The organism is Albibacterium bauzanense, from assembly GCF_004339765.1.
In the GTDB taxonomy this organism is placed as follows: domain Bacteria; phylum Bacteroidota; class Bacteroidia; order Sphingobacteriales; family Sphingobacteriaceae; genus Albibacterium; species Albibacterium bauzanense.
Window position 1 is genome coordinate 461,373 of sequence record NZ_SMGO01000002.1, and the last position, 57,671, is coordinate 519,043.

The 57,671-nt window shown below is 36.8% G+C and carries 58 protein-coding genes (2 of these 58 cut by a window edge); 32 read left to right on the forward strand and 26 right to left on the reverse strand.

All coding sequences use genetic code 11. The features are described 5' to 3' along the window. The 3 genes from recG to C8N28_RS07910 form a co-directional block, all read left to right on the forward strand. A protein-coding gene (gene recG / locus C8N28_RS07900; protein ID WP_132223468.1) for an ATP-dependent DNA helicase RecG crosses the window boundary here: on the forward strand, positions 1–2,096 show its 3' portion. The gene continues 1 nt to the left of window position 1, outside the view; only the last 2,096 of its 2,097 coding nucleotides appear in the window; only part of the start codon is in view: it crosses the left edge, with 2 bases visible at positions 1–2; the stop codon is at positions 2,094–2,096. 93 nt (positions 2,097–2,189) lie between these two features. Beyond that, complete coding sequence (gene hflX / locus C8N28_RS07905; RefSeq protein ID WP_132223471.1) at positions 2,190–3,371, forward strand: GTPase HflX; 1,182 nt, start codon at positions 2,190–2,192, stop codon at positions 3,369–3,371. Positions 3,372–3,416: 45 nt separating this feature from the next. Then, positions 3,417–3,791 (forward strand): ribosome-binding factor A, encoded by a 375-nt coding sequence (locus C8N28_RS07910; RefSeq protein ID WP_132223474.1) that lies wholly within the window; start codon positions 3,417–3,419, stop codon positions 3,789–3,791. Between the two features lie 22 nt (positions 3,792–3,813). Here C8N28_RS07910 and def read toward each other — a convergent pair whose 3' ends face one another. Genes def through C8N28_RS07930 form a run of 4 tightly spaced genes read right to left on the reverse strand, consistent with a single transcriptional unit; the run spans position 3,814 to position 9,281 of the window. Continuing rightward, complete coding sequence (gene def, locus C8N28_RS07915) at positions 3,814–4,389, reverse strand: peptide deformylase (protein ID WP_132223477.1); 576 nt, start codon at positions 4,387–4,389, stop codon at positions 3,814–3,816. A 29-nt stretch (positions 4,390–4,418) separates the two neighbouring features. Further along, on the reverse strand, positions 4,419–5,660 hold the full coding sequence (locus tag C8N28_RS07920; RefSeq protein ID WP_132223479.1) for a M16 family metallopeptidase: 1,242 nt from the start codon (positions 5,658–5,660) through the stop codon (positions 4,419–4,421). Between the two features lie 26 nt (positions 5,661–5,686). Further along, positions 5,687–8,518 carry a TonB-dependent receptor gene (locus C8N28_RS07925; RefSeq protein WP_132223482.1) on the reverse strand — a complete coding sequence of 944 codons (2,832 nt, stop codon included), beginning with the start codon at positions 8,516–8,518 and terminating at the stop codon, positions 5,687–5,689. Positions 8,519–8,558: 40 nt separating this feature from the next. Beyond that, a complete protein-coding gene (locus C8N28_RS07930; protein WP_132223485.1) occupies positions 8,559–9,281 on the reverse strand; it encodes a hypothetical protein in 723 nt (240 codons plus the stop codon). Positions 9,282–9,419: 138 nt separating this feature from the next. Here C8N28_RS07930 and C8N28_RS07935 point away from each other — a divergent pair, with 138 nt between their 5' ends. Both C8N28_RS07935 and C8N28_RS07940 read left to right on the forward strand, forming a co-directional pair. Continuing rightward, on the forward strand, positions 9,420–9,752 hold the full coding sequence (locus C8N28_RS07935; protein ID WP_132223487.1) for an MGMT family protein: 333 nt from the start codon (positions 9,420–9,422) through the stop codon (positions 9,750–9,752). Continuing rightward, positions 9,742–10,305: a DNA-3-methyladenine glycosylase I gene (locus C8N28_RS07940; RefSeq protein ID WP_132223489.1), complete on the forward strand. Its 564-nt coding sequence runs from the start codon at positions 9,742–9,744 to the stop codon at positions 10,303–10,305. The genes C8N28_RS07935 and C8N28_RS07940 overlap by 11 nt, the downstream gene beginning before the upstream one ends. Positions 10,306–10,533: 228 nt before the next feature. On the opposite strand, the gene C8N28_RS07945 is transcribed toward C8N28_RS07940, so the two are convergent. Both C8N28_RS07945 and C8N28_RS07950 read right to left on the reverse strand, forming a co-directional pair. Continuing rightward, the gene (locus tag C8N28_RS07945) at positions 10,534–11,046 is read right to left on the reverse strand and encodes a glutathione peroxidase (RefSeq protein ID WP_132223492.1); all 513 of its coding nucleotides are present in this window, start codon (positions 11,044–11,046) and stop codon (positions 10,534–10,536) included. A 12-nt stretch (positions 11,047–11,058) separates the two neighbouring features. After that, positions 11,059–11,928 (reverse strand): N-acetylglucosamine kinase, encoded by an 870-nt coding sequence (locus C8N28_RS07950; RefSeq protein WP_132223495.1) that lies wholly within the window; start codon positions 11,926–11,928, stop codon positions 11,059–11,061. A 147-nt stretch (positions 11,929–12,075) separates the two neighbouring features. Between C8N28_RS07950 and C8N28_RS07955 the strand changes: the two genes are divergently transcribed. Next, the gene (locus tag C8N28_RS07955) at positions 12,076–13,869 is read left to right on the forward strand and encodes a M61 family metallopeptidase (RefSeq protein WP_132223497.1); all 1,794 of its coding nucleotides are present in this window, start codon (positions 12,076–12,078) and stop codon (positions 13,867–13,869) included. Between the two features lie 26 nt (positions 13,870–13,895). Here the strand turns inward: C8N28_RS07955 and C8N28_RS07960 are convergent, their stop codons facing one another. Next, a complete protein-coding gene (locus C8N28_RS07960; RefSeq protein ID WP_132223500.1) occupies positions 13,896–14,363 on the reverse strand; it encodes a copper resistance protein NlpE N-terminal domain-containing protein in 468 nt (155 codons plus the stop codon). Positions 14,364–14,584: 221 nt separating this feature from the next. Between C8N28_RS07960 and C8N28_RS07965 the strand changes: the two genes are divergently transcribed. The 6 genes from C8N28_RS07965 to C8N28_RS07990 all read left to right on the forward strand — a co-directional run bounded on the left by C8N28_RS07965 (position 14,585) and on the right by C8N28_RS07990 (position 18,708). Next, the gene (locus tag C8N28_RS07965; protein WP_132223503.1) at positions 14,585–15,016 is read left to right on the forward strand and encodes an RrF2 family transcriptional regulator; all 432 of its coding nucleotides are present in this window, start codon (positions 14,585–14,587) and stop codon (positions 15,014–15,016) included. A 12-nt stretch (positions 15,017–15,028) separates the two neighbouring features. Then, positions 15,029–15,472 carry a group III truncated hemoglobin gene (locus C8N28_RS07970; protein WP_246012774.1) on the forward strand — a complete coding sequence of 148 codons (444 nt, stop codon included), beginning with the start codon at positions 15,029–15,031 and terminating at the stop codon, positions 15,470–15,472. A gap of 197 nt (positions 15,473–15,669) precedes the next feature. Then, entirely contained in the window at positions 15,670–16,608 is a 939-nt protein-coding gene (gene ric / locus C8N28_RS07975) for an iron-sulfur cluster repair di-iron protein (RefSeq protein ID WP_132223506.1), read from the forward strand. A 34-nt stretch (positions 16,609–16,642) separates the two neighbouring features. Then, positions 16,643–17,116 (forward strand): hemerythrin domain-containing protein, encoded by a 474-nt coding sequence (locus C8N28_RS07980; RefSeq protein ID WP_132223509.1) that lies wholly within the window; start codon positions 16,643–16,645, stop codon positions 17,114–17,116. Between the two features lie 9 nt (positions 17,117–17,125). After that, positions 17,126–18,382 (forward strand): hypothetical protein, encoded by a 1,257-nt coding sequence (locus C8N28_RS07985; protein WP_132223512.1) that lies wholly within the window; start codon positions 17,126–17,128, stop codon positions 18,380–18,382. Next, complete coding sequence (locus tag C8N28_RS07990) at positions 18,382–18,708, forward strand: metal-sulfur cluster assembly factor (protein ID WP_246012775.1); 327 nt, start codon at positions 18,382–18,384, stop codon at positions 18,706–18,708. Before C8N28_RS07985 ends, C8N28_RS07990 begins: the two co-directional genes overlap by 1 nt. Positions 18,709–18,770: 62 nt before the next feature. On the opposite strand, the gene C8N28_RS07995 is transcribed toward C8N28_RS07990, so the two are convergent. Further along, complete coding sequence (locus C8N28_RS07995) at positions 18,771–20,927, reverse strand: carboxy terminal-processing peptidase (RefSeq protein WP_132223515.1); 2,157 nt, start codon at positions 20,925–20,927, stop codon at positions 18,771–18,773. A gap of 147 nt (positions 20,928–21,074) precedes the next feature. Then, the gene (locus tag C8N28_RS08000) at positions 21,075–22,178 is read right to left on the reverse strand and encodes a tetratricopeptide repeat protein (protein ID WP_132223518.1); all 1,104 of its coding nucleotides are present in this window, start codon (positions 22,176–22,178) and stop codon (positions 21,075–21,077) included. A gap of 152 nt (positions 22,179–22,330) precedes the next feature. Between C8N28_RS08000 and C8N28_RS08005 the strand changes: the two genes are divergently transcribed. Beyond that, the gene (locus C8N28_RS08005; protein WP_132223521.1) at positions 22,331–23,611 is read left to right on the forward strand and encodes a replication-associated recombination protein A; all 1,281 of its coding nucleotides are present in this window, start codon (positions 22,331–22,333) and stop codon (positions 23,609–23,611) included. Here C8N28_RS08005 and rnc read toward each other — a convergent pair. The 3 genes from rnc to C8N28_RS08020 are packed head-to-tail and all read right to left on the reverse strand — an operon-like array spanning position 23,608 to position 25,907. After that, on the reverse strand, positions 23,608–24,342 hold the full coding sequence (rnc, locus tag C8N28_RS08010; protein WP_132223524.1) for a ribonuclease III: 735 nt from the start codon (positions 24,340–24,342) through the stop codon (positions 23,608–23,610). The genes C8N28_RS08005 and rnc overlap by 4 nt on opposite strands. Positions 24,343–24,392: 50 nt before the next feature. Further along, a complete protein-coding gene (gene fabF, locus C8N28_RS08015) occupies positions 24,393–25,646 on the reverse strand; it encodes a beta-ketoacyl-ACP synthase II (protein ID WP_132223527.1) in 1,254 nt (417 codons plus the stop codon). Between the two features lie 24 nt (positions 25,647–25,670). Further along, positions 25,671–25,907 carry an acyl carrier protein gene (locus tag C8N28_RS08020; protein ID WP_118193557.1) on the reverse strand — a complete coding sequence of 79 codons (237 nt, stop codon included), beginning with the start codon at positions 25,905–25,907 and terminating at the stop codon, positions 25,671–25,673. A 168-nt stretch (positions 25,908–26,075) separates the two neighbouring features. On the opposite strand from C8N28_RS08020, the gene C8N28_RS08025 reads away from it, so the two are divergent. Together C8N28_RS08025 and pyk are read left to right on the forward strand one after the other, a co-directional pair. Continuing rightward, positions 26,076–26,495, forward strand: coding sequence for an IPExxxVDY family protein (locus tag C8N28_RS08025; protein ID WP_132223530.1), 420 nt, complete (start codon positions 26,076–26,078; stop codon positions 26,493–26,495). Positions 26,496–26,595: 100 nt separating this feature from the next. Beyond that, a complete protein-coding gene (gene pyk, locus C8N28_RS08030) occupies positions 26,596–28,023 on the forward strand; it encodes a pyruvate kinase (protein WP_132223533.1) in 1,428 nt (475 codons plus the stop codon). 66 nt (positions 28,024–28,089) lie between these two features. Here pyk and C8N28_RS08035 read toward each other — a convergent pair whose 3' ends face one another. Genes C8N28_RS08035 through C8N28_RS08045 form a run of 3 tightly spaced genes read right to left on the reverse strand, consistent with a single transcriptional unit; the run spans position 28,090 to position 31,466 of the window. Continuing rightward, positions 28,090–29,391, reverse strand: coding sequence for a UDP-N-acetylmuramoyl-tripeptide--D-alanyl-D-alanine ligase (locus tag C8N28_RS08035; protein ID WP_132223536.1), 1,302 nt, complete (start codon positions 29,389–29,391; stop codon positions 28,090–28,092). Between the two features lie 39 nt (positions 29,392–29,430). Beyond that, entirely contained in the window at positions 29,431–31,089 is a 1,659-nt protein-coding gene (locus tag C8N28_RS08040) for a PspC domain-containing protein (RefSeq protein WP_132223539.1), read from the reverse strand. A gap of 8 nt (positions 31,090–31,097) precedes the next feature. After that, the gene (locus C8N28_RS08045; protein ID WP_132224926.1) at positions 31,098–31,466 is read right to left on the reverse strand and encodes a PadR family transcriptional regulator; all 369 of its coding nucleotides are present in this window, start codon (positions 31,464–31,466) and stop codon (positions 31,098–31,100) included. A gap of 215 nt (positions 31,467–31,681) precedes the next feature. Between C8N28_RS08045 and C8N28_RS08050 the strand changes: the two genes are divergently transcribed. Then, positions 31,682–32,752, forward strand: coding sequence for an aldose epimerase family protein (locus C8N28_RS08050; RefSeq protein WP_132223542.1), 1,071 nt, complete (start codon positions 31,682–31,684; stop codon positions 32,750–32,752). 294 nt (positions 32,753–33,046) lie between these two features. On the opposite strand, the gene C8N28_RS08055 is transcribed toward C8N28_RS08050, so the two are convergent. Both C8N28_RS08055 and rlmN read right to left on the reverse strand, forming a co-directional pair. After that, positions 33,047–33,742, reverse strand: a complete 696-nt coding sequence (locus C8N28_RS08055; protein ID WP_132223545.1) for a ComF family protein — start codon at positions 33,740–33,742, stop codon at positions 33,047–33,049. An 11-nt stretch (positions 33,743–33,753) separates the two neighbouring features. Beyond that, on the reverse strand, positions 33,754–34,806 hold the full coding sequence (gene rlmN / locus C8N28_RS08060) for a 23S rRNA (adenine(2503)-C(2))-methyltransferase RlmN (protein WP_132223548.1): 1,053 nt from the start codon (positions 34,804–34,806) through the stop codon (positions 33,754–33,756). A gap of 137 nt (positions 34,807–34,943) precedes the next feature. On the opposite strand from rlmN, the gene C8N28_RS08065 reads away from it, so the two are divergent. The 9 genes from C8N28_RS08065 (at position 34,944) to C8N28_RS08105 (ending at position 43,935) form a co-directional block, all read left to right on the forward strand. Beyond that, positions 34,944–36,119, forward strand: coding sequence for an amidohydrolase family protein (locus tag C8N28_RS08065; protein WP_132223551.1), 1,176 nt, complete (start codon positions 34,944–34,946; stop codon positions 36,117–36,119). Between the two features lie 3 nt (positions 36,120–36,122). Next, entirely contained in the window at positions 36,123–36,395 is a 273-nt protein-coding gene (locus tag C8N28_RS08070; RefSeq protein WP_132223554.1) for an acylphosphatase, read from the forward strand. Between the two features lie 21 nt (positions 36,396–36,416). Next, a complete protein-coding gene (locus tag C8N28_RS08075; RefSeq protein WP_132223557.1) occupies positions 36,417–37,922 on the forward strand; it encodes a lipopolysaccharide biosynthesis protein in 1,506 nt (501 codons plus the stop codon). Then, positions 37,912–38,349: a dUTP diphosphatase gene (gene dut / locus C8N28_RS08080; protein WP_132223560.1), complete on the forward strand. Its 438-nt coding sequence runs from the start codon at positions 37,912–37,914 to the stop codon at positions 38,347–38,349. Before C8N28_RS08075 ends, dut begins: the two co-directional genes overlap by 11 nt. Before the next feature lie 4 nt (positions 38,350–38,353). Continuing rightward, a complete protein-coding gene (locus tag C8N28_RS08085) occupies positions 38,354–40,057 on the forward strand; it encodes a tetratricopeptide repeat protein (RefSeq protein WP_132223563.1) in 1,704 nt (567 codons plus the stop codon). After that, positions 40,047–40,826 (forward strand): DUF4292 domain-containing protein, encoded by a 780-nt coding sequence (locus C8N28_RS08090; protein ID WP_132223566.1) that lies wholly within the window; start codon positions 40,047–40,049, stop codon positions 40,824–40,826. The genes C8N28_RS08085 and C8N28_RS08090 overlap by 11 nt, the downstream gene beginning before the upstream one ends. 69 nt (positions 40,827–40,895) lie before the next feature. After that, complete coding sequence (locus tag C8N28_RS08095; protein WP_246012776.1) at positions 40,896–42,209, forward strand: murein hydrolase activator EnvC family protein; 1,314 nt, start codon at positions 40,896–40,898, stop codon at positions 42,207–42,209. A 95-nt stretch (positions 42,210–42,304) separates the two neighbouring features. Next, positions 42,305–42,490: a twin-arginine translocase TatA/TatE family subunit gene (gene tatA, locus C8N28_RS08100; RefSeq protein ID WP_132223569.1), complete on the forward strand. Its 186-nt coding sequence runs from the start codon at positions 42,305–42,307 to the stop codon at positions 42,488–42,490. 290 nt (positions 42,491–42,780) lie between these two features. Next, a complete protein-coding gene (locus C8N28_RS08105) occupies positions 42,781–43,935 on the forward strand; it encodes a lytic transglycosylase domain-containing protein (RefSeq protein ID WP_165870314.1) in 1,155 nt (384 codons plus the stop codon). Between the two features lie 24 nt (positions 43,936–43,959). On the opposite strand, the gene C8N28_RS08110 is transcribed toward C8N28_RS08105, so the two are convergent. After that, the gene (locus tag C8N28_RS08110; protein WP_132223575.1) at positions 43,960–44,466 is read right to left on the reverse strand and encodes a phosphoribosyltransferase family protein; all 507 of its coding nucleotides are present in this window, start codon (positions 44,464–44,466) and stop codon (positions 43,960–43,962) included. A gap of 115 nt (positions 44,467–44,581) precedes the next feature. After that, positions 44,582–45,145 (reverse strand): C40 family peptidase, encoded by a 564-nt coding sequence (locus tag C8N28_RS08115; protein ID WP_132223578.1) that lies wholly within the window; start codon positions 45,143–45,145, stop codon positions 44,582–44,584. A gap of 241 nt (positions 45,146–45,386) precedes the next feature. Here C8N28_RS08115 and pdhA point away from each other — a divergent pair, with 241 nt between their 5' ends. Together pdhA and C8N28_RS08125 are read left to right on the forward strand one after the other, a co-directional pair. Continuing rightward, positions 45,387–46,382: a pyruvate dehydrogenase (acetyl-transferring) E1 component subunit alpha gene (pdhA, locus tag C8N28_RS08120; protein WP_132223581.1), complete on the forward strand. Its 996-nt coding sequence runs from the start codon at positions 45,387–45,389 to the stop codon at positions 46,380–46,382. Positions 46,383–46,418: 36 nt separating this feature from the next. Beyond that, positions 46,419–48,068 carry a pyruvate dehydrogenase complex dihydrolipoamide acetyltransferase gene (locus C8N28_RS08125; RefSeq protein WP_132223584.1) on the forward strand — a complete coding sequence of 550 codons (1,650 nt, stop codon included), beginning with the start codon at positions 46,419–46,421 and terminating at the stop codon, positions 48,066–48,068. Between the two features lie 92 nt (positions 48,069–48,160). On the opposite strand, the gene C8N28_RS08130 is transcribed toward C8N28_RS08125, so the two are convergent. The 4 genes from C8N28_RS08130 to C8N28_RS08145 are packed head-to-tail and all read right to left on the reverse strand — an operon-like array spanning position 48,161 to position 52,002. Beyond that, positions 48,161–49,183, reverse strand: coding sequence for an asparaginase (locus C8N28_RS08130; RefSeq protein WP_132223587.1), 1,023 nt, complete (start codon positions 49,181–49,183; stop codon positions 48,161–48,163). A 28-nt stretch (positions 49,184–49,211) separates the two neighbouring features. Further along, entirely contained in the window at positions 49,212–49,979 is a 768-nt protein-coding gene (locus C8N28_RS08135) for a TatD family hydrolase (RefSeq protein WP_132223590.1), read from the reverse strand. Between the two features lie 54 nt (positions 49,980–50,033). Next, positions 50,034–50,975, reverse strand: coding sequence for an FKBP-type peptidyl-prolyl cis-trans isomerase (locus C8N28_RS08140; RefSeq protein ID WP_132223593.1), 942 nt, complete (start codon positions 50,973–50,975; stop codon positions 50,034–50,036). 16 nt (positions 50,976–50,991) lie between these two features. Beyond that, positions 50,992–52,002, reverse strand: coding sequence for a DHH family phosphoesterase (locus C8N28_RS08145; protein WP_132223596.1), 1,011 nt, complete (start codon positions 52,000–52,002; stop codon positions 50,992–50,994). A 171-nt stretch (positions 52,003–52,173) separates the two neighbouring features. On the opposite strand from C8N28_RS08145, the gene C8N28_RS08150 reads away from it, so the two are divergent. Further along, positions 52,174–52,593: a nucleoside-diphosphate kinase gene (locus C8N28_RS08150; RefSeq protein WP_132223599.1), complete on the forward strand. Its 420-nt coding sequence runs from the start codon at positions 52,174–52,176 to the stop codon at positions 52,591–52,593. A gap of 78 nt (positions 52,594–52,671) precedes the next feature. On the opposite strand, the gene C8N28_RS08155 is transcribed toward C8N28_RS08150, so the two are convergent. Then, positions 52,672–53,388 (reverse strand): pyridoxine 5'-phosphate synthase, encoded by a 717-nt coding sequence (locus tag C8N28_RS08155; RefSeq protein WP_132224930.1) that lies wholly within the window; start codon positions 53,386–53,388, stop codon positions 52,672–52,674. An 8-nt stretch (positions 53,389–53,396) separates the two neighbouring features. Continuing rightward, on the reverse strand, positions 53,397–54,713 hold the full coding sequence (gene ahcY / locus C8N28_RS08160) for an adenosylhomocysteinase (protein WP_132223602.1): 1,317 nt from the start codon (positions 54,711–54,713) through the stop codon (positions 53,397–53,399). Positions 54,714–54,915: 202 nt separating this feature from the next. On the opposite strand from ahcY, the gene C8N28_RS08165 reads away from it, so the two are divergent. Further along, a complete protein-coding gene (locus tag C8N28_RS08165) occupies positions 54,916–55,326 on the forward strand; it encodes a BrxA/BrxB family bacilliredoxin (protein ID WP_132223605.1) in 411 nt (136 codons plus the stop codon). Between the two features lie 67 nt (positions 55,327–55,393). Here C8N28_RS08165 and cdaA read toward each other — a convergent pair whose 3' ends face one another. Next, on the reverse strand, positions 55,394–56,185 hold the full coding sequence (gene cdaA / locus C8N28_RS08170; RefSeq protein WP_132223608.1) for a diadenylate cyclase CdaA: 792 nt from the start codon (positions 56,183–56,185) through the stop codon (positions 55,394–55,396). A gap of 88 nt (positions 56,186–56,273) precedes the next feature. Here cdaA and rsgA point away from each other — a divergent pair, with 88 nt between their 5' ends. The 3 genes in view from rsgA to C8N28_RS08185 are tightly spaced (each overlapping or abutting the next) and all read left to right on the forward strand, a layout consistent with a single transcriptional unit that may run on beyond the window. Further along, entirely contained in the window at positions 56,274–57,194 is a 921-nt protein-coding gene (rsgA, locus tag C8N28_RS08175) for a ribosome small subunit-dependent GTPase A (RefSeq protein WP_132223611.1), read from the forward strand. After that, complete coding sequence (dtd, locus tag C8N28_RS08180) at positions 57,195–57,653, forward strand: D-aminoacyl-tRNA deacylase (protein WP_132223614.1); 459 nt, start codon at positions 57,195–57,197, stop codon at positions 57,651–57,653. Beyond that, positions 57,653–57,671, forward strand: partial view of a nucleotide pyrophosphohydrolase gene (locus C8N28_RS08185; protein WP_132223617.1) — the start only. The gene runs 311 nt beyond the window's last position; 19 of the gene's 330 nt are visible here — the first part of the coding sequence; its start codon is at positions 57,653–57,655; the stop codon falls past the right edge of the window. Before dtd ends, C8N28_RS08185 begins: the two co-directional genes overlap by 1 nt.

Sequence of the window (57,671 nt, forward strand, 5' to 3'; positions counted from 1 at the left end):
TGCAGGAATTCAGTTTGAGAACCCCTATTGGCTATTTAAAAGGCGTTGGTCCGCAACGTGCTGAGATTTTAAATAAAGAATTAGCGGTATTCACTTTTGAGGACCTATTATATTATTATCCCTTTCGATATAATGATAGAAGCGTTTATTCTAAGATCAATCAAATAGATCCTACTAAACCAGGTGTGCAGTTTATTGCCAGGTTATTGAATTTTGAGATTCAGGGTGATCGTAGATCGCGACGTTTGGTAGCTCATGTGAAGGATGATACAGGGATTGCACAGCTGGTTTGGTTTCAAAGCATTAAATGGGTTGAGAAGAATTTGACCATTGGAAGTGCATATGTTATTTATGGAAGCCCAAGCTTGTTTAATAATCAGATTTCCATTTCTCATCCTGAAATGGAACTGTATGTGGGCAGTAATCAAGGGCTTAAATTTCAACCTGTCTATGCTTCTACGGAGAAGTTAAAGAAACTATCATTGGATAGTAAGGGGATTCAGCGGTTAGTTTCTTCTTTGTTTAGCGCCTTAAAGGATAATATTGATGAAACACTTCCTGATGAAATATTAACTAAGTACAAGTTGATAGACTTGCCTTCGGCTTTAAGGGGAATTCATTTTCCGGATGATGCTGATTCCATTCAACGATCTCTGTATCGGTTGAAATTCGAAGAGCTTTTCTTCTTGCAATTAAAAATATTAAAGACTAAAGTAGCACATAATCAAAAGTTTAAGGGGCCTGTTCTTAAGAATGTTGGGGAGCATTTTACAGACTTTTATGAGAAGAAGCTTCCTTTTCAATTAACAAATGCCCAGAAAAGGGTTATTAAAGAGATTAGAAAAGATACGTTGTATGGTGCACAGATGAATCGTTTGTTGCAAGGAGATGTAGGTAGCGGGAAAACGATTGTTGCTTTGATGACCATGCTGCTGGCAATTGATAATGGATATCAGGCATGTTTGATGGCGCCGACCGAGATTTTGGCTCAGCAGCATTATGCCGGGCTGAAAGAGTTATTAGGCGTTGAGAGAGTAAGTATTGCCTTATTAACGGGTTCTATAAAACAGAAAGACCGGAAAGTTATTCATGAGGGTTTATTAAATGGAGACCTGGACATTCTGATAGGCACGCATGCGCTATTGGAAGATAAGGTAAAGTTTAAGAATCTGGGTTTGGCTATTATAGATGAGCAACACCGCTTTGGAGTTGAACAACGGTCAAAGTTATGGAAAAAGAATTCTGTGCCGCCACATATGCTTGTAATGACTGCTACGCCTATTCCGCGTACTTTAGCGATGACTTTATATGGCGATCTTGATATTTCAGTGATTGATGAGTTGCCAGCTGGTCGTAAGCCAATTTCTACCTTGCATTTTCATGAAAGGAGCCGGCTGCGGATGTTTGGTATGCTTCGAGAGGAAATTGCTAAGGGAAGGCAGGTTTATGTGGTATATCCATTGATTGAGGAGAGTGAGAAATTAGATCTTTTGCACCTTAAAGCTGGAAAGGAGTTCTTAGAGCGCGAGTTTCCATTGCCCGTCTATAAAGTTGGGATCTTACATGGTAAGATGACTCCAAAAGAGAAGGAGTTTGAGATGAATCGGTTTGTGAAGGGAGAAACGCAGATTTTAGTTGCTACTACGGTAATAGAAGTTGGTGTAAACGTTCCAAATGCTTCGGTGATGGTTATTGAAAATGCTGAACGTTTTGGCCTTTCGCAGCTCCATCAATTACGCGGACGGGTTGGGCGTGGTCCTGAACAATCATTTTGTATTTTAATGACCAAAGAGAAGCTGAGCAGAGAAAGTAAAATCAGAATGCAGACGATGGTCAGGACAACCGATGGGTTTGAGATTGCAGAAACTGATTTGAAATTACGTGGACCGGGAGATTTGTCTGGTACGCAACAAAGTGGAGTGCTGGAGCTTAAGTTAGCGAATTTAGCTACCGACCAGGCATTGCTGCAATTGGCAAGAAACGAAGTGATTGATATTTTTGAGAAAGACCCGACTTTAGGTTCTGAAAAGAATAGTTTGCTTAGGAGCTTTTTGTCTAAAAGTTCGTTTGGAATTGGGTGGGAAAAAATTTCCTGACAAACACCTATCTTTACTTTTTGTTAGCACTCTATAGGATATTGCATTCCCCGTGAATTTTGGTTTTTTAGGGGATGAATTTTAATGATAAATATGGCGATAAAGAAATTTTTTGATACAGCACTTAAGCCTGAACGTGCTGTTCTTGTAGGGATTATAACACCCAGTGAGAATGAAGAACAGGAGCGTGAATATTTAGAGGAATTGGCTTTTTTGGTAGATACGGCAGGCGGAGAAACGGTTCATACTTTTGTTCAAAAGATGCAAAAGCCTGATAGGGCTACTTTTGTTGGAAGTGGAAAATTGGATGAAATTAAAGCTTATGTAGAAGCTGAGGAGATAGATATTGTTGTTTTTGATGATGAGCTATCACCTACTCAGCTAAGGAATATTGAGCGGGAATTACAGGTTAAAATATTAGATAGGAGTAATCTTATTCTGGATATATTTGCTCGTCGTGCACAAAGTGCACAGGCAAAGACGCAAGTGGAATTAGCTCAGCTTCAATACTTATTACCTCGATTGACACGGTTATGGACTCATTTGGAGCGGCAGCGAGGTGGAATTGGAATGCGTGGCCCGGGAGAGAGTCAGATAGAAACGGATAGGCGATTGATATTAAATAAGGTTTCTTTATTGAAGGAGAAGCTAAAAAGTATTGATCGGCAAAATGAAACTCAGCGTAAGAATAGAGGTCAATTGGTGCGTGTTGCACTGGTAGGATATACCAATGTTGGTAAATCGACCATTATGAACATGCTTTCTAAATCGGATGTTTTTGCGGAGAATAAATTGTTTGCAACCCTGGATACAACCGTTCGAAAGGTTGTAATTGATAATCTTCCGTTCTTATTATCAGATACAGTTGGTTTTATCAGGAAATTACCTCACCACTTGGTAGAATGCTTTAAATCAACACTTGATGAGGTAAGGGAAGCAGATATATTGCTTCATGTGGTTGATATTTCTCATCATAACTTTGAGGATCAGATTGCAGCTGTTAACGAAACATTAAAAGAACTGGGAGTTCTTGATAAAACGATCATTACTATATTTAATAAAATTGATGCTTATCAGGGAACGAAAGATGATGAAGGCGATCAATCTTTTACGATTGAGGATTTTGAAAATAGCTGGATGAAGCGGAACCAGAGTCCGGCGATATTTATTTCTGCTACCGAGAAAGAGAATTTAGAGGAACTTAGGAAGTTGATTTATGAGCATGTGTTGGCTATTCATACCGAGCGTTACCCGTATGATAGTTTGCTGTATTAGATTGGCTGGAAATATTTCGATATATTAAGATTAATAAAAATTATTATGGGCATAGAAAGTAAAAGACAGCAACGTTTTGCAGGGATTATTCAACAAGATTTAGCAGAGATCTTCTTACGTGAAGGGAACACCTGGTTGCCGGGAGTAATGATAACCGTTACCCGGGTTCGTATTACTTCAGATTTGGGTATTGCGAGGGTTTACCTGAGCTTTTTGCCTGTAAAAGATCCACAAGAAGCTCTTGAGAAAATCAGGAATCATGGGAATGAGGTTCGTTATAAATTAGGCACGCGTATAAGAAACCAGACAAAGAGTATTCCTGTATTGGAATTTTATGTGGATGACAGCAACGACTATATGGAGCACATGGATAAGCTCTTTGAAGGGATCAATAAAGATAAGCAATCTGAGGATGAATAGCTTAATGAAAGGTTCTGAGTGATCAGAACCTTTTTTTTCGCTTTAAATTAGGGAATTTCATTTTATAGTCCACATCTACTTTACCTTTGGTAATTGCATCTAGCTTCCCTTTAATCAGGGCTTTTTTTAGCGGACTTAGTTTGTCGGTAAATAGTTTACCTTCAATATGGTCGTATTCGTGTTGTATAATTCTTGCCCCTAAACCACTGTAAGTTTCTTCATGTTCTTCCCAGTTTTCATCCAAATAATTAATGGTGATTGTAGGTTGTCTGGCAATATCTTCACGAATATCGGGGATGCTTAAGCAACCCTCGTTTGAAATCCAGTTTTCACCGGTTTCTTCAATGATCTCTGCATTGATAAATACTTTCTTAAAGTCTTTTAAGATGGGTTCATCTTCTTCGTAGGGTGAGGCGTCTATTACAAATAAGCGAATAGGCAATCCTATTTGCGGTGCAGCTAAACCTACTCCCGAAGCAGCATACATGGTTTCAAACATATCCTTAATCAAGGTATCTAAATTGGGATAGTCTGAGTCTATTTCTTTTGCCTTTTGGCGTAATACCGGATCTCCGTAAGCAATTATGGGTAATTTCATTTATCTCGTATTCCTAAATAATTGCAAAATTACGAAATTTCATCCAAGTCAGGCTGGAAAACTAATGAGTTTAAATTATTGGGGTCTAAAATCTCATTTGAAATATCCCAGATCTCTTCAGCTGTAACCTTGTTTATTCGTTCATATATCTTTGGAAGCGTCTCAACATCACCATAATCGATTATGTTTTTTGCCATCGCTATAATTAATGCAATCCGGTTTTCTTCTCCCAGTGCAATCTGACCAATGAATTTGTTTTTTGATTGCTTGAGTTGAATTGCGCTTAGTTTTTTATCACGAAGTTTCTTGAATTCTTTTAATACGAGTTTATATGCCCGTTGCATTTTATCTGTTTCCGTGCCGAAGTACACGCTGAAGATCCCTGTGTCAGAATAGGTTGTGTAATTGGATTCAATAGTATAAGCTATTCCGTGTTTTTCTCTTATTTCAAGGTTTAACCTGGAGCTCATCCCTATTCCGCCAAGCATATTGTTTAATACCATTAGCCCGGTTTTCTTAGGATCGTGCATGGAATATCCCGTGCATCCTAACATATAATGGACTTGATTAATGGGCCTGTCAAGAATAAGTTTTTTGGGAGGGCTTACTAAAGGTGAAGTTCTCTTTTGTTTATGAGTATGGTTTGGAAGCTCGCCGTAATATTTTTCAACGATCTTTTTTATTTTGTTGAAAGAATAATTACCTGTAATGCCAATGACCATGTTTTCGGGTTGGTAATAATCCTTAGCGAAGTTTTCGAAATCTTTTTTGCTTAAGCCAACCAGACTCTTTTCTTCTCCTAATATGTTATGCCCTAATTCGTGATCGGTATAGATAAGGTCTTCGAAATCGTCTGCAATGGCATCTTCGGGACTGTCTTGATAAGATGCGATCTCATCTAATATAATTCCTTTCTCTTTTTCGATTTCGTTTTCAGGGAAGGTAGAATGGAAGACAATATCTTCAAACAGATCTAATGTTCTATTTAAATGTTCATTTAAGAAGGATGCATGAATGCAGGTATATTCTTTGGTAGTATAGGCGTTAAGATCGGCTCCTACCAGTTCCAGCCTGTTTAATATCTGGTTGGTACTCCTTTTACTGGTTTTCTTGAAAATGAGGTGTTCCGTGAAATGGGCTATGCCATATTGCTCGGGTGATTCGTCACGCGTTCCTGCATTAATTACAATGCAGGCATGAGCTATAGGTAAGGCTTCGGGTTTGAAAACAACCCGAAGCCCATTTGTTAAAGTAAAGAGGTGATAATCCATTGCGGATGCAAAGGTAGCAAAAAAGATTAGCCTCCTCCACCTGGGCCACCCATGCCGCCACCTGGTCTAAAACCGCCAGGACCTGGCCCTTGTGGTCTTCCACCCGGACCTTGTTGATTATTTGGAGGAGTGCTTCCTCCGGCAAAGTTTTGAAATCTATAAGACAGCGTTAACATAAAGTAACGAGCTAAGCGATTACTACGGCTATCAAGCTGGCTGTTTTCAGTAATACTTCTGGAGATATTTACCTGTTCATTTAAAAGATCATATGCTTGTAAGCGTACAGTAGCCCTGTTGCCCGGTAAAAATTGTTTTTCAACGTATGTATTTATAATTAACGGATTAGCGTCTACATTCTGTGCATAGCCGGTATTTGACATTTTACTTAAATCTAATCCCCATAATAAAGTAGGAACGAAGTAAACTCTGCTATTTAAATCTATTGACCAGGTGTTGATGTTTGAGTTATTCCGATCATTAAGAGAGTTCTGTGTTGTATTGTAGCTGTAGCGAACACCCGGAGTTACGTCTAACCATTCATTCGGATTTATTTTAACATTCAATCCTTGGCTTAGTACCCAGTTTTTAGCTATATTTTCTTCGTTATTAGCAAAAGAAATGTTGTTGTTGAAATTGGCCGATCCGTTTATTGATACTACATATTTACGTTTTAAGAAAGGTTTAGAATAGTTATAGAAACCACGAGCGGTATAATAACCATTCGCATTTAAGTAGCTAGTTTCTTGAACTAAACCATTTACCGGATCCATACTTTGCATTCTATTAGATACTACTTTGTCATTTGTAAATGTAGCCATGATCATCCCGAAGAAGGAATTTCCAGAAGCAAAGTCAAAGTTATTATAGCGCAAGTTTAAGTTATGCGAGAATTCTGCAGCTAACTCAGGGTTACCCACTACCGGGAATTGTGGGTTAGAAATATCTCTAACAGGTTGTAGTTGTGAATATCCTGGTTCAGTAGGTCGTCCGTTATAAGTAAAACTTAGTCTCTTAGAATTAGAGAACACATATTCGAAACGCGCTATAGGAGCAAAATTGGTGGCTTTTCTTTGAAAATTAATGGCTGTTCCGTCCACATCTACCGTGTTTCCTTTTAAGGTTGAAGGTTGAGCACTGGCACCAATCGTATAATTGACCTTAGTTGTTCTATAGCGATAGTTTAGATTAATATTGCTTTTAATGAATGAGTAATCATATATGTTACTTAATGCCGGATTATAGGTAATATTTCCATCAGCATCTACTGAATTGGCAATCCGGTTATTATCATAATTAGAGAAGTCATACGTGTATTCAGCTTCTAAATTACTGTTTTTACCCAAGGGCTCAATATAGGAAATGGAAGCACCCCCATTTAAACGTTTGTTTGTTAAATCAATTAACTGACGTTGGTATTCATCGCTTTCAGTTTCACCATAAATGTGCGTATCTACAATTTCATCTCTATCACTCTCAGAACTTGCAGAATTCAAGGAGAAGTTCACGAAAACATTTCGTCCATTTTCGCTGATTCTATGATTAAATAATCCGCTTACACCAATATTTGGAGTAGTTGTATTATTGATATTATTTCTAGAAACAGAATTTGTTAATGCATCATTCGTTGCGAATTGTGAATTTTGTGTGGTTGAACCATCAGATCCACCGTATGAGAATGATGGAGAAAGTTTGAAATAATTAGTAGCACTAGGTTTATATTCAAAATTCCAGTTTAATCGATGATTATTTCTAGTAGTTCCCTGGTTGGTAATATCTTGATTAAGGATTTCCTGACCTGGGTAAGTATATTTGTTTGAAGAGTTGCTAAAGGTATTATTTTCGTCATGGCTGTAACTGTAGCTACCATAGGTGGTAAACTTTTCGTCCATGAATGTTTTTCTGTAGTTTAACCCAATTGAACTTGTATTGGTTAATCCGCTTTGATTTCCTCCGAAACCACCACCACCACCGAAACCACCACCACCGGTTGGACCTCTACGTGCTCCGCCACCTTGTGTATTGAAATCAAAAAGGGATGCGTTTACGTTATTTAAATTAGCTAATGATGAGAACTGGCGAGTATCTGCAAAGGAGTTAAACATAGCTGTTGCCTGATAACGATCCTCTGTTCCTCCACCGGCACGAAATTGACCAAAATCTCCTTTGTTTGCTGAAGGAGCAATTTCGATATTTAATACTCTTTCAGGATCTCCTGTTCTATTCCCCGTTAAGTTGGCTTGATCACCGTAATCGTCTATTATTTGAATTTTCTCAATAACATCTGCAGGTAAGTTCTTGGTTGCTGTTTGCACATCTCCACCAAAGAAATCCTTCCCATTGATTCGTACACGAGTAATTTGCTGACCTTGAGCAGTTACATTACCGTCTTTATCGACTTCCACTCCATCCAACTTTTTCAACAAATCTTCAGTTACAGCGCCATCCTTTAACTGATAATTGCTTGCTCTATATTCCAGCGTATCTTCTTTAACCACGATTAAGGGGGTTCCGTCAATATTTACTGCTTGTAAAAGCTGAGATGATTCATTGACGATGACTTTTCCTAAGTTAAGGTTTGTGCTACCTTCACTAAATTGAGAGGGCAATACTTTTGTTTCATAGCCAAGGCTGGTAACTGTGATTGTAAATTTATCTGCTTTTACCTGGCTGAATTGAAATTCGCCGTTGGCATTGCTTGATGTAGTGAGGTCGTCTGTTGCTGAAGTTAGTTTGACCGAAGCCGCGATTACACTCTGTCCTGTTGAATCTTGTAGGGTTCCTCTTACCTGCTTTCCGTTTTGTGCGAAAGCTGAGGATCCTAAGATCAGGAGAATTGAAAGGATTAAATAGGAGCGCATAATTTGTTTAAGTTGGATGTTTAGTTTATATGATTTTTGTTTAGTTTGATTTCGATAATTTGAGAATGTTCCAGACGCCCGGTTCGACTTTAGTTACCACGCCAGAACGTGCTCCTGTATATTGGCCATATAGATCGGTGCTTCGATTTGTGAATCGGACGCTTGATCTGTCATTAATCCGAAGATTAAGTGCAAATGGTTTATCTTTATTAATATTTAATTGTTTTAGGCTGATTGCTGCTTCATAAATTAAAGTATCATCTGTAGAGTCTATTTTAGCAGAAGCTTTTATCCCATAATTGTTTTCTAAAGAGATCTTTCCATCAACAATTGTTGGGAAACCATGTACAGATATCGCGCGAGTTAAATTTAAGCCTGCTTCCCGATTATTTTCAGGTCTTTCATATTCTTCTCTTGAGTTCATTGCTCTGAGGGCAGCAACGTCTGGCATTGGAAAGATTACTGTTGGGCCGTCTTTTTCTTTTGCCTCTAAATTGGTAGTAACGCTGATACCATTATAGATTGCTTTTAGCTGTTGAGCCTTGTTGAAAACACGAATCGCGATATATAGATAGTCAGCATTATTTGCGATTGCATAGCTGAAGTCTTGGTCTTTGAACGTATAATAGGTTTGACTGCCCCAATCTGTTAGATCTCCATCTACATGTATAGAATCTGCCCAGACGGTTTTTGGGGCTTCCTGAGCGAACGTGTTTAAGGATATGAATCCTAGGAATAAAATGTATATGAATCTGATATTCATTCGTATTTTTGTATTATGAGTCTTTAGGACGCAGGTAAAGCAAATAAGTTTAATTGTAAATTAAATATTACATTAATAATTTATGTTTACATTAAACCTTTGTCGCATTTACCTATGATATGTTACAAACTATAAGGTATGTTAACGAAGGAAACCTTTTATGACCGTGTTTATAAAATAGTGCGTGAAATCCCAGAAGGCAGGGTTACATCTTATGGCGCAATAGCAAAAGCATTAGGAACGGCTGGCTCTGCTCGAATGGTAGGTTATGCTTTACGCGCTTCACAAGGAGTTTATCCACCTATACCAGCTCATCGTGTTGTAAACCGAGTTGGCATGTTGTCGGGTAAAGCTGCTTTTGGCTCATTGGATATGATGCAACAATTATTAGAGAATGAATCAATTGTTGTAGAGAATGACAGAGTAGTTGATTTTAAGAATTTATTTTGGGAACCTAATTATGGAGAATAATTTGAATCGTTGTATCTGGTGTGGAAATGACCCTCTTTATATGCAATATCATGATCAGGAATGGGGTAAGATTGTAGGAGATGATCGTGTTTTATTTGAGTTCCTTGTGTTGGAGTCGGCACAAGCGGGACTGAGTTGGATAACTATTCTTCGAAAAAGAGATGGTTATCGAAAGAATTTCGCTGAGTTTGATGCAGAAACAGTAGCAAACTTTACAGAAAAGGATGTTGAAGAAATACTTAAAGACCCGGGCATTATAAGGAATAGAGCGAAGGTGCAATCTGCCATTAATAATGCGAAGATCTTCTTAAATATTAAGCAGGAGTTTGGCTCATTCTATAAATATTTATATTCTTTTATGCCTGGCGGAGTCTCCATTCTGAATAATCCTAAAGGTATGAAGGACATTCCAACTACTTCAAAAGAATCAATCAATATCTCTAAGGATTTAAAGAAACGAGGGATGAAATTCTTTGGGCCGGTAACGTGTTATGCATTTATGCAAGCAGTAGGCATGGTTAATGACCATGATAGCGCTTGTTCTTTTAAATAAAAAAGCATTGAATCTTCTTGTCTATCTCTATTAGAAAGAAGATTCAATGCTTTTTTGCAATGCCTTAAATTAAATGTAAAAAAGATTTGGAAAGTTGGATACTTAGTGTTACTTTTACACTATCAAAAAGGAGGCATCTTTCGCGATAAAGTTTTTATAGTATTTTTAATAATTTAGGTTTATAATTGGTTAGTTCAAGACCCCTGCTCATCACAGGGGTCTTGTCTTTTATAGGTTTGCGAGAATCGCTGCAGACATCGGTTCTACATCCGATCTGAATCTATGAATTAGCTTGCCGTTTTCATCAATTAAGAACTTTTCAAAGTTCCATTTGATTTCACCTGTAAAGTCAGGATTTTGCGCGCTGGTCAGATAGTCGAATAATGCATTGATATCATCGCCTTTAACACTTGTTTTTTCTGTTAGAAGAAACGTTACACCATAGTTTTCTTCACAGAAGGTTTGTATTTCGTCATTAGCACCAGGCTCTTGTCCGCCAAAATTATTGGCAGGAACACCTATTACTACCAGATCGTCTTTATACTTCTGCGATAGTTCTTCCAAACCCTTATATTGAGGGGTATACCCGCATTTAGATGCAGTATTTACAACTAGAATTTTTTTCCCTTTAAATTGAGATAGATCAATTGTTTGCCCGTCTATGCTTTCCATTTTAAATTGGTAAATACTTTCGGGGGGATTTGTAATAAATAAACTGAGAAGAATCATTAAAGTTTTCATTTTTATTATTGTTTAAATTGTTAAGTTCTGTTCTTGTGCTTCTTTTTCTAAAACATATGCATATAAATCCTGAATAGGCTGGCGAATAATCTTTCCTACTTTTATGCCATTCATTTCGCATACCGTTCGTAATTGTTTTTTATAAAAATAAGCGATTGCACCTACAAAATGGCAGTTATGATTATGGAAGTCGGGATAGCTAAAGATGTTTGTTTTTACAAACTCTTCGAAACCTTGATGCAATAAGCTAGAAATGAAGGGATGCTCTATATGTTTGGCCATAAAGGGAGCGAATGAAGCTAAATAGGTATTAGGGCTTGGTTCCTGGTAAACCTTGTTCATTACGATTTCTTTGCTTACTTCATAGTCTGAACCAAAATCGATGCTTAATTCTGAAGGTAAAAGATCGTATAAGTAATTTGTAATTAACTTCTTACCAAACCATGCCCCTGATCCTACGTCGCCGAGGATGAAGCCTGTGCCGTGCTTATTGGGTTGAACAGCTCTTCCATCGAAGAATGTAATATTAGAGCCGGTTCCCATGGTGCTTATAAGGCCGGGAATATTTCCACAGGTGGCATATGCAGATCCTATTAGGTCAGTATCTACTGAAACAAATGCATTTTTAAAAACAAATGAAACCGCATTGGAAATTATTTCACGACGGTCTGGAGAAGTGCACCCTGAACCGAAGAAATATATCTCTGTAACATCTTCGATATAAGGAGTTATTTCTTTAAAATGCTGTATAATCTTGATAATTTCTTTCTCAGGAGTGAAAAAAGGATTGATCCCTACTGTTCTATATGTTAAAGGTTCTGAATTTGGAGGGGTAAACATCCAATCAGACTTATAAGAACCGCTATCGACAACTATAATCATAATAAATGTTTGTAGAGTATCAAATTTACAAATTAATTTAGATTTATTTTCGTCTATTCATTCAGGTTTTAAACGATATAGAGAAGAAAGTACTAAATTTGAGATTCGAATGATTAGCTAATTGTTTATTCTGTTTTAACAAAGACTATGAAAATCCGTTTTGTTTTTTTACTTCTATCTATGATGACTACTGTATCGCTAGCGAATGCCCAAAGAAAAATATCTTTTGAAATATCATTTAAAGAACCTCAAGCTCATTATGTTGAAGTTAAGATGGAGCTATCCGGATTTAAAGGGAAATTTTTAGATTTAAAGATGCCGGTTTGGGCACCAGGATCCTATTTAATCCGCGAATTTCCTAAAAATGTAGAAAGCTTTTCTGCTGAATCTAATGATAAGAAGGTGCTTGCCAGTCATAAAATAGATAAGAATACATGGAGGGTTGAGACTGGTAATGAGGGTAAAATAATTGTAAATTATCGGGTTTATGCTTTTGAAGTATCTGTACGGACCAGTTTTGTAAATGATAGCCATGCCTTCCTTTCTCCTACTGGAATCTTTATGTATGTAGATGGATTCATTAAACAACCTGTGGAAGTAAAGGTAAATCCATACAAAAGCTGGACAAAGATCTCTACTGGATTGGATGTTGTAAAAGAAAAACCAAATACTTTTTTCGCACCAGACTTTGATATATTATTCGACTCTCCTATAGAGGTGGGTAATCAGGATGTTTTTGAGTTTATGGCAGCTGGAGTAAATCATGAAGTTGCAATGGTAGGTGAGGGTAATTATGATAAGGAGCGATTAAAGAAGGATATGGCAAAAATCATCGAGTATGAAACGGAGGTTTTTGGAGTTAATCCTAATAAACGATATGTATTTATTGTTCATAATTATGCTTCTGGCGGTGGGGGATTAGAACATCTGAATTCAACAGTATTGGGCGCTTCTCGTTTTAATTATCAGAACCAGAACGGTTATTTGGGATTTTTAGGCTTGGTTGCTCATGAGTATTTTCATGTTTGGAATGTTAAAAGATTGAGGCCCGAAGCTTTAGGTCCTTTTAACTATAATGAGGAAAACTACACTACTAATCTTTGGGTTTCTGAAGGCTTTACAGCTTATTACGATAATTTAATATTACGTAGAGCAGGGTTCTATGATGAATCTGCTTATTTGAAGATTTTAACAGCAGATATAGAGACTGTTGAAAACAGAGCTGGTAATTTGGTGCAGCCTTTAAGTCTTTCGAGTTTTGATGCCTGGATAAAGCAGTATCGTCCTGATGAGAATTCAATAAATACAATGGTGTCTTATTATAATAAAGGAGCATTGATTGGGATGTTAATTGATCTGAAAACATTGCATGCTACTGAGGGAGCTAAAGGGTTGGACGATATTATGAAAGCCATGTATGATGAATACTATCAAAGGTTGGGTCGCGGGTTTACTGATCAGGAGTTTAAACAAATGGTCGAAAAGGTTGCAGGAGTTTCTATAGATGATATATATGAATATGTTAATGAGGCAAAACCTATTGATTATAATACCTACCTGAATAATGTTGGACTGGAATTAGTTAACCAGTTAGAAGGCCGTTCCATTCCTGAATTTGGTGTTAGACTTTCAAACCATAAAGTAATGTCGGTTAATAGAGGTAGTGGAGCATGGGATGCTGGCATTAATGTTAATGATGAGTTGATTGCTGTGAATGGCTATCGCATTGATGATGTAGGAAAAGAGCTTGACCGCATTCTGGCTGGTTCAATGGTAGGTGATAAGCTTCATGTAATAGTTTCAAGAGATGGAATCATTAAAGAGCTGGATCTTATTCTTTCGGCAAGCGAAAAAGCAGATTACCTTATTCGTCCATTATCAACTGTTACACCAGAGCAAGCCAAGTTAAGAGAAATCTGGCTTGCGTTAGAGCCTGATTAACGAGCGTATAATTTGCTGCTAATTTTTTATTTATCCGGATTGAAAATGAAAAATTGTGCTTGCGAAGGGTTGATATTGAGTTCCTTCTTATCATTCAGCATAATCAGATGCCCTCCGCTTTGGGCTTTATAATACTCTTGTGGGGCAGTTTTTTGAGAATAAGAAACCTGGATTATATTATTTGAAGTGACCACCCATGTGCCAACATCTTTTGCATTCTTGTTCGTGCTTTGAATATATCGCATCGTTTTAACTACTGAATTATCGTCTTTAAAATCTAAGGATACTTCGATTCCCGGACAATCTTTGCAAGGTATTGCTCCTTTATATTTTCCTTCTGGTGCAATGAAAAATAAAGGCCCGTGTGGCTTCCATTGAGTTTCTTCAGTATTAATAACTGCAGGATTGTTGCTTTCAGTAAAAGCTTTTTTTGAAGAGCAGCTGCCTAACAATACAACGTTAATAATTAATATGAAAAGTAGGTATTTCTTCATTCAATCAAGTTTTTTAAATATACCATAGTATTTTATCACGGAAAACAATTATCAAAACGTTTAAGTTCTATTTTTAGTATTTAGATGATGGATGTATTTGGCTCCGTATAACAAGATTTATAATTTATTTAGTAATTTTTGTTTGCTTGCAATAGAAGATAAGAAACTCTTTTGTTAAAAAATGCTTAATTTTGGGAATAACTATAAAATCATAGATAAAAATGTTCTCAAAAACTTGTGAGTATGGTATACGTGCGATGATTTTTATCTCTCAGAAATCAAGTGAGGGAGTTAAAGTCGGTGTAAAAGAAGTGTCTAAAGGTATTGATTCACCCGAGCACTTTATAGCTAAAATATTGCAAGATTTAGGCCGGAAGAATTTAGTCATGTCTTTTAAAGGTCCAAATGGCGGATTCTTTATTGAGAAGGATTCAACGGTTACCTTGGCGGATATAGTTAAAGCTATTGATGGAGATAAGCTTTTTAACAATTGTGGCCTGGGGCTTGGTTATTGTTCAGAAGAGCGCCCCTGTCCTATACACCATGATTTTAAAAAGATCCGCAACGACATTTCACTTATGTTACATTCTTCTAAGCTTAGCGAGTTTAGTGAGCTTTTAAAAGAGAATTTAACTTATTTGAAGTTATTTTAATTCCTGTGAAGATTGGATAATAATACAATAAAGAAAGATATTATGGAAGGTGTAAAGGATGCTTCAAATTTAGAAGATATTAAGGATCTGGAAGATATTAAGAGGTTGGTTGATATCTTTTATGATAAAGTCCGTGAGGATGCTTTATTAGCCCCTATTTTTAATGGTATTATAAAAGATCGATGGCCAAGCCATATGAACACGATGTATACCTTTTGGCAAACAGTTTTATTGGGAGACCATACTTATTTTGGGAGCCCATTTGTTCCTCATGCTAAATTGCCGGTAGACCATATTCATTTTCAAACCTGGCTGAAGCTGTTTAATGAAACAGTTGATGAGCTTTTTAGTGGTACAATTGCTACCGAAGCTAAATGGCGTGCAGATAAGATGGCGATTATGTTTGAAACGAAAATAAAACATTATCAAAATACCGAATTCAGGAACTTACTCTAGATTTTAATAAACCCCTTTTCCTGTTTAGGTTTCCTTCTTAGGGTTTATTCCTGATTATCATTTATCAATAATTTGTAAAAATTGCTTGGGTTTTGATTCTCGCTCTTAATAGAGGATGAATTTGTCTTTTATTATTTAAATAATCTTTAGCTTTGAGTTGAATTAATAAATTAATGAAAATTTAAATAAAAAACGCCATGATCATAACTGAAACTCTGGATGTTACTCAAATTGAACCTAGATTGAAACATCCAACAATTTTTGAACATTTTGATGCACTTAAACCCGGTGAAAGCTTTGTTATTCATAATGACCATGATCCGAAACCTCTTTATTACCAATTATTAGGAGAAAGAGGAGCAATATTTACCTGGGAGTATTTAGAAGAAGGTCCTCGTACCTGGTTAGTTAAGATTGCTAAGAATAAAATTAATGAAGAAAAGAATGTAGAGACAGTTGGTTCTATTGCAGCTAAAGATTACCGTAAAGCGGAAGTGTTTAAAAAGCTTGGAATCGACTTTTGCTGTGGTGGAGAAAAATCTTTAAAAGATGCGAGTAAAGAAGCAGGTATTTCTGAAGAGCAATTAAGGCAGGAATTAGAAGATGCTGATACAGTAACGGTATCTGCTTCTCAAGATTATAACAAGTGGAAATTAGATTTTCTTGCAGACTTTATTGCTAATACACATCATCAATATATTCGAGATAACGCAACTGTAATATTAGGTTTAGCAGATAAGGTTGCTCAACGTCATGGCCCTCAACATCCAGAATTAGGATCTTTAGCAGAGCGGGTAAATACATTGATGAATGATTTATTATCACATATCGAGAAAGAAGAGAAAGTGCTTTTTCCTGCCATTAAATCCTTGGTTTTAAATCAAAATGACAGCTCAGCCAGTCAGGCTTCCATCAAATCAATTATTGATAACATGCATGTTGAGCATGATCATGCAGGTGATGATTTAAAGTATTTACGTAAGCTAACTAATGGTTATACATTACCAGCAGATGCTTGTAACTCCTATAATTACTTGTTTGAGAAACTAAAGGAATTTGAGGATGATCTTTTTAAACACATACATTTAGAGAATAATATTTTATTTCCGAAGGTTGTTGCCTTAGAGACGAAATAGGAGAATTGTTGGACCGATAATTAATATTATTTTTATGGAGAAGCCGATTAAGCGAAGCAAGCACATTGTTCAGTTATCAAAAGAGCATCATTTCAGCCTGTTGTTTTGCTGGAAGATCAGAAATGGACTCAAAAAGGAAGTGGATATTAGTCGGATTATAAATTATATTAATTATTTCTGGAAAGAACATCTTCTTCCTCATTTTCAAGAAGAGGATGTTCTTTTTAGTACAGTAAAAGATGCATTCGTTAAAAGAGCTTATGATGAACATCATGAAATTAATGAAACTGTTCGTCTTTTAAACTCTTCTGGCATAGAGAAGGCTCCTTCTTTGGCTTTAAAAATTGCAAACCTCGTTGATAATCATGTTAGGTTTGAAGAAAGAGAGCTCTTCCCCCATTTAGAAAGAGCAATAGATGAGCCTAAACTTATTGAAATAGGAAAAGAAATAAAGCAATTGCAACCTGAAATAGCTCAGGATACTTTTGCTGATGAGTTCTGGAAATAATAAATTATTATGGTAACAATGGGTATCGGTAAGGCTCCAAGAAACTCTGCTGTCCTTCCATTTTATGGAGCGGGCACTATCTTTTTTCTCATCCTAACGATTCTTATGTTTATCGCTGCCGATAGCTTCAAAGAACATTTCTTTCATCCGCATACTTTAGCGTTGGTGCATACAGCTGCGCTTGGTTGGGGAACAATGATCATCTTTGGTGCTGCTTATCAACTTATGCCGGTAATATTTGAAGAAGAGTTATTCAGTTCTAAAATGGCCTTTATTTCATTCTGGTTTTTACTCATAGGCTCAATAATATTGATTGCTTCTTTTTGGTTTTTTGAAGTAGGGCTATTTATGATTACGGGCGGATCTGCCATTCTGATTGCTGTAATACTCTATAATTTTAATGTTTTTAAAACCGCTGTAAAATCTATTCTTACCATCCAGAAACTTTTCTTAATGGCATCTGCCCTCTGGTTGTTTATTACTGTAACAGTCGGACTTTTATTAGCGATAAACCTTTACTATCCTTATATTCCTACCAACCACCTGGAAATCCTTAAGCTACACGCGCATATTGGTTTTGCAGGATGGTTTTTACAATTGATTACAGGGGTGAGCTCTAAACTCGTCCCCATGTTTTTATTTGGTAAATCGGATAAGATCAGGCTACTTAAGATAGCTTTTGTTTTTCAGAACACGGGCTTAATTGCTTTTCTCCTTGATGATTTCTTTATTGGAGCTTCTGATCGTGTCTTTATTTATTATGTACTCATTCTAATCGGCATACTTTTTTGGCTGGCATATTTAAAGGATGCATATAAGAAACGATTGAAAAAGAAGGTTGATATTCAAATGCGTCACGCTTTAATATCGATGGTTTCTTTAATAATAGCGCTAATATTAATTCCGGTAGTATTAATGGTATCTGGCAACCAGTGGAGCGTTTTATACGGTACATTTATATTCTTAGGGTGGATTAGTGCGATCATATTCGGTAAAACATTTAAAACTCTTCCCTTCATCATCTGGAATATGCATTATAAAGATGTGCATGGTAAGAAGAATATGCCTCTCCCAAGAGATTTATATATCGAGAAGCTTTTATTTTATCAATTCTGGTGTTTTGTTGCTGCCCTTGGAGTGTTAATTCTAGGCATACTAATAGAAGAGATTATCATTATAAAGATTGGACTTCTAATATGGATAGTGGTTGCCTTGCTTTATGTATTTAATGTAGCTAAAGTCTTTTTACACAAAAAAATAATATAATGGAACTGCAAATTAATGATCCGTTTTTTCAAGAAAAGAATAAAGCAATGGATTCCCTGTACAATGTATTAGACCCCGAATTAATGGTTAATATAATGGATCTGGGCCTGGTATACGATGTTGATTTTTCCTTAGAAGGTAAAATAATAATAACAATGACTTTAACTACTCCGGGTTGTCCAATGGGCGATGCTATCAGTCTTGGAGTTAGGAATGTCTTAAATGAAGATTTTCCCGATCGGGAGGTTGACATTAATATTGTTTGGGAACCTCAGTGGACAGTTGAAGAGGTTTCTGCCGCTGGTCGGGAACAATTAGGCTTCTAACCAAGGAGGGGTTTAAAGACGATTCAATATCGCTTTAAACCCCTCCTTGTTCTTCCTTTATGTTATTTCTTTATAAGAGAAATCATGTCAGCCATCACATTCAGGCTTTCATCTTGTACAAAATCAACTTTCAGTTTTTTGTCTGCATCTTTGTCTTCTGCTTCCAAAGGAAGATGCCCAGCTGAAATTGCGATTCTTCTTTGATTATTTCGGGCCGCTGATCTAGCTTCTGCTTCGTCTCGTTCTTTTTTAAGCTTAGCTTCTTGGATAGTCACTTCCGTTTCATCTTCCTTTTCATTTAGAAGCTTAATATCTTCCAGCATATTTTTATATTCAGGAGAAGCCTGCATGCGAGTTTCATGTTTCGATTCCAGCGCGGTTATTAAGTTCGAAAGATTTGCTACCGGTGAGTATTTTGTTGCATTAATCTGATCCCATGGAAGGGCAGCAGGTTCAGAGCTTTCACCAAATTTATCTGCCGGATAAACCGTCGGGAATTCTATATCAGGTGTTACTCCTTTATGCTGCGTACTGCTACCATTAATCCGGTAGAATTTAGCCATTGTAATATTGATCTGACCAAATTCAGGAGCGCCCGGTGCAACCTCTTGTCTATCTATATTTTGTGCTTTTAGAAGCAAACGATTAGAAGCGCTGATTACACGCGACATATCAATAGCAGATTGTACGGTTCCTTTTCCATAGCTTTGAGTACCAAGGATAATACCCCTACCGTAATCTTGTATTGCAGCTGCAAATATTTCAGAAGCAGAAGCACTAAAACGGTCTATCATGATACCTAAAGGACCATCATAAGAAGTTCCGGGTTCTTCATCATTATCAACCTCTATGCGATTACGAGTGTCTCTTACCTGAACTACCGGGCCAGAATCTATGAATAGACCGGTAAGTTCAATTGCTTCAATTAAAGAACCACCTCCGTTACTTCTCAGATCAATAAGTACAGCATCAACCTTTTCCTGTTTAAGCGTATCTAATATCAGCCTTACATCACGTGTCGTACTCTTATAGTTCGGATCCTTATCATTATAAGCTTTAAAATCAAGATAGAAGCCAGGAATATTAATTACTCCTATTTTGTATTGCTTACCATCATCTCCGGTAACCATTTTAATCTCTTTCTTAGCAGAAGTTTCTTCCATCACGATTTTATCGCGTGTAAGGGATATAATTTTAGGTTGCGATGTTAATTCCTGGCCTGCCGGGATGATCTTTAAACGAACAACAGTTCCTTTCGGACCCTTTATCTTGGCTACTGCATTATCTAAACGCCAACCAATAATATCAACAAATTCTTCGTTTCCTTGAGCTACGCCGATGATACGATCATCAACCTGTAAAGATTTATCTTTAAAAGCAGGACCTCCCGGAAGGATCTCCATTATCTTAACTACCTCATTGTCTAATACCAAACGTGCACCAATACCTTCAAAGGTACGGGCCATATCTTCATTAAACGCCTGAGCATAACTAGGGTTAAAGTAATTAGTATGCGGATCAATTGCTCCTGTAAAAGCATTCATGATAATCTGGAAGGCATCATTATGATTCGTCTTTTCAGCTTGTGAAATAAGATTTTCATAACGCTTTGTTAAGGTCTCTATATTCTTCTGTTTATTCTCAACTTCTTCACCTGAGCGACTTAGTTTTAAAGTAAGCATGTCGTATTTTACACGTTTTCTCCAAGTTTCATTGGCTTCTTCTTTCGTTGCAAACCAATCTTCATTCTTTCGGTTGTATGTATAGGTTTCGTCTTTTGTAAAGTCGAAATCATTTTTAACCTGCGACTCTGCAAACTTTAAACGCTCCAGGTACCTTGTTTGATAAACATTGAAGATATGAAACATAGAACTTAAATCACCTTCCTTTAGATCATCTACAATCACATTTCGGTAATTTTCAAAATCTTCTATATCGCTTTTCAGGAAGTAGTTTTTTCCTTCATCAAGCGTTTTTATATATTTATCGAATATCTCAGAAGAGAGAGAGTCGTTGAATGGAACTTTCTTATAATGAATGCTTTCGAACAAACCCACTAAATCCTTTACAATAACACTTTGTGCAGCATCCGGCTTTAGCATACCCGGCCCATCCCCATCAAGGTTAACTCGGGGACCCGCACTGCATGAAATCGCTGCAGCCACAAATAGGGCTAAAAACACTTTTTTTAACATTTCTTGGAACGATTTATAACTCATCTTGTTAAATATAACCTCTATTGGGCTCTAATTTTAAATAGACAATTTTGATAATTAAAACCTAATAATTAAAGAAATTAAATGTACTAAAAAAAATGAATTACTTCTTTTTAGTACACATCAAATATCCTTTAAGCTATAGTTTTTTTACAATAGAATTTGTTTGTTAATAAATTCTGACTTTAAAACATTGTAGGAACTTAAAGCGAGGGCAGCCTCCGTATAATTGCCAGAATCTAAATATACATCTCCCAAACTATCCTCTATCTCCACAAGTAAAGCATTCATGCTATACTTTATTGCTAAATCCTTAGCTAATTTATAATCTGGAATTGCCAATATACTATCGCCGATTCGTGTTTTCAATCGGGCAACATTAAATAAACTTTGAGCCAGGCCTTTTTCATCTTTATAGATCGTTGCTACATCTATGGCTTGTAAGTAAATCCACTTTGCTTCAGTAAACTTTTCTTCTGATTCTTTTATGGTTGCCAATGTATTTAAAGCATTTACTACATCCGGAAAGTACTTCGCTTTTTGTAGTAAAGGAAAACTCTTTTTAAGAATCAAGTTATGCGCAGCAGAATAATTACCAAGCTTAGCTTGAAGCAATGCAATGGACAAATTCAGCAATCCCTCTCTTTGTATATTCTTTGTTTTTTTAGCCAAATCCAATAATTCATCATAATATCCTAAAGATGTTAAAAAATTTCCAGATTGCTCCTCCAGGATAGCCAGATTCTGTAGAACAATCTGTTGATTGCTTATATCATTATGCAATTTGTAAGTGTTTAAACTACCTATAAACAAATCTCTTGCCTCATCTAAATCTCCATTTAATAACTTGAAAGTGCCGAGATTGTTTTGCCAGGCCAGAACAGAATCATGTTGATTAGCTTGTTCATAATAACTTATGGCAGATTTAATTTGCGCCTCTCTATCCATATGCGCTGAATCAATTAAACCTATCGGCAAACTTTCGTTATTAATCCTTTTTAATCTGTCAGACAGCTCTAACTTATCTATTAATTGTATAAGTGTAACCTGTTCTATACGCTTCGTAGAATATTGATCTTGTAGGATCTCTTCCTTTGTTTTCGGAGGAGGGAGGATATATACCTGTGGCCCTATGCCAGAAAATTCTTTATTATACTTCGATGGATGTTTTACATTGGTTTGAGCCAGCGTGTCATTTGTCCATAAAGCAGAAAGTAAAAATAGTAAAGGACAAATCTGAAACACTCTTTTCATACTCACTTGTTAATCAATCTTTTTATTAAATAATTATACAAATATAATTAAATCTGTTCAATTCCATTTCTTACTATAAAAAATGGAATTGGGCCATCCAATATAATAAAATCGAAAATCAATTTCACATAAAATTACGTATTTTTGTTTAGATGGCAACACTTCCTCCTTTAGCAGAACGAATGCGCCCGCGCAGTTTAGATAGTTATATCGGGCAAAAGCATTTGGTAGGACCCAATGCTGTACTTCGGAATGCAATCAGCAATAAGAACATTCCCTCCATGATATTTTGGGGCCCTCCCGGTGTTGGGAAAACCACATTGGCCTTCATTATTTCGAATTCACTGCATAGACCATTTTTTAGTTTGAGTGCAATAAATTCGGGAGTAAAAGACATTCGGGATGTAATTGATAAAGCCCAGGCCGTACAAATTTCAGGAGGAGAACAACCGATTCTTTTTATTGATGAGATCCATCGTTTTTCTAAATCACAACAAGATTCGCTTTTAGGCGCTGTAGAAAAAGGTTTGGTTACTCTGATTGGTGCTACGACAGAAAACCCCTCTTTTGAAGTTATTTCAGCGTTACTTTCACGTTGTCAGGTATATATCTTAAAGCCAATTGAGAAAGAGGATCTCATTCAATTGGTTGATACAGCAATTCAAGAGGACGAAGTATTAAAAAGTAAGAATATTCAAATAAAGGAATACGAAGCATTGCTTCGTTTGTCGGGAGGAGATGCCCGCAAACTTTTAAACCTGTTAGAGTTGGTTTCCAATAGTGAAGAAATTCAATCCAAGGCTGTCGATAATGAATTGGTATTAAAGTTAGTTCAGCAAAATCTGGCATTATACGATAAATCCGGAGAGCAGCATTACGATATTATATCGGCTTTTATTAAATCCATCCGGGGCAGCGATCCCAACGCCGGTGTTTATTGGTTGGCAAGAATGATAGAAGGAGGAGAAGACCCTAAGTTTATTGCTCGCAGGCTTCTGATCTTAGCTTCTGAAGATATCGGAAATGCGAATCCCAATGCATTACTATTAGCTAACAATTGTTTTCAAGCAGTATCTGTGATTGGCTGGCCAGAGTCTAGAATTATTTTATCTCAAACGGTAACATATCTCGCTTCATCTGCCAAGAGCAATGCAGCCTACGAAGCAGTTAATGATGCACAGGCATTAGTTAGACGAACAGGAGATTTACCTGTTCCCTTGCATTTAAGAAATGCACCAACCAAACTAATGGAAAATATTGGCTATGGAAAAGATTACAAATACTCCCATTCTTATACCGGAAATTTTATTGAGCAAGAATTTCTGCCAGAGCAAATTAGTGGAACTAAACTCTATGATCCTGGAGATAACCAGAGTGAGAATAAGTTAAGAGAGAAATTGCGAGCTAATTGGAAAGGTAAATACAAATATTAAAGAACCTTTAATTCTTCACATGCCTTTTCGGCAGCAATCTTTTCAGCATTCTTTTTATTATAATCTTGTCCAATGCCCTTTACTTCGCCATCAATTAAAGCTTCTACTGTAAATAACCTTGAACCTTCATCCTCCTGATTCTTTACTTTCTGAAATTGGATTTCCTTATTATGATGTTGACACCATTCAATCAGCCTGCTCTTGAAATTAGTTTCTGTATTCTCAAGCTGGTGAATATCGACCAAAGGATTGATGATCTGGGTTAGTATGTAGCTCTGAGTTTTTGAGTAACCTTTATCTAAGTAAATGGCTCCTATTAATGCTTCAAAAGCATCTCCGAGTAAGGAACTCTGTCTATTATAGCCAAACATCTTTGCATCGTATTCGATGAGCTCATTTAAGCCCATCTTCTTAGCCAGAATATTAAGATTTGCTCTGCTAACAATCTTCGAACGCATTTCTGTTAAAAAACCCTCGCCCTTAAAAGGGTATTTTTTAAAGAGCAAGGTAGCTATTACAGAGCCTAAAATAGCATCGCCTAAAAATTCTAAGCGTTCGTTGCTGTTCTTGGCATTACCATTTTCTTTAATGCTTACTGCTACAGATTTGTGGCGAAATGCCATCCGATAGAGCCGCACATTTCCAGGAACAAAACCCAATAGATTTCTTAAACTCCGAACGTATTTGCGATCGGGTGAAATATAAAGGTTATAAATTCTGGAAAAAGGCATTAATCTTTAATAAAATCAACACATTAGAATATTTCCAAAGAAAGGAATCATTATTCTTCGTATTTCTTGAAGATAACAGAAGCATTATGACCACCAAATCCAAAGGTATTACTTTGTGCAACTTTAATATCTCTTTTCTGAGCTTTATTAAAGGTAAAGTTTAACCGTGGATCTAAGTTAGGATCATCTGTGAAATGATTGATGGTTGGAGGAACCATTCCATGTTTGATTGCCAGAATACACGCCATTGATTCAACTGCACCTGCTGCACCAAGTAAATGGCCGGTCATAGATTTTGTTGAACTTATGTTTAATTCAAAGGCATGAGGACCAAAAAGATCCATAATTGCTTTTGTTTCGCTAATATCTCCTACAGGAGTAGAAGTACCATGTACATTGATATAATCAATATCATCGGTAGAGATATGTGCGTCACGCATAGCATTAGTCATTGCCAGACTGGCGCCTAAGCCTTCCGGATGGGATGCAGTGATATGATGTGCATCGGCACTCATTCCTCCTCCAATAAGTTCAGCATAGATTTTGGCACCACGAGCTTTCGCGTGTTCCAGGCTTTCCAGAATAATGGTACCTGATCCTTCGCCGGCAACAAAACCATCGCGGTCTTTATCAAAAGGACGAGATGCAGTAGCAGGGTCATCATTTCTGGTTGATAAAGCATGCATAGCATTAAATCCACCTATTCCTGCTTCGTTGATAATTGCCTCAGAACCTCCACTTACAATTACATCTGCAAATCCGCAACGGATATAGTTAAGAGAATCAATAAGTGCATTGGTTGAAGAAGCACACGCCGAAACAGTTGAGAAATTTGGACCATGCAAACCGTACTTCATAGAAATGTGTCCGGGTGCAATATCCAATATCATCTTAGGAATAAAGAAGGGATTAAAGCGAGGTGTTCCATCGCCATTTGCGAAGTTAGTTACCTCATCTAAGAATGTTTTAAGACCTCCAATTCCTGATCCCCAAATAACACCAATACGATTGGTATCCAAGTTGTCGAAATCAAGATTGGCATCTTTAACTGCTTCATCAGTTGATGCAAGAGCATAATGTACAAATGGGTCAAGTTTACGAGCTTCTTTGCGATCCATGAAATCTTCGGGATCGAAGTTTTTTACTTCGCAGGCAAAACGCGTTTTAAATTTACTTGCATCAAATCGAGTGATTGGAGCGGCCCCGCTTACCCCTTTGACAAGACTGTCCCAGTATTCTGGAACAGTATTCCCAATTGGGGTAAGCGCGCCGAGCCCAGTTACAACTACTCTTTTAAGCTCCATGTATCTTTGGCTTAATTAAATTAGTTATTTTACATTCTTTTCTAAATAGGTCACCGCTTGACCAACCGTGCTGATAGTTTCAGCTTGGTCATCAGGGATTGCTACGTTGAACTCTTTTTCAAATTCCATGATTAGTTCTACGGTATCTAATGAATCCGCTCCTAAATCATTAGTGAAGGAAGCCTCTGGTGTAACCTCGTTTTCGTCAACACCTAATTTTTCAACGATAATTGCTTTTACTCTTGAAGCGATATCAGACATGATTTTTATGGTTTAATGTTTAATAAATCAAATGCAAAGAAAAATAAATTAAATCACATATCAAACCTTTTTACGTTTTAACAAAAATAATAGGTCTGAAATATATCTAATTAATCAATTAATAATGTATTTTGTTTTACTACCTTCGTAATTAAAATGCAAAGATAGTTGAATAAAGTCACTTTAAAATATGAAATCGATCTCAATTTTATACTAATTGCGATCACCTGTCCCCTAAAAGATTATCGCCTTTGCTATTACATAAACAAGCTAACATCGCTTGATTTACGTAAGACTGAGGATCATGAAACTTGGATAGGGGATAATACTTCATTATATTTCCCCAAATATAGCTATATAAATACCACAGAAGAAACAGAATTTTATTTAATTGGTAATAAAGGTTGCGATACCGGGTATTTATTGCCTGAGCTTCGTGGATCGGATTATTTTTTAATTATAAAGGAGTTTATTGATGATATAGATTTAAAAGCTTTTTATAAAGCACTCAATGAAATTCCATATATTGTAGTAGCAACAGAAATTGACCCTCAAAAGTTGAAATCCAAAGAAAATCTTGTATTTTAGCGCACTATTTTCAAGTGTATATAGAACACTATCAATAAAAAACGACAACAAACTCAATAAAATAATACAATAAACCGCAATAAACGTAGAATTTAAGTATATGAATAAAGTTCAAAAAAGGACCAAAATAGTTGCCACATTGGGCCCTGCATCTATTAACAAGATAACGCTTACAAACATGGTGGCTCTTGGCGTAGATGTTTGCAGGCTTAATTTCTCTCATGGTAGCCAGGAGGATCATTTAATCGCTATTAAGACAATTCGTGAAATTAGCGAGGAAAATCAGGTCCCAATCGGAATTTTAGCCGATTTACAAGGACCTAAAATCCGGATAGGGAAAATGAAAGAAGGAGGTGCCCTATTATTAAATGGCAAAAAGGTTACTATTACAACCAAAGAATTAATAGGTGATGAAAACAATATCTACATCACTTATGAAAACTTTCCGAATGACGTGTCCTCAAATGAAATCATTCTATTAGATGATGGTAAGATCCAATTGAGAGTTCTTTCTTCAAATCGTCTTGATACTGTAGAATGTGAAGTTGTTCATGGAGGGGTTCTTACTTCAAGAAAAGGAGTGAATCTTCCAAATACTAAGATCTCTATTCCAAGCTTAACAGATGAAGATATTGATAACGTAAACTTTGCTCTTTCTTATGATGTAGAGTGGGTTGCAATGTCTTTCGTGCGTACAGCGGCTGATATTATCAGACTTAAAGATCATATTGCTGGTCAAAATAAAAAAGCTAGAATAATTGCTAAGATTGAAAAACCAGAAGCAATTGCTAACATCGATGAAATTATTGCCGTATCTGACGCCATTATGGTTGCCAGAGGTGATTTGGGGGTAGAAATGCCAATGGAAGAAGTTCCGGTTTTGCAAAAAATGATTGTTAAGAAATGCCGCGATGCATCTAAACCAGTTATTATTGCTACTCAAATGCTTGAAAGCATGATAACCACTCCTCGCCCAACACGTGCTGAAATTAACGACGTAGCTAACTCTGTGCTTGATGGTGCTGATGCGGTAATGTTAAGTGGTGAAACATCGGTAGGAGAGTTTCCTGAGATTGTAATAGAAACAATGTCCAAGGTAATTACACACGTAGAGAAAACATCGTATCCTTATTTCGCAGAAAAGAAAAGCAGCTTTGATTCTGAAACTCTTATTTCTGATCATATCTGTGCCTCTTCTGTATTCTTGACTCAAAAAACAGGTGCAAAAGCAATTGCTGCTATGACATCTTCCGGCTATACAGCCTTTGAGATCTCAAGCCACAGACCAAATGCCGATATCTATATCTTTACAAGCAATCCGACCTTATTAAATACACTAAGCGTTGTTTGGGGTGTTAGTGGGTTCTACTACGATAGCTTCGAAAGTACGGATAATAGCATTAAAGATGTGAATACGATCTTAAAAGAGAAAGGTCTTTTGAAAACAGGAGAGCTGGTTGTTAACACCGCTTCTATTCCAATCGAAAGTAAAGGAAAGACTAACATGATCAAAGTAGCGATCGTTTAATCTTATAAACATAAAAAAGGCCCGGTGAGATTTATTTCACCGGGCTTTTTTTATGTTTAAATATTTCTACTCAATCACTGCCAATATCTTTTCAAAAGTCATACCTCGCGAAGCTTTCAGCAAAATAAGCCTATTCTTTATAATTTCCTTTTTTAAGGCATCCACCGCCTCATCCGTTGTTTTATAGAACGCTGCTTTCTCATTTTTTGATTTATAAAAATCTTTCCCTACAAAAATACAGTCGCAGTCTTTTAACAATAAAGCCTTTTCAATTAAAAGACGATGTTCTTTCAATGATTCATCACCCAATTCAAACATATCTCCAAGGATAAGTGTTTTTCTCAAAGGTGTTTCCATTAAATCAATGTTCTTTAATGCGGCTTCCATGCTACTAACATTTGCATTATAATAATCACAAATAATAGTATTACTCTTAGTCTTTATAATCTGAGATCGATTATTCTCAGGATGGTAATTCGCTATCCCTGTATTGATTTCATTGGCATTTAGTCCGAAATAAACCCCGATGGCAATAGCAGCTAATATATTTTCGGCATTATAAGCACCTGTTAACTGACTTTCAACCACAGCTTTTTCCTTATTAAAGGCCCATTCTAAACTTAAAAATGGATTATCTTCAATCAGCTCACCAGAAATATCGTGTTTAGGATTAAAACCATAGCTGATAGTTTCTTCAAATTCGAACTTACTAGCCATTGATACCAATTCAGAATTGTCTTTTTGTAAAAACAAAGTTCCTTTGTGCTCTGATAGCCAGGCATAAAGCTCTGCCTTTGCTTTTTTTACACCCTCATAGCTTCCAAAGCCTTCTAAATGAGCCTTGCCAACATTGGTTATCAAGCCATATCCGGGTTTAGCCAGGCTACATAGAAAAGCGATTTCCAGCTGATGGTTTGCTCCCATTTCTATTACAGCAATTTCCGTTTCTTTGTTGATTGAAAGAAGAGATAGAGGAACACCTATATGATTATTCAAGTTTCCTTTAGTTGCAAAAACTTTATACTTCTGCTTTAAAACGGCTTGTATTAATTCCTTGCTTGTGGTCTTTCCATTGGTGCCCGTGATACCAATAATAGGAATATTTAATTGATCCCGATGATGTTTTGCCAGCTCTTGTAATGTTTCAAGAACATCTTCAACTAAAATAAAACGTTCATCTTTTTTATAAGCGGCTTCATCAATAATTGCATAAGAAGCACCCAGTTCAAGTGCCTTATCCGCAAATTCATTTCCATTAAAGTTACTCCCTTTTAATGCAAGGAAGATTGAGTTTTTCTCAATCTTCCTTGTGTCAGTTGATATAATGGGGTATTTTAAATAAACTTTATAAATCTCATTCAAATGCATAGCTAGTATAAGGTTACTATTATGCTGGTAAAAGTAATCCTATTTTTTTAAAGTCGTATCGATTTTAAGGTTTATTGAATCTCTTAGAACTGCAGTAGAATCTACACTGCCCGTACCAATTTGCCTTTGTCTATCTGGAATATATTCGAGCCCGTTAGCCGTCATAATCCATTCACTTTGATCAGGAGATGGCATATCGTCAAAATCATCATCGAATTTATCAAAAGAAACATTATAAAGGCGATGCCGCACTTCTCTATCAATAATTAAGCGCGTTCCTACCGGTATATTCAGATCTACTCGTATTTCCTGATCACGGTATAAGTCTTTCGCTCCTATTAAAGCATGACTATCAAAGGTTAATTCTCCATTGGTTTGCTTAACATGATAGGTCATGTTTTGAGCACGTTTACTAGCAATGTCAAAAGTTCGTCCTACTGCACTGAATTCTTTCGAAATCGTAGCAGTATCTCCATAAACCAGCTTGTTTATATATATTCTTGGACGAACATCCATAAATGAACCTCTTCGCCTCATGGTAATACGATTAGAATAGGTTTGTCCGTTTCCATAAACAGAATCGCGCTGTTGAGCTACCGTTCTTACATCATTTATAGAAAGATGATACACGCTATCTGGCATTAAGGGAGTAGTTTCTACCACCGAGCTGTCAATAGAATGATCCATACCGATAAGCGATCCATAATAAGCTAAGAAACCAACCGACGCGATCCATACAATTAATAACGAATAACCGAAGTACTTACTGATCTTCGAACCTGTAATTATCCGTATTGAAAGTATCATTAAGGCAAGTAAAGGGATTGCAATCGCAAAGAAAGCAAGCCATACAAAAAGCTTATAATAAGCAGGATCTATAAAACGGGTAGGTTGAAGGTTATCCATAAAGAAACCATTACCTGAATTTCCAAGGAAGCCAAGTAAAGCTATAAGTGCGCAAATCAGTCCAATAACGGAGGCGATGATCACGAAGATTCCGATAATTTTTACGATGATATTTACAATCCCTTCGATGGCATCACCAGTTCTTCTAGCGGTATTTTTTAGGCCGGGTCTTATTCTTTGACCGGCCTCGGAAAAATTTTTCCGAAGACCCTCCATCTCTTCATCAAAATTGCGTTTAAAATTATGGAGGTTTGCTTCCTCGCCTCTCATTGACATTTTATCGGCACGTGTGCGCGCTAAAGGTGTCAATATCCATAGAATGATATAGAGCAAAAAGCCCGATCCTCCCAGTACAAATAAAAGGATAAATGCTACGCGTATCCATTTGGCTTCCACATCAAAATAATGGCCTAATCCAGAACACACACCACCAATTACCTTATCGTCGGGGTCACGGAATAAGCCGCGGCTACCGCTATAGGTTTGATAGTTGTATGAAGTATCACCAGTTTCTTCTCCTTCTTCATCAAACTCCTCAAAATCGCTGATATTTCCCATTTGTGCAGTTACTTCAGTAACGTCCTGCATCGTAATAACAGCTTTTTGCTGATTAATACGTTCGCTAAACATTTCTGCGATGCGGTTCTCTATATCACTTACAATTTCATTGCTATCAGGTGAATAGCCAAAATGTCTTTTTACCGCCGTCATGTAGGTTTGCAGTACCTCATATGCATCTTCCTCAATATGAAAGATGATGCCGTTGATGTTAATAATAATTGTCTTATTCATGATTTTAGCTATTGTTCTGTTAAAGGATTTTCTGTTGTTGATTTAGTTCTACGATGCTCCATTGCAGTATCTACTGCAAAAGCCAGTTCGTTCCAGGTTTTATCAAGCCTATCGAGTACGTCCAGGCCGGCTGGTGTAATTTCATAGTATTTTCTTGGAGGGCCAGAGGTTGATTCACGCCAGTTATAACTAAGCAAACCATTGTTCTTTAAGCGGGTAAGTAGTGGGTATAGCGTACCTTCCACTACTAATAAGCGTGCTTTTTTGAGCTCACTCAAGATATCTGAGGCATAAATTTCGCCCTGCGAAATTATTGAAAGAATACAGTAATCGAGTATTCCTTTCCTCATTTGGGTTTGTGTATTTTCAGCAATCATATAACAAAGATATATGTTTAAGACGGTAGTATGCAATACATAGTTGTATGTCATGGCGAATTATTTTATAATTAATTGATATACAGGTAAATAATTTTCAATTAATTTTAAAATGTTAAATCAACTATTCTATTTTCGCTATCAGGTTCTTTTTTGATAACTTTAACACGACTAGTCAAATAAACCGATTCAACACTCTATTTAAAACAATTTGAATGAATAACTATACTCTTCCTTCAGAGCAGAACTTTGAGAAATGCTTTGAAAATTTGAGATCTCATCTTATTATCTTAGAAAATAAGCGAGGGATGGCAGTAGCTTTGAGCGATTTTGGGGCACGGGTAGTTAGTATTTTGGTCCCCGATAAAGATGGTAAGAAAGTAGACGTAGCTCTGGGCTTTGAAAGCATTGATAAATATGTAAACTCAAATGAACGCTACCACGGTGCTACAATTGGCCGTTTTGCTAATCGTATAGCAAAGGGTACGTTTATGATTGATGAAAATACCTATCACATTGAGCCAAATAATGGTACCAATGCATTACATGGGGGTAAGATTGGGTTTCATGAGCGTGTTTGGTCACGCCGTGTAAACAACAGACATCAGGCTGATTTCTATCTGGTTTCTCCCGATGGAGAGGAAGGATTCCCTGGAAACTTAACCGTGGTTGTTCAATATTCTTTAACAGATGATAATGAATTGAGAATCCATTATCGTGCTCATACAGATAAAGACACCATTATCAATCTAACCAATCATACTTTCTTTAACTTGAATGGTGAGGGAGTTGGATCAATATATAACCATGAAATTTTCATTGATGCCGATAGTTATTTGCCGGTTGATGCTGTTCAGATTCCAACGGGCGAATTACGACCTTGTAAAGATAGCGCCTTCGATTTCCTATCAACAAAGTCGATCGGAGAACAAATGACCATTCAAGATGAGCAAATAGAGGCAGCAGATGGATTTGATCATAATTACGTTTTAAACAACACTACCTATCAACTAAAAAAACCTGTGGCGCGCGTATTATCTCCCTTAACCGGTATCCAGATGGAAGTTTATACCGATCAGCCGGGTATGCAACTTTATACCGGCAATTTCCTTACAGGTAACGATATAGGAAAAAGCGGAAAGCCTTATCTTAAACACGGAGCAATTTGTTTAGAGACTCAAGCATTTCCAGATGCACCTAATCAGCTAACCTTTCCTAGTTGTTTGCTCAAAGTTGGCGATGTATTTAATTCTGAAACCCGTTATCGATTTAACGTTGTAAAGTAATTGAGTTTAATATAAGGCATTAATTACGTATGTCTTTAACATACTTTAACAAGGATGCTAAAATTCCCGTCGTAATTTAATTAGTGTATTTATAATTTTATGTTGAAGGCTTATTTCGATATAAGACACATTAAAAATCGTTTTAGTTTTATTTTATTTAGACATGATTCTAACAAGGACCAAACAGGGTTCAAACAGGGACCAGACAGGGGCAATACCCTTGTTTGAACCCTGTTTGAACCTTGTTAGAATCATGTCTGATTCGAGTACATGATAATCAAATCTTAAATGATATTATTTTGTGAATGCCAGGGTGGCAATACTGACTTTTACGCCGGGATTTTTTAAAAGTATGGTTGAGCAGGCTTCAAGAGTTGCGCCTGTTGTTAATACATCATCCACCAATAAAATATGTTTATCGGTTAAAGATTCCGGATGGTTTAATTGGAAGATGCCTTTCACATTTTCGAAGCGTTCGGGTCGGCTTCTACTGGTTTGGCTTTCATTATGAGCTACACGAATTAAGTTCTTACAATCGGTTGGAATGTTTAGTGCGTTACTCAGTCCTTTTGCGAAGTAATCGCTTTGATTATATCCTCTTGATCGCAAGCGTTTTTTATGGAGAGGTACGGGGATAATTAAATCACAAGATTCAAAAGCAGAGGCCTCTTTTAGCTGCTGGCCATATAACTCTCCTAATAACTCAGCTGTTGCAAAACCATTTTTGTATTTAATCTGATGAATGATTCTTTGAACAATCGAGCCTGAACTGAAATGTAGAAAAGCATCAACTTCTTCAATAGCTGCGTGCCCCATCAACTGTCGGGCTGCCAGGTTATCCTTATCCAGATGAAAATGAGTGATCGGTAAATTATAAATGCAATGCGTACATAAGCGTTTCTCCTGATGTACCAAAGCTTGGTTGCAGCCAGCACATAGCTCGGGGAATAAGAGCGCAAAAGCATCTCTTACAAACTGAACGAATTGCATAAATTAAATAATTAGGCCTTCTCTTTAACAGCTAATTGTCCGCAGGCAGCGTCAATATCTTTCCCACGACTCTTCCTAACATAGGTATTAATACCCTTCTTCCGTAAGAATTCTGCAAATACTTCCACTTTATCTACGTCTGCATTTTTATAATTCGCGAAAGAGATCGGGTTGTATTCAATGATATTAACCTTACATGGTACGTGTTTACAGAAGGCTGCAAGTTCAGCAGCATCACTTAGTTCGTCATTAAAGTCATTGAAAACAATGTATTCGTAGGTAACCGGGTTATTGGTTTTAGCGTAATAGTATTTCAAGGCTTCAGCCAATGCTTCAAGCGTGTTTTGCTCATTGATGGGCATAATTTCATTCCGCTTTTTATCATTAGCGGCATGTAAAGAAAGAGCCAGGTTGAAGCGGACTTCATCATCACCCAGCTTTTTAATCATTTTAGCGATACCTGCTGTAGAAACAGTGATCCGTCTGGATGCAATGTTTAATCCATCAGGTGCAGTAATCCGATCAATGGATCGCAACACATTGGAGTAGTTCAATAATGGCTCACCCATACCCATATAAACAATATTGGTGAGTGGTTTCTTGTATTTCTCTTCTGCCTGGCGGTTAATTAATACAACCTGGTCATAAATTTCGTCAGCATTCACATTCCTTTTTCTATCCATGTATCCTGTTGCACAGAATTTACAAGATAAACTACAACCTACCTGAGAGCTGACACAAGCGGTCATTCTTTCGGTAGTTGGAATTAATACCCCTTCAATAATATTAGAATCGTATAATTTGAAGGCGTTTTTAATGGTTCTATCTTCACTTAACTGAGACGTATGAATCTTTACAGAATTTATATTGAAACTCTCTTTCAGCGTTTCGCGCAGAGATTTACTCAGGTTGCTCATCTCATCAAAGTCGGTACACGACTTCTCCCACAGCCATTCATAGATCTGTTTGGCTCTAAAAGACTTTTCGCCCAGGCTCTCTAATTGACTCTTTAAATCATTGAGGCTCAGAGAACGAATGTCTATTTTTTTATTAATTTTATCCACTCCGGCAAAGTTACGGCTTTTCTATTAACATTATAATAAATAAAGAATGACCTTATTTAGTAAGTACACATTTCATTTAGAAAGTTAAAATTCCTAAAATTGCAATAAATTGAATTATTATTTAAAAATAGAACTGGATGCTTAAATATTTATCTGCCGATTATCTTTTTCCTGTAAATTCAGCTCCTATTAAGAATGGGATTATCGTTTTAAGTAATAATAACGCGATCGTTGATATTCTTTCTGAATGGGACACTGTACCTAAAGGTATCAATATAGAAAGGTATGAAGGTATTATTGTACCAGGCTTTATAAATTGTCATTGTCATTTGGAACTATCGCATTTGCGCGGTAAAATTCCTAAAAAGACAGGCTTGATCAATTTTTTAAAAGCAGTTGCAAGAGGTCCGAAATATAGCTCAGATCTGATTGCTGATGAAATAATAAAAGCAGATCAAGCGATGTATGAAGCCGGTATTGTTGCTGTAGCAGATGTTGCTAATACCATCCATAGCAGAGAGAGGAAGCTTGAAAGCAAAATATACTATCATACCTTTTCGGAGATCTTTGGCTTTGAGCCTGAGATTGCAAAGGAGGCTTTTATCAGGGGGGTAGAATTGTGCGAGGCATTTGCTCCTTTATCGAGCTCTGTTACTCCGCATGCTCCTTATTCGGTTTCCAAAGAACTGTTTCGGTTTATAAGAATGCGTGAAGATAAAAGTAAGCAGTTGATAAGTATTCATAATCAGGAAACTGAGGAAGAAAACAAGTTCTTTCGCTATAAAACGGGTAACTTCTTAGATTTTTATGCTTTTTTGAATAAGAATATTGATTTTTTCAAAGCACAGGCACGGAATTCTTTACGCTCTGTACTTCCGTTATTACCTCAATTGCAACGGATTTTATTGGTTCATAATACCTATACATCTTTTAAAGATATTAATTTTGTAGAGCGTTATAAGAAAGATGTTACCTGGTGTTTATGCCCGAATGCTAATTTGTATATTGAAGATCGGCTACCGAAGATTGATTTATTTATAAGATCGAGATTGCCGATTGTGCTGGGAACCGATAGTCTTGCATCAAATGATAAGCTTTGCATCTTATCGGAAATCAAGACCCTTTTAGCACATTTTCCACAGTTATCATTAGAAAAAAGTATTGAATGGGCTACATTAAATGGGGCAAGGTATTTGGGTATTGATGCTACGTATGGCAGTTTAGAGATTGGCAAGAAGCCCGGCTTAAACTTGCTTACAAAAACAGATGGCTTAAACTTAACGGAGGAATCTACACTCGTTAAACTTAGTTAAAACATGAAACATTTAGATATTGTGATCTCTGGCAAAGTACAGCGCGTATCATTTCGCGTATCTACAAAAGCTGTGGCTGACCTGCTTGGAATAAAAGGGATTATTAAAAACATGCCTGATGGAACTGTATATGCAGAAGCAGAAGGAAGCGCTTATGCTATCGAAAGCTTTTTAGATTGGTGCAAGGAAGGGCCTGAACATGCAGTGGTTGAAAATGTTATACAAAGTGAATCTGAACTCAAAAACTATCGTAACTTTGAGGTTCTAAAGAAATAGATAATTCTCAAACCTTAAAGCTTGTCTACATTAAAGAAATTTGCCGGACAAACCCTGATTTATGGACTTAGTACCGTAATTGCCCGATTACTTAACTTTGTTCTAACTCCAATACTTGTTAAGGTTTACCCTACTTCTGTTTATGGAATACTAACCAATCTTTATAGTTGGGCCGCCATCTTAAATGCTATTTTGGCTTTTGGAATGGAAACTACCTTTTTCCGTTATCTGCAAAAACATGAAGATAATAAAGAAAGGGTTTACAATACAACCTTCTTTTTTATTGTATTAACCTCTGCGGTTTTTATTGTTGGTACGCTGTTATTTGCCAGTGATATTTCTTACTGGCTGTTTGCCGAAAAAGGTGCAGAACGTACTATTTACATTTATTACTTTGCATTTATCTTAACTGCAGATGCGCTGGCCGTTATTCCTTTTGCTCAGTTGCGAGCTCAGGAAAAACCCTTACGCTTTGGTTTAATAAAACTGGCAAATATATTAATCTATGTTTTTTTTACCATTCTGTTAATTCTCGTATTTCCATTTATAATAAAGAATGACTTGCCTGGTGCAGCATGGCTAAGTGGATGGTTAAAGCCTCAGTGGATTGGCTATGTGTTTTTAGCGAATCTGATAGCAAGCGTTGTAACGTTGATCCTTTTAATTCCTGAATTATCTCAACTAAAGTTACAGGCGAATAAAAAATTAATGAAGGAAATGCTTTGGTATTCATTGCCTATTTTGGTTGCCAACCTTTCTTTTATTATCAATGAAAACTTAGATAAGATATTTTTAACCAAACTGCTTCCCATTGATATTGGAGAGCGAGATCTAGGGATCTATGGTGCTTGTTCAAAGATTGCTATATTCTTAAGTATTTTTATTCAGGCATTTAGATTGGGTGCTGAACCCTTTTTCTTTAGCCATGCTAAGAATCCAAATGCAAGAAAGACCTATGCGGTTATTATGGATTATTTCGTCATTGCAATTAGTTTGGCAGTGGTGGGTTTAGTTGTCAATATGGAGATCCTTAAGTTTTTTATTAAAAGTGGAGACGTAATACAGCAAGAACTGTATTGGTCGGGTTTACCAATAGTTCCGGTATTATTAATGGGTTATGTGTTTTTGGGAATCTATATGAATCTATCAATCTGGTATAAACTTTCTGATCAAACTAAATTTGGTCTTTATATATCAGGCGTAGGTGCTATTCTGACCATTGTGTTGAATATTATATTTATACCTCAATATAGCTATGTAGCTTCGGCATGGATAACCATGCTGGCTTATTTTACTATGATGGTTTTATCTTATTTCTTAGGGCAGAGAAACTATCCCATTCCCTATCATACCAAAAAGAATATCGGCTATATTGTGGCTGCCGCTTTAATAAGTTGGCTTTCTTTCAGTATTTTTAATCGAAACTTGCTTATTGGGAATGCATTATTCTTTATATTTATAATTATTGCTTTCTTAGTAGAAAGAAAACAACTCATAAAACTTATTGTTAAAAAAGATGATTATTAAAGTAATAAATAAATCGGAGCATGAGCTTCCTAATTATCAGACAGAAGCTTCTGCAGGGATGGATTTAAGGGCTAATTTGATTGAAGGTAATATTGTAATAAAGCCTTTGCAAAGGGTGTTGGTTCCTACAGGTTTATATATTGAGCTTCCATTGGGGTTTGAAGCACAAATTCGCCCTCGAAGTGGTTTAGCTTATAAACATGGGATAACCGTATTGAATTCTCCCGGAACAATTGATGCTGATTATCGGGGAGAGATCAAAGTACTTTTGATCAACCTTTCAGATCAACCCTTTGAGATTGTTCATGGTGAGCGTATTGCGCAAATGATTATTGCTCAGCATGAACAAATTGACTGGGAAGAAGCTACTGAACTCTCAGATACAGTACGTGGTGCCGGTGGATATGGACATACCGGGGTAATTTAGTGAAATGAAAACAATACGCATTCTTTTAATATTAGTAATACCAATTTTACTTATTGGAAATTCTGTTTCGGCTCAAACGACCGTTGATCCGAAGGCGCAGGAAATGTATCTGCAAGCAATTAAAAGTTTAGAAAGTAGAGATATCAGTACTGGCCAGAACTTGCTTGAGCAGGCAGTTGCTTTAGATAGTACGCATCAAAAGGCAAATCTTGATTTAATGCGTATTTATTTTACCCAGCGTAATTATTCGGGGGCTGAAGGTTTGGCAAAGCGTCTTATTAAGTTGCAGCCTGAGAATGAAACCAACTGGATTGCATTAGCTGATATTTATAAGGCTACTGAAAATTATGAAGAGCTTCTTAATGTATTTGATACGCTTATTCAACTAAAACCAGATAGCTCTGCCTTTTATTATGATAAGGCTTTTGCCTTGTCGCTTGCTGAGAATTTTGATGCATCGCTGGATCTATATAAACAGATTGAGAAGAAATTTGGTGTAGACGATCGGCTTTTCATGGCGCGGAAAGATATCTACATGCGTCAGGATAATAAAAAGAAAGCCATTGCTGAAGCCAAGGCCTATCTTGCTTACAAGCCAGAAGAGAGTAATCCGTATTTGATGATGGCGAATCTTTATTTAGATATTGGCGAACCAAAAGAAGCTTTGAAAATACTTAATAAGGGAGAGAAGAAGTTTCCTAATGAAGCTTATATCCCTCTTACAAAAGCAGATGCCTATCATAGTTTGAAGATGAATGATGAGGTTTTTGTTGAACTGAAGAAAACATTTGCAAATGAATCTTTACCTGTCGCCGTTAAGATTCGTACGATTTATAATATACTTCAGGAATATGATGAAGATACTTCATTGAATATGGCTGAGGAATTAAGTAAAACCTTGGTTGAGAGCCATCCTGAACAGGCAGATGCTCAAGCAGTATATGGTGATATAATGTTGCAGTTAGGCAAATACGAGGATGCGCATACTGCTTTTGTAAAGGCTTTAAGCTTTAATAAAACGTTTGATTTTATTTGGGAGCAGCTTCTGCAATTGGAAGTATCTATGAATAGATTGGAAGATGCACAAAAGCACGGATTGGAAGCAGTTGATTTATTTCCAAATAATGCGATGATCCTTTTGTATACAGGCTATGCTCATTTACTGGATCAGAAATATGCTGTAGCCCGGTCTTTTCTGGAAGAGGCTCTTAATCGTGCTAATCCGGAGAACTCTAGTTTGATGGTGCAGATATATAGCAGTTTGGGAGATACCTATCATGCTTTAAATATGGATGCTACTTCAAATGTTGCTTATGAGGAAGCATTGAAATTAGATAGTAACAATACCTATGTGCTTAATAATTTTGCTTATTATTTAGCGTTAAGAAAAGAAGGGTTAGCAAAAGCAGCATCGATGTCTAAGAAAGCGAATGAGATTAATCCTAATAATGCTTCGTTTCAAGATACCTATGCTTGGGTTTTATTTCAACAGGAGAATTATAAGGAAGCATTGGTGTGGATTGATAAGGCAATTAAATTAACAGAAAGGCCTTCTTCTACATTGATTGAGCATAAAGGCGATATCTTATTTAAACTTGGGAATAAACAGGAGGCTTTGGACTTCTGGGAGAAGGCACGGGAGTTTCCTGATTCTAAAAACAATGAAAAACTTCATCAAAAAATAAAAGAGAAAACATATGTGGATTAATAAGAGAACAATAACTGGTTTGATACTGCTTTTGTTTCTATCAGCTTGTTCTTCAAAAAGGCTGGTAAGTACACCTGCTGGCACGATGAAGGAATTATCCAGAAATGAGAAAAAGGAGCTGTTAAGTGGGATTGAAAGTAGTGAATTGCTGTACAATACTTTCAGTACCAAGGCAAGGACACAGCTATCGGTGGATAATAAAAACTTTAATGCTACGCTTAATATTCGCATCAAACACAATGAAGTAATCTGGATATCGGCGAATGTGTTTTTAGGAATTGAGGCTGCCCGTATCATGATTACTCCTGATCGTATTCAGATCATTAATCGTTTACAGGGTACTTATGTAGATAAACCTTTTGACTATATCTATAATTTTACCAGTAAGGAACTTAGCTTTGAAGAGTTGGAACAACTTTTTGTTGGAAACAGTATAAGTTTCTATAATGATCCGCTCAATACGGTTGTGGGTATGAATAATCAGTTTAAAATTAGCGGAGGTTTGGAGGATCTGACATTTGAAATGGATCTGGGTGCTGATTATAATTTAATGCAAACTAAACTTTCTGAAAGCAATAAGAGTCAAACCTTGCAATTTAGCTATCCGGACTATGCTAATATTCAATCGCAGGTGGTTCCAAGCACGGTTAATATTAACTTGAAAGCACCTACAATGAATATAGATGCGGCCATGAAATATGAAGATACGAGTTTGGACCAGGATTTAAGTTTTCCCTTCACTGTTCCGGAACGCTATAAAAAAATATAAATGATTAACTTCGTAGCCGATAGGAATAAATAGGTTTTAATATTGCTACAGAATATACCATTGAGAAGAATGAATTTGATTAGAACGATAGCAGGCATTATTGTACTCCTGATGTTTGCTGGAACGAGTTACGGACAAACCAGTGCGGAATTAAAGAAACAGCGTGAACGTATTACTCAGGAAATCAACCTTCTTAATCAAAGCCTTAAAGCCACTTCTAATAGTAAAACGTTAACCCTAAGACAGGTTAATGCCCTGAATACCCAGATTACTCTTCGGGAACGGAAAATAAGTACGATAAGCTCTGAAACACGATTAATTGATCGCCAGATACAGGAAAATACGCAAGAGATTAAGAAGTTGGAGGATCAATTGGAGAAACTGAAAAAGGATTATGCCAGTATGATTCGTTTTGCGTTCAGGAATAAGAATGGTTATAATAAGATGATGTTTATTTTCGCTTCGAAAGACTTTAATCAGGCTTTTAAACGGGTGAAGTATCTTCAGCAATTCAGTGAATCAAGAAAGAATCAGGCGCAGGAGATAGAAAAAACACAGAAAACCATCCAGAATAAGATCGCTGAACTTGCTGCTAATAGGAAAGAAAAGGTGGATTTATTGAATGAGCAACAGGAAGAGCGGAATACGCTAAATGCTCAAAAGGCAGATAAATCGAAGGTGGTTAATAGTTTTGCAAGTCAGGAGAAAGAGTATAAAGCTGAAATAACTAAAAAACAACAAGAGGCTAGTCGATTAGAAAGGGCTATTCAGGCTGCCATCCGAAAAGAAATTGAAGAAGAGCAAAGGCGAGCTGCAGAAGCAGCCAGGGTGCTTGCTGAGTTAGAAGCTGCAAAAGAAGCCGCTCGTGCTAAGGCAGCAGGCGAGCCTGCTAAGCCAGTAGCGGTAGCGAAACCTGCGGCATCTACTTCTGCCTCTAGTGTTTTATCTGCAACGCCAGAAGCAGCCAGGTTATCCAATGAATTTATGGGTAATCGTGGAAGCTTGCCTTGGCCGGTTGCTCAAGGAACGATTACTCAAGGCTTTGGTCAGCATACCTACGGTGCTGGAGTGAAAATGGAGAATAATGGATTAAATATACGTACCAATAATGGTGCAGCAGTTCGGGCTGTTTTTGATGGTGAAGTAAGGAGTGTTGTACAAATGATGGGCGCAGGTTATGCTGTAATCATCCGTCATGGTAAATACTTCTCTGTATACTCGAACCTGAAATCTGTTTCTGTTACGAGGGGTCAGAAAGTGACTAGTAAACAGACTATTGGAACTGCAGCCACCGATCCTGACGAAGGAACAACCGAAGTTCACTTTGAAATTTGGGAGGGCTCTGCGCCAATAAATCCAACTCCTTGGCTTGCACGTTTCTAAATATTAATTGTATATTTGCGTACTCCAATATTTCTTTGAATATTAGAGGAATTTAAAAAAGGAAAAAGTTTATACCATTTATAAAAAGTACACACATGATAAGTACAACTTTAGGATTTTTAGGTGCTCAGGAGATGATTGTCATCGCGCTGGCTCTATTATTATTGTTTGGGGGTAAGAAGATTCCTGAACTAATGCGTGGTTTGGGTAAGGGGATTCGTGAGTTTAAGGATGCCCAAAATGATGATCCTGAAGAAAAAGGAAAGAACGAACAGAAGTAATTCTATTTTAGAGAGACTTTATGAGAAAGATCATAGAGTCTCTTTTTTTGCTGTTGCCTTGCGTTAGATAATCCAGTATCTTTTTAATTCAGCAATTCTGTCTATACCTACATTTCTAGCAGGTATTTCCTTTTGTTTTTCTTGTGATAATAAATAAGCTTAGAACTCGTTTGATAACAGGTAGTTCTATTATCTATTTTTAAAGATCAACCATTAATAAACTGAACACATATAAATATGCTATGCTCTGTAAGCAAATTCTAGCCATTGCCGCGTCTATACTTTTATGTATGACGACTTCTTTAGGCTTAGCGAAAGAACGAACGTATGATAGGGATTCAATAAAAACCGTAATTCTTAAAAGACCTGCTCCCCTTAGTCGAATTGACACCATATCTTTATCAGCTCACGAGAGAGAACTTGCATCGTCTCCAATAAGGGAAATTATAAAAGACCAATTTTCTCCTTTGAAAAAGCAGATGGAAGAAGATCACAATGCTGATGTTGAGGCTTACGTTAATAAATATACCAATCAGGCCTTTAGAGCACATCTGTCAAAAATGAAAGGACTGGCAGCTTATTATTTCCCAATCTTCGAGCAAATATTTGGAGAAACGGGTGTTCCTCAAGCTATAAAATACCTGGCCATTATTGAATCTTCTCTGAATCCACATGCCGTTTCCAGAGTTGGAGCTACGGGTCCCTGGCAATTTATGTATACAACGGCAAAGGGTTATGGTTTAAAGATGAACTCTTATGTTGATGAGCGTAAGGATCCGTTTGAAGCAACTTATGCTGCAGCGAACTACCTTAAAGAATCATTCAATATATACGGTGATTGGCTTTTGGCCATTGCCTCTTATAACTGCGGACCAGGAAATGTAAATAGGGCGATAAGCAGGAGTGGAAAGGCAAATCCTACCTTTTGGGATATACAACGTTATTTACCAGCTGAGACCAGGAACTATATTCCTGCTTTTATTGCTATGGCTTATGTGATGGAGAATACTGATCTATATCCGGTTGAAGCAAATTATACTGATATGCCAACGGATATTGATGTTATTTTGGTTGATAAGAACTTATCACTTTCTTCTATTGCCAAGGTTCTGGAGATTGAACCAGAAGAGTTATACCGACTGAATCCTTCTTATAAAAGGAAGATTATTCAGGGTGACAAGCTAAATCCCAGCCGCTTAATTGTTCCGAAGGTTCAGAGCCAGGAGTACGCTAAGCTATATAGTTTTCTTCAAGGAAATTCACCGGCTACGCCTGCTATCCTTGAAGCGCAGAATCAAGATGTTTATATTGTTAAGAAGGGCGATACCCTGGATGGTATTACAAAGCGTTTTAAAGGGTCGACTGTTTCATCTCTGAAGGCGATGAACAACCTCAGAAGCAATGTAATTCAGCCAGGAATGACCTTAAAGGTAAACCAGGATTAAAATTTCTTAAAGTAAAGAATGGCCTTATGAAAGGTACGCTGCATCTTCTCCTGGTTTATCGGAGAAGATAACGGAAACGTGTTCTTTTAATACGGTTGATAGTTTAAGTCCTGCAAAATCGCTGTATACCGGATAATCATGGTGACTTCTATCAATTAATACTACTACCCTCATTTTCTTTAAAGGCACATTAAGAAATACGCTGAGACCGTATGCTAAAGTGCGCCCGCTATTTAAAACATCATCTACTAAGATAACCACCTTGTCTTTTGCATCGGATACATCCTTATCTGTATTTGCGTTAAGAGAAGTACTATCTTTATCCAGCGAAATTTTAATTAATGAGATCTTCTGTTTAGATATCTTTTTTAATTCATTGATAATACGTTCAGCGAATATGTATCCCCGATCAGCTATTCCTGCAAAAACAAGTTCTTTTTCTTCAATGGAGTCTTCTAGAATTTGGTAGGCTATCCTAATAATTCTCTGTTCTATTTGCTCACTATTTAGGATAATGACTTTCTTTGGCATATTTCTTAGATTAAAAATAAATGTAATTATTTTTTCTGATTAGCTAAAAACAGAATCTATAAAAATAAAAAGCCCGGATGTATGATCATACATCCGGGCTTTTTATTTTTATAGATTAATTTATAGAAGGATCTGTATTTGTATCATCAGAGGCAGCTGTCAAAGCCCGGCCGCCATTATAGTAATAACGTTTCCAGTAAGCATCGTTAAGGTCACTTACCATTACTCCGCGACTTGAGGAAGCGTGAGCAAATTTATTATCACCAATATAAACTCCTACATGAGATATATTTTTGCTGCGAATTTTAAAGAAAACGAAATCGCCTGGTTGTAAATTGTTCTTGCTTACCTTATCTACGTTTGAATAGATATTACGGGAATTAGAACCAATGGATGTATTAAATACCTGTTCGTAAAGTTCTGCTGCAAAAGCCGAACAATCAATACCTTTTTTAGTGTTACCTCCCAAACGATAAGGAGTACCAATCCAATCGTAAATAAATTGATACATTTTGCTGTTGGTAGTGGAACTAGCCGCTACACCCATTATTTGTGAGAAGTAATCTTTTGCAAGATTGTCGGGATCGTTAGCTGTGGTTTTAGAAGAAGAGGTTTGAGCATTGGCGTTAAAAAGCAAACAAATAACCATTAAAGAAGCCAGTATTGCCGTCTTTTTCATATATATAACTAAATTGAAGTCTTATTAAAAGTAAAGTGCATTTATCTAATTGGTAGATTTATCTTTCAAAACTAACCGAAAAAGGTATTGCCTCCAAACTTTTTAACATATATTTAACTTTTTTCTATACACTGCTGTCTAGAATTCTATACATAATTGAAAATTAGACACCCATATTATCATATTTCAAATCTATTGTTTAGATTTGCCTACCGCATTTAATATTTATTAATACGTCAAAATGAGTTCAATAGCGATTACAAAAGAAACCTATTTAGAGTGGTATAGATCAATGCTACTCATGCGTAGATTTGAAGAAAAAACTGGTCAGCTATATGGCCAACAAAAGATAAGAGGATTTTGTCACCTTTACATTGGTCAAGAGGCTGTTGTAGCAGGAGCAATGTCTGTTATACGTCCGGAAGATTCAATGCTTACAACCTACCGCGATCATGCTCATGCGATAGCAAAAGGAATGAGTCCGAATGCAGCAATGGCAGAACTTTATGGTAAAGCTACTGGTTGTTCTAAAGGTAAAGGAGGCTCAATGCACTTCTTTAGCAAAGAGCATAAGTTTATGGGCGGACATGGTATTGTTGGAGGTCAGATTCCATTAGGCGCAGGTATAGCTTTTGCTGAAAAATACAGTGGTACAGATAACGTTTGCATTTGTTATATGGGTGATGGAGCTGTACGTCAAGGTGCCTTCAATGAAACCCTGAATATGGCAATGCTTTGGAAATTGCCTGTTATTTTTGTTTGCGAGAACAACGGTTATGCAATGGGTACATCGGTTAAACGTACTACCAATCAAGTAGACATCTATAAAATGGGATTTGCATTTGATATGCCAAGTGCTCCTGTTGATGGAATGGACGTTGTTGCTGTACATAATGCAATGGATGAAGCGGTGCTTCGTGCACGTAAAGGAGATGGGCCAACTTTCTTAGAGATCCGTACTTATCGTTATAAAGGACACTCAATGTCTGATCCGGCTAAATATCGTACAAAAGAAGAATTGGAAGATTATAAAGGCCGCGACCCTATTATTAATGTGAAAGAAATAATCCGTAAAAAGAAATATGCAACTGACAAATGGTTTGATGAGGTTGAAAATGACATCAAACAAATTGTTGCAGAAGCTGTTAAATTTGCGGAAGACTCTCCTTATCCTGAGGTAGAAGAACTTTACAAAGATGTGTATGTACAAACTGATTATCCGTACATCCATAATTAATATTTAATATATTTAAAGACACTCAAATAAAATAGAATGGCTGAAGTAGTTCGAATGCCCAAAATGAGCGATACCATGACAGAAGGTGTTATCGCAAAATGGCATAAAAAAGTTGGCGATAAAATAAGTTCAGGCGATGTTATTGCAGAGGTGGAAACCGATAAAGCGACAATGGATTTTGAATCTTATCAAGACGGAATACTGCTATATACTGGCCCTAAAGAAGGTGAGGCAGTTCCCGTTGATGCAATTATTGCAGTTTTAGGAGAAAAGGGAGAAGATTACAAAGCATTGTTAGAAGATAGTAAAAAGGAAGATACTGCATCGGATAAGAAGGAAGCACCAGAAGCTTCATCTGACTCTAAAGAAGCTGATTCGGGTAGTTCTGATTCAGACAGTGATGTAACAGCTGAAGATTTGGGTGTTACCGTTATTACCATGCCTCTTTTGAGTGATACCATGACTGAAGGCGTTATCGCTGAATGGAATTTCAAAGTTGGCGATGAGATCAAGAGTGATGATGCAATAGCAGATGTTGAAACTGATAAAGCAACTATGGAGGTAACTGCTTATGCAGATGGTACCTTATTGTATATAGGTTTGGAAAAGGGAGAAGCAGCAAAAGTAAATGATATTATTGCGATAGTAGGCCCTAAAGGAACTGATATCACTCCATTATTGAATAAAAAGAATAAGCCAAGTTCAGAAAATAAGGCAGCAGAAGTAAAAGATGCTCCGAAAGAAGAAAGCAGTTCAGCTAAGGTAGAAAGCTCCGCAGAAAGTGCTGAAAGCGATGATTCAAGAGTAAAAGCTTCGCCTTTAGCCAGGAAATTAGCTAAAGACAAAGGAATTAAATTAAGCGATGTAAAAGGATCAGCAGAGGGTGGAAGAATTGTTAAGAAGGATATAGAAAACTATAAACCGGCCGAGAAAGTAGCAAGCGCTGCACCAGCAGCCGGAGCAGCAAGCGAGCAAACAGTTAGTATTCCTCAATATATTGGAGAAGAGCGCTATACTGAAAAGCCTGTTACCCAAATGCGTAAAACAATTGCAAAGAGATTATCAGAAAGCTTATTCACGGCACCTCATTTCTATCTGACTATGAAAATAGATATGGATAGTGCAATGAGTGCAAGAACTAAGATCAATGAAATTGCTCCTGTAAAGGTTTCATTTAATGACTTGGTTGTTAAGGCAGTAGCTGTTGCCTTGAAACAACATCCTAATGTGAACTCTTCTTGGTTAGGCGATAAAATAAGATACAACGAGCACGTTAATATTGGTGTTGCTATAGCGGTTGATGAAGGCTTATTAGTACCGGTTGTACGTTTCGCAGACGGAAAGTCATTGTCTCATATCTCAGCAGAGGTTAAAGACTTTGCACAAAAAGCAAAAGCAAAAAAACTACAGCCATCGGATTGGGAAGGTTCAACCTTTACTATTTCTAATTTAGGAATGTTTGGAATTGATGAATTTACAGCAATCATCAACTCACCGGATGCATGTATTCTAGCAGTAGGCGGTATTCAACAAGTACCGGTTGTTAAGAACGGAGCTATTGTACCTGGTAACATCATGAAAGTAACTTTAAGTTGCGATCATAGAGTTGTGGATGGTGCTACCGGAGCAGCCTTCTTACAAACATTAAAAAATCTATTAGAAGAGCCTGTAAGGTTATTAGTATAGGCAATTAATATTTTATTAGTATAATATAAAAGAGGAAAGGCTTTCTAATCTAGAAAGCCTTTCCTCTTTTATATTTATTATCTAACGTTCTTCTAGAACGTTTTGGTTAGTTCGCCTCTCATGCTTATTTCTGCCCAATGAGCCACTTCAGCCTGACTTTCATAACGGCCTTGTAAATGCATTAATTTAGTAACAGCAGCTTCGAAGGTCATATCGTAACCGCTTAATACACCCATATCTTTTAACCATTTACTGGTTTCGTATCTTCCTAACTCTACTGAACCAACCCGGCATTGAGAGATATTAAGAATATTCTTGCCATTTTTTAAGGCATCTCTCAGCATGTCTAAAAACCAGGTATCTGTAGTTGTATTTCCTGATCCGAAGGTTTCCATAATGATAGAGCGTGCGTCGGATTCCAGAATGCTTTTAACAACCTTTTGATTGATGCCCGGATATAATTTTAGAACGGAGATTGAGTTATCTAATTGAGTGTGCAGGATGAACTCTTTTCCACTGTTATCTTCTAAGGCAGCCTCATTGTATCTTAAATGGACGCCAGCCTCAACCAGTACCGGATAATTTGGAGAGCGGAAAGCTTGAAACTTTGCTGAATTATATTTAAAAGAGCGATTTCCGCGATAGAGCTGACTATCAAAGAAAATACCAACTTCATGTACCAAAGAACGATTCTTTTTCTTTGCAGAAGCTATTTCTAAGGCAGTTATCAGGTTTTCCCTGGCATCGGTACGGATACTTCCAATGGGTAATTGAGATCCTGAAAATATAACAGGCTTTTGCAAGCCCTCTAACATAAAGCTTAAGGCAGATGCAGAGAAGGCCATGGTATCTGATCCATGTAAAATTACAAAGCCATCATGATCTTCGTAGTTTTCTTTTATGATCTCAGCCATTTTAAGCCAGATAGCCGGCGTCATATTAGACGAGTCGATAATAGGAGTAAATGAAGAGACTGTGAGTTTATAATTGAGTCTGTTTAACTCGGGTACATTTTTGCTAATCAAATCAAAATCAAATGGAACAAATGAGTCGGTCTTTTCGTCCATTACCATTCCTATCGTTCCACCTGTATAGATTACAAATATATTTTTCATTTCTGCGAATTCCGATTTTTAAAGAAGATCAAGCTCCAAAAATATTTACTGAGTTTTGTGTTGTAATGGAAGCTAATTCTTCGACTGATATATGATGAAGATCGGCAACTTTTTCTGCTATGTATTTTAAATAACTACTCTCATTGTTTTTTCCACGAAAAGGGACTGGCGCAAGATAGGGAGCATCCGTTTCTAATACAAGATGCTGTAAATTAATTTCTTTTACTACTTTATCCAAGCCGGCATTCTTAAAAGTAACTACTCCGCCAATACCTAAATAGAAACCATAATCGATGGCCTGTTTTGCTTGCTCTAAATTTCCGGTAAAGCAATGAAAGATACCCCTTAACTTGTTATCGTTAAGTTCTTCTAATAACTCAAATAGCTCGTTAAAAGCATCACGGCAATGAATAACGATAGGTAAATCAAGGTCTTTTGCCCATTGTACTTGAGTTCTAAAGGCTTCTTGTTGGAAAGGCAAAGTGCTTTTATCCCAGTAGAGGTCTAAACCTATCTCACCTATTGCATAGATCTTAGTGTGGTCAATTGCTTCCTTGAGTTCGTTTAATACCGAATGAAAATCTTCTTGAACGCTGCAAGGATGTAAGCCAAGCATTGGAAAGCAATTATTGGGATAAGCTGCAACCGTTTCTTTTATTAACTCAACCGATTTCAAATCTACATTGGGTAAAAAGAGCCGGTCAATTCCATTATTTAAACAGCGTTCCATTTGCAATGCCAGCTCAGGAGAACCTGCCTGATAGTAAATATGCGTATGAGTATCTGTTAGTTTCATTTTATAAGTGAAAAAAAAAGCGCCTTTCATCTCTGAAGGCGCTTCTAATATCAATTAGTTTGTTGGTGCCTCAGCTTTTTGAGGCGTCACCTTCACAACTTCTATTTCGAATGCGAGTGGTGTATAGGGTGCAATCGCGCCCATTGCTCCTTGCTCTCCATAAGCTAATTTAGAAGGAACGATTAGTTTTGCTTTACTTCCTTCTGGTAGTAATTGCATTGCTTCATCCCATCCAGGAATAACTGCTCCTAATCCTACCGGAATTGTGATAGGCTCATAAGGACGTTGAGGGTTATAAACATTACCACCTTCTTTTTTGGCTACTTCTTCAATACTAGTATCAAAAACTTTCTTAGCGCCTGTGATAAAATGGCCTGTATAATTTACAGTAATAGAATCTCCTACTTTTGCTAAGGGACCGGTTCCTTCTGTCTCAATTACATAACGAAGTCCTGATGCTGTAGTTTTAGCTGTTAAATTTTCTTTTTTGATATAGTTGTCGATGATTCCAGACTCAGCATTTTTAATTTTTTCCTCTTCAGCAAGAATGTATTTTTCTACTTCAGCCTGGAAAAGACTATCTGTTAATTCACCTTTAGGAATAACGTGATTGATTTTAAAAGTATATACTAAGTATTTAGAATTAATATCTGGTGGCTTAGGTAGGCCTCTTGCAACCATGCTATCAATATTAAATTTAAAGATTGCACTATCACCGCTACCTAATTTCAATAAAGCAGATGTGATATCACCTGGATACATAGGTGCTTGTGCTGTCATATAAGTTGGTTGTCCAGTCTCATAAGTGCTCATTAGCAATGAGTCTCCATCAGTCTTTATAATTGCTCCGATTGACACGAAATCGCCTTCCTTGATTTTTGGTTGCCCATTATCAGTAATAATTTTATATTGCATACCGCCCTCTCCTTCTTGGAATTGCTGACATGCAGTAAGACCTAGCATTGCTAAACCTAAAATAAACATTGATTTTTTCATTTTCTTTTTTTAGATATTATGTAGTTAAAAGATTTTTATATTCTGGTAATATAGATTTAAATGTTTCTATGACTTCCGGTAATGGTTTCGTGGATTGTCCTCCCGCAGCGTTTTTATGACCGCCTCCTTCAAAAAAGCGACTACAAATTTCATTACATGGGATATCACCAATAGATCGTAAAGATAATTTAACGCGCTCTGTTCTATCAATAATTAAAGCAGCTAATCGGATACCACTCACTGATAAGGCATAATTAACCAAACCTTCTGTGTCTCCGGTAGTTATATCAAACTGCTTTAGATCCTCTGCTTTGATTGCAAATATAGCCGTATTGTATTCAGGGATAACTTCCAACCGGTTTAAAAGAGCGAAGCCAAGAAACTTTAATCGGTTTTCTGTAGAACTATTGAAAACGTTTTCATGTATTTTCCAATTCTGAGCACCTAAAGTTATCAGATCGGCTATTATTAAATGTACTTCAGCTGTTGTAGACGGAAAACGGAATGACCCTGTATCGGTCATTATTCCTGTATATAAAGAAGCTGCTATATCAGCAGAAATTTCTTTACGATCATCCATATGGTTTACAATAAAATCATATACCAATTGAGCCGTCGCTGCTGCCTTACAATCCCATAACCTTGCATCATCAAAGCCTTCCGGACCAATATGATGGTCGATCATCACTTTTAATGCTGTTGATTTGCGAACAACATCTTCCATAGGCAAGATACGAGACAGGTGATTAAAGTCAAGACAGAAAATAATATCTGCTTCTTCAATAAGTTTGTCTGATATCTCTTTATGTGATGTATAGATGATGGCATCTTCCTGCCCGGGCATCCAGGATAAAAAGGCTGGATAATCTGAAGGAACGATCACCGTTACTTCATGTCCATGTTTCGTTAACCAATGATATAAGGCCAGCGATGAACCCAAAGCGTCACCATCTGGTTTATAATGAGTTGTAATTACAATCTTTTGCCGTTGAGCGAGTTTTTTCTTTAGATCGTTTAACGATACCATGTACTTAATTAAAGATAGCAAAGCTATAAAAATTTATCTATAAACCTATCGTACAATTTTAAGTCTTTCGTCTGCAATATTTTAATAATAATTCTATCGAAGACAATGAGCGAGATAGAGCTTCAGATTCACCATTAAAATTAAAATTGTATTTTTGCAGAAAAAACATACATGGCAACAAATAGAACTTTTACAATGATTAAGCCTGATGCTGTAAGCAACGGGCATATTGGAGCAATATTAAATGATATTACAAGCGCAGGCTTTAAAATTATTGCATTGAAATACACTCATCTTTCAAAAGAAACTGCAGGTGCGTTTTATGAAGTTCATAAAGAAAGACCTTTTTATGCTGATTTAGTGAGTTTCATGAGCTCGGGACCCATTGTTGCAGCGATTTTAGAAAAAGATAATGCTGTTGAAGATTTCAGAAAACTGATCGGTGCAACCAATCCTGCAGATGCTGCTGAAGGTACTATTCGTAATAAATATGCTCAATCTATTGAAGCAAACGCAGTACATGGATCTGATTCAGATGAGAATGCTGAGATAGAAGGAAACTTTTACTTTTCTCAATTGGAAAGATTCTAATAAGAAATTCTAATCATAAAAAAAGCCTTCTGAAATCCAGAAGGCTTTTTTTATGATCTACTAAATGCATTTACTTATTTACTGTAAAGCTTTCAGGTATTGTTTAACGGTGCTTTCCAATCCCATATAAAGAGCATCAGCTATTAATGCATGGCCAATGCTTACCTCTAATAGGTTAGGAATGTTTTGCGCAAAATAAGGCAGATTGTTTAAATCTAAATCATGCCCTGCATTAATACCTAAACCAACTTCTTGAGCCACATGAGCTGCCTCGAGGTAAGGTTTAAGAGCATTTTTGGGATCCGTCTTAAAGTTTGTTGCGTAATCTTCTGTATATAATTCAATTCGGTCTGTACCTGTTTCTGCAGCTGCTTCAACCATTTTTATATCAGGATCTACGAAGATCGAAACACGGATACCAGCGTCTTGAAACAAAGCAACCATCTCTTTTAGATAGCTCTGATTCTTTATAGTATCCCAACCATGATTTGAAGTAATCTGTCCTAATTCATCAGGAACCAAAGTTACCTGTGCCGGAGAGTTTGCTAATACTAAATCAACAAACTTCTGTTCACGGCAGTTTCCTTCAATATTAAACTCTACTTTAATATTCTTTTTAATATCGAACACATCCTGATACCGAATATGTCTTTCATCAGGTCTCGGATGAACTGTAATGCCTTGTGCACCAAATCGCTCACAAGCCAGAGCAGCTTCTAATACATTTGGAATCTGACCGCCACGAGAATTTCTTAAAGTGGCTATTTTGTTAATATTTACAGAAAGCTTTGTTATCATTCCTTTTAATATCTATAGAATTCTGATTTAAAAGGACCTTCAACTGAGACACCGATATATTCGGCCTGATCTTGATCAAGCACATCAAGCTCTACTCCAATTTTAGCCAAATGTAAATAAGCTACGCGTTCATCCAGGTGTTTTGGTAAGGTATAAACCTTATTTTCGTATTTATCAGTGTTTGTCCACAATTCAATCTGTGCCAATGTTTGGTTGGTAAATGAATTACTCATCACAAAAGAAGGGTGACCAGTTGCACAGCCCAAGTTTACCAAACGTCCTTCAGCTAATAAAATAATATCCTTTCCATTGATTGTGTATTTATCTACTTGAGGTTTGATCTCTACTTTCGAATTGCCATGATTATTATTCAGCCAGGCAACATCAATCTCATTATCAAAATGGCCAATATTACATACCACAGCTTTATCTTTCATGCTTAAGAAATGCTCAGGACGAACAATATTTTTATTTCCGGTAGCTGTTACAATAATATCAGCTTCCTTTACAGCATTGCTGAACTTCTTAACTTCGAAGCCTTCCATGGCAGCTTGTAATGCACAAATAGGGTCTATTTCTGTAACGATAACACGTACGCCTGCACTTCTTAATGATTCAGCAGAACCTTTTCCAACATCACCAAAACCCGCAACAACTCCTACTTTTCCTGCTAACATTAAATCAGTTGCACGGCGGATGGCATCTACCAAAGATTCACGACAACCGTATTTATTATCAAACTTAGATTTGGTAACCGAATCATTTACATTGATGGCAGGCATATGTAAAGTACCGTTCTTCATGCGCTCATAAAGCCTGTGTACTCCTGTTGTTGTTTCTTCAGATAAACCTTTAATTGCAGCAACTAATTCCGGATACTTATCAAAAACCATATTCGTAAGATCGCCACCATCATCTAAGATTAAATTTAACGGCTCACGCTCTTCACCAAAATAAAGAGTTTGCTCAATACACCAATTAAACTCATCTTCAGTCATACCCTTCCACGCATAAACCGGAATTCCGGCAGCGGCAATAGCTGCTGCAGCATGGTCCTGAGTTGAAAATATATTACAAGAAGACCAGCTTACTTTTGCTCCCAATGCTACTAAAGTCTCAATTAAGACAGCAGTTTGAATGGTCATATGCAAACAGCCGGCAATACGTGCACCACTTAATGGCTTTGAAATACCATATTCTTCACGAAGTGCCATTAATCCCGGCATTTCTGCTTCTGCTAATTCTATTTCTTTCCTTCCCCATTCAGCTAAAGAAATATCTTTTACCTTAAAGGGTGTATATTGCGTTTCTACAGACATAATTTTTCATTTTTTTATTAATTGCAAAAATACATCTTTAAGCCCGATTATCAAATTTCTATTGCGCAGTGAGGCAATTACAAACGTTTCAGAACTAATGGAATAGCATAACACCTTTAATATTACATTCAATTGAAATAAGAACTTGGGCTATATAAAGCACAAGGTGTATATTTGTAAAAAGTTTCATTAAGAAAGGATTAAAATGTACCCAGACTATTTGGTAGCGCCCATGCGCAAGGAATTAACAGATGTCGGCTTTGAAGATTTAACTTCTGCAGAAGAAGTAGAAACTGCCCTTAGCCATGATGGTTCTGTTCTAGTAGTTGTAAACTCAGTTTGTGGTTGTGCTGCATCCAATGCGCGCCCTGCTGCAAAAGTGGCTATTCAGAATGAGAAACGTCCAGATAAAATTATAACAGTATTTGCAGGAGTTGCAAAAGAAGCAGTAGAAAAGGCTCGTAGCTATATGCAGCCATATCCACCTTCATCACCTGCAATGGCATTGTTTAAAGATGGTAAGTTAGTCCATATGATTGAAAGACATAACATTGAAGGCAAACCTGCTCAAATGATTGCTGACAATTTGGTGGCTGCTTTCGACGAATACTGCTAATACGCGTTTGTATTTTGATGCCTGTTTCTGTATAGCGATCTATACAGAAACAGGCATTGTTATTTTATTATAGATCTTCGTTAAGCAAGCGCTCAAGATCTTCGTAACCGATATTCATGTTTACGTTTCCTTGCTTGGCGTAAGAAATCTCGCCAGTTTCTTCACTAACCACCACAGCAACAGCATCACTCATTTCAGTAACGCCAATTGCAGCGCGATGACGAAGACCAAATTGCAGAGGCAGATCTTCACTATCAGATAAAGGCAAAATACAACTGGCAGTTTTTATCTTAAAATCGACGATAACCACTGCTCCATCGTGCAATGGGCTATGTTTTTGGAAAATACTTTCCAACAAACGTTTGGATACCTGAGCATCTATAAATTCGCCACTATTCTGATAGTATTCTTCATCAAAATACTTAGAGAAAACCAGAAGCGCTCCTGTTCTTGATTTCTGCATGCTCCTGCATGCATCTATAATTGGTTTTAAGCGTGCCGTATTATCCTTCTCAACATCATTCTTATTTAAAAAAAGTGACATAAATAGACGGTTACGCCGAAGCGAGATGTTTTTACCAATATGAAGAAGAAAACGCCTGATCTCCTGCTGGAAAACGACAATCAAGGCAATGGATCCTACACTTATAAAACCACCAAATATTTCGGTCAATAAGCGCATCTGCGATTGCTTTACAACAATGTAAACCAGGTAGATTATGACCAGACCAACCAGGATATTAACGGCAATGGTTCCGCGGATAAGATTGTAAACGTAATAAATTATTATCGCTACCAAGAGTACATCAATGATATCTAAAAAGCGAATATTTAGAAAGCTTAAATCAAAATTATCCATAGTGCAAGTTAAAAAAAAACTTTCCAAAACATTCACTTTATGCTTAGATTTGATTTTTACGCTAGCTAATAAGAGAAATGAAATTTACATGAAGGGATTGGTAATAAAATCGACAGGAAGCTGGTATCAAGTTTTAGCGGAGAATGGCAACACCTATGAATCCAGAATTCAAGGGAAATTTAGAATAAAAGATATAAAATCTACCAACCCCCTGGCGGTTGGAGACAATGTAGAAATCCTGGTTGAGCCCGAACAATCTACTGCTGTTATCACCAAACTATACCCACGGAAAAACTATATTATCCGGCGGTCTGTTAACCTTTCCAAATCGGTTCAGATCATAGCTACCAACCTCGATCAAGCCTTTCTTGTAGTAACTTTAGCTAGTCCGATGACTTCCTTAGGCTTTATCGATCGTTTTTTAGTTACTGCTGAAGCTTATGATGTTCCTGCTAAAATAATCTTCAATAAACTCGATCTATTCAGCGATGAAGGTTTAGAAATCCTTGATCAATTCGAATCTATATACACCAAATTAGGCTATCCTTGTTTTCGGGTTTCTGCTTTAGAAGGCACGCACATTGATCAGTTAAAAGCAGAGTTAACCAATAAGAAAACACTTATTACAGGGCATTCGGGCGTTGGAAAATCTACATTAATTAATAGATTAATCCCTGATGCCGGTTTAAGGACTGGAAATATCTCATCATGGTCAGAGAAAGGAAAGCATACTACCACATTCGCAGAAATGATTCCCCTGCCTATGGGTGGATATTTAATCGATACGCCCGGCATCCAAGAATTAGGTGTCGTTGATATTGAGAAGAATGAACTCTCTCACTTTTTCCCTGAATTCCGTGACCGATTAAATCAATGCCGTTATCATAACTGCAAGCACATTAATGAACCAGGCTGCTCAATTATTGAAGCCCTTAATAATGGCGATATTGAACCATCAAGGTATCAGAGTTATTTGAGTATATACCATGGCAACGAAACCCGAAATTAAATGAGAGCAGTCATTCAACGAGTTACCTATGCAAAATGCAGGGTTAATGAGAAGATCACCGGCGAAATCAATCAGGGCTTATTAATCCTTTTAGGAATTGAAGCAGATGACACAATTGAGGAACTAAAATGGTTGGCAAAGAAAGTTATTCAGCTAAGGATATTTGGAGATGAGAACGATCTTATGAATAAATCCCTGCAAGACATTAACGGAAATATTCTCCTGATCTCACAGTTTACCCTATTTGCGGCCACTAAAAAAGGAAATCGACCTTCATTTATCCGTGCGGCTAAACCTGATACAGCGATCCCCCTTTATGAGAAAATGATTCAAGAACTGGAGAGCGGGTTAGGAAAGAAAATTGCTACCGGAGTTTTCGGAGGGGATATGAAGATTGAGCTATTAAACGATGGGCCCGTTACCATTATTATGAACACAAAAGATAAAGACAATTTCTAATGACTATTCAAGAAGCAC

Bases quoted from the DNA above. Each gene is read 5' to 3' on its own strand.
- hflX (WP_132223471.1), top strand. From the start codon at position 2,190: ATGGCGATAAAGAAATTTTTTGATACAGCACTTAAGCCTGAACGTGCT.
- C8N28_RS07910 (WP_132223474.1), top strand. From the start codon at position 3,417: ATGGGCATAGAAAGTAAAAGACAGCAACGTTTTGCAGGGATTATTCAA.
- def (WP_132223477.1), bottom strand. From the start codon at position 4,389: ATGAAATTACCCATAATTGCTTACGGAGATCCGGTATTACGCCAAAAG.
- C8N28_RS07920 (WP_132223479.1), bottom strand. From the start codon at position 5,660: ATGGATTATCACCTCTTTACTTTAACAAATGGGCTTCGGGTTGTTTTC.
- C8N28_RS07925 (WP_132223482.1), bottom strand. From the start codon at position 8,518: ATGCGCTCCTATTTAATCCTTTCAATTCTCCTGATCTTAGGATCCTCA.
- C8N28_RS07930 (WP_132223485.1), bottom strand. From the start codon at position 9,281: ATGAATATCAGATTCATATACATTTTATTCCTAGGATTCATATCCTTA.
- C8N28_RS07935 (WP_132223487.1), top strand. From the start codon at position 9,420: ATGTTAACGAAGGAAACCTTTTATGACCGTGTTTATAAAATAGTGCGT.
- C8N28_RS07940 (WP_132223489.1), top strand. From the start codon at position 9,742: ATGGAGAATAATTTGAATCGTTGTATCTGGTGTGGAAATGACCCTCTT.
- C8N28_RS07945 (WP_132223492.1), bottom strand. From the start codon at position 11,046: ATGAAAACTTTAATGATTCTTCTCAGTTTATTTATTACAAATCCCCCC.
- C8N28_RS07950 (WP_132223495.1), bottom strand. From the start codon at position 11,928: ATGATTATAGTTGTCGATAGCGGTTCTTATAAGTCTGATTGGATGTTT.
- C8N28_RS07955 (WP_132223497.1), top strand. From the start codon at position 12,076: ATGAAAATCCGTTTTGTTTTTTTACTTCTATCTATGATGACTACTGTA.
- C8N28_RS07960 (WP_132223500.1), bottom strand. From the start codon at position 14,363: ATGAAGAAATACCTACTTTTCATATTAATTATTAACGTTGTATTGTTA.
- C8N28_RS07965 (WP_132223503.1), top strand. From the start codon at position 14,585: ATGTTCTCAAAAACTTGTGAGTATGGTATACGTGCGATGATTTTTATC.
- ric (WP_132223506.1), top strand. From the start codon at position 15,670: ATGATCATAACTGAAACTCTGGATGTTACTCAAATTGAACCTAGATTG.
- C8N28_RS07980 (WP_132223509.1), top strand. From the start codon at position 16,643: ATGGAGAAGCCGATTAAGCGAAGCAAGCACATTGTTCAGTTATCAAAA.
- C8N28_RS07985 (WP_132223512.1), top strand. From the start codon at position 17,126: ATGGTAACAATGGGTATCGGTAAGGCTCCAAGAAACTCTGCTGTCCTT.
- C8N28_RS07990 (WP_246012775.1), top strand. From the start codon at position 18,382: ATGGAACTGCAAATTAATGATCCGTTTTTTCAAGAAAAGAATAAAGCA.
- C8N28_RS07995 (WP_132223515.1), bottom strand. From the start codon at position 20,927: ATGAGTTATAAATCGTTCCAAGAAATGTTAAAAAAAGTGTTTTTAGCC.
- C8N28_RS08000 (WP_132223518.1), bottom strand. From the start codon at position 22,178: ATGAAAAGAGTGTTTCAGATTTGTCCTTTACTATTTTTACTTTCTGCT.
- C8N28_RS08005 (WP_132223521.1), top strand. From the start codon at position 22,331: ATGGCAACACTTCCTCCTTTAGCAGAACGAATGCGCCCGCGCAGTTTA.
- rnc (WP_132223524.1), bottom strand. From the start codon at position 24,342: ATGCCTTTTTCCAGAATTTATAACCTTTATATTTCACCCGATCGCAAA.
- fabF (WP_132223527.1), bottom strand. From the start codon at position 25,646: ATGGAGCTTAAAAGAGTAGTTGTAACTGGGCTCGGCGCGCTTACCCCA.
- C8N28_RS08020 (WP_118193557.1), bottom strand. From the start codon at position 25,907: ATGTCTGATATCGCTTCAAGAGTAAAAGCAATTATCGTTGAAAAATTA.
- pyk (WP_132223533.1), top strand. From the start codon at position 26,596: ATGAATAAAGTTCAAAAAAGGACCAAAATAGTTGCCACATTGGGCCCT.
- C8N28_RS08035 (WP_132223536.1), bottom strand. From the start codon at position 29,391: ATGCATTTGAATGAGATTTATAAAGTTTATTTAAAATACCCCATTATA.
- C8N28_RS08040 (WP_132223539.1), bottom strand. From the start codon at position 31,089: ATGAATAAGACAATTATTATTAACATCAACGGCATCATCTTTCATATT.
- C8N28_RS08045 (WP_132224926.1), bottom strand. From the start codon at position 31,466: ATGATTGCTGAAAATACACAAACCCAAATGAGGAAAGGAATACTCGAT.
- C8N28_RS08050 (WP_132223542.1), top strand. From the start codon at position 31,682: ATGAATAACTATACTCTTCCTTCAGAGCAGAACTTTGAGAAATGCTTT.
- C8N28_RS08055 (WP_132223545.1), bottom strand. From the start codon at position 33,742: ATGCAATTCGTTCAGTTTGTAAGAGATGCTTTTGCGCTCTTATTCCCC.
- C8N28_RS08065 (WP_132223551.1), top strand. From the start codon at position 34,944: ATGCTTAAATATTTATCTGCCGATTATCTTTTTCCTGTAAATTCAGCT.
- C8N28_RS08070 (WP_132223554.1), top strand. From the start codon at position 36,123: ATGAAACATTTAGATATTGTGATCTCTGGCAAAGTACAGCGCGTATCA.
- dut (WP_132223560.1), top strand. From the start codon at position 37,912: ATGATTATTAAAGTAATAAATAAATCGGAGCATGAGCTTCCTAATTAT.
- C8N28_RS08085 (WP_132223563.1), top strand. From the start codon at position 38,354: ATGAAAACAATACGCATTCTTTTAATATTAGTAATACCAATTTTACTT.
- C8N28_RS08090 (WP_132223566.1), top strand. From the start codon at position 40,047: ATGTGGATTAATAAGAGAACAATAACTGGTTTGATACTGCTTTTGTTT.
- C8N28_RS08095 (WP_246012776.1), top strand. From the start codon at position 40,896: ATGAATTTGATTAGAACGATAGCAGGCATTATTGTACTCCTGATGTTT.
- tatA (WP_132223569.1), top strand. From the start codon at position 42,305: ATGATAAGTACAACTTTAGGATTTTTAGGTGCTCAGGAGATGATTGTC.
- C8N28_RS08105 (WP_165870314.1), top strand. From the start codon at position 42,781: ATGACGACTTCTTTAGGCTTAGCGAAAGAACGAACGTATGATAGGGAT.
- C8N28_RS08110 (WP_132223575.1), bottom strand. From the start codon at position 44,466: ATGCCAAAGAAAGTCATTATCCTAAATAGTGAGCAAATAGAACAGAGA.
- C8N28_RS08115 (WP_132223578.1), bottom strand. From the start codon at position 45,145: ATGAAAAAGACGGCAATACTGGCTTCTTTAATGGTTATTTGTTTGCTT.
- pdhA (WP_132223581.1), top strand. From the start codon at position 45,387: ATGAGTTCAATAGCGATTACAAAAGAAACCTATTTAGAGTGGTATAGA.
- C8N28_RS08125 (WP_132223584.1), top strand. From the start codon at position 46,419: ATGGCTGAAGTAGTTCGAATGCCCAAAATGAGCGATACCATGACAGAA.
- C8N28_RS08130 (WP_132223587.1), bottom strand. From the start codon at position 49,183: ATGAAAAATATATTTGTAATCTATACAGGTGGAACGATAGGAATGGTA.
- C8N28_RS08135 (WP_132223590.1), bottom strand. From the start codon at position 49,979: ATGAAACTAACAGATACTCATACGCATATTTACTATCAGGCAGGTTCT.
- C8N28_RS08140 (WP_132223593.1), bottom strand. From the start codon at position 50,975: ATGAAAAAATCAATGTTTATTTTAGGTTTAGCAATGCTAGGTCTTACT.
- C8N28_RS08145 (WP_132223596.1), bottom strand. From the start codon at position 52,002: ATGGTATCGTTAAACGATCTAAAGAAAAAACTCGCTCAACGGCAAAAG.
- C8N28_RS08150 (WP_132223599.1), top strand. From the start codon at position 52,174: ATGGCAACAAATAGAACTTTTACAATGATTAAGCCTGATGCTGTAAGC.
- C8N28_RS08165 (WP_132223605.1), top strand. From the start codon at position 54,916: ATGTACCCAGACTATTTGGTAGCGCCCATGCGCAAGGAATTAACAGAT.
- cdaA (WP_132223608.1), bottom strand. From the start codon at position 56,185: ATGGATAATTTTGATTTAAGCTTTCTAAATATTCGCTTTTTAGATATC.
- rsgA (WP_132223611.1), top strand. From the start codon at position 56,274: ATGAAGGGATTGGTAATAAAATCGACAGGAAGCTGGTATCAAGTTTTA.
- dtd (WP_132223614.1), top strand. From the start codon at position 57,195: ATGAGAGCAGTCATTCAACGAGTTACCTATGCAAAATGCAGGGTTAAT.